The sequence below is a fragment of the Photobacterium sp. Alg240-V54 genome (assembly GCF_900537155.1).
Taxonomy (GTDB): domain Bacteria; phylum Pseudomonadota; class Gammaproteobacteria; order Enterobacterales; family Vibrionaceae; genus Photobacterium.
In genome coordinates this window covers 1-57671 of record NZ_UNRL01000008.1, presented here as the reverse complement: position 1 = coordinate 57671, position 57671 = coordinate 1, and the positions used below count along the sequence as shown (strand labels likewise).

Here is a 57671-nt window from a genome sequence, read left to right as displayed (position 1 = left end):
ATCTTTGTATCATTCACCTACGTTGCAGGACAAATGCGTGGCGTAGGCGTAGTGTTTGCTCGCTTTTTAGAAGTTGATATTAATATGGGCATTATTATCGGTATGGGAATTGTATTCTTTTATGCCGTATTAGGCGGTATGAAGGGCATCACTTACACTCAGGTAGCCCAATATTGCGTATTGATTTTTGCCTTTATGGTACCAGCTATTTTTACCTCCATCATGATGACAGGTTCACCGATTCCACAGCTGGGTTTTGGTTCAACCCTAAACGGCTCTGAAACTTACTTACTTGAAAAACTAGATGGACTCACCACAGAGCTCGGCTTTACGCCCTACACTGACGGCTCAAAAAGCATGATTGATGTGTTCTTTATTTGTGCCGCTTTAATGGTGGGAACCGCAGGGTTACCTCACGTTATTATTCGCTTTTTCACCGTACCAAAAGTAAAAGATGCCCGTATTTCTGCTGGGTGGGCATTACTTTTTATCGCCATTTTATACACTACCGCCCCCGCTGTTGCCGCCTTTGCGCGCATTAATTTAATCGATACCATTAATGGCCCCGATCTCAAGGGTGTCAGTGCTGAACAAGCACCAAGTTGGATCACTAATTGGCAGAAAACAGGCTTAGTTGCTTGGGAAGATAAAAACAACGATGGCAAAATGTTTTACTCTGGCGATGAGCGCAATGAAATGACCATCAACCGCGATATTATCGTGCTGGCTAGCCCTGAATTAGCCAAACTGCCCAATTGGGTTGTGGCATTACTTGCTGCAGGAGGATTAGCAGCGGCGCTATCAACGGCAGCAGGATTATTATTAGTTATCTCGACCTCGATCTCGCATGATTTATTGAAAAAAGGCTTTCGGCCGAACATGACTGAAAAACAAGAGCTACTGGCCGCGAGAGCTGGTGCCGCAGTTGCAATCATTGGCGCTGGATATCTTGGTATTAATCCTCCGGGGTTTGTAGCTGAAGTGGTCGCTTTTTCGTTTGGTTTAGCAGCAAGCTCATTTTTTCCTGCCATTATTTTAGGTATTTTCTATCGTGGTATGAATAAAGCAGGCGCAATATCGGGCATGATCGCAGGTATCACCTTTACCGCCAGCTATATTATTTACTTTAAATTTATTAACCCCGCGGCCAATATTAGTGACAACTGGCTATTTGGTATTAGCCCAGAAGGCATTGGTACGCTAGGCATGTGCTTAAATTTTGTGGTGTCATTAGTCGTCAATAAATTTACTGCCGCTGTTCCACAAGATGTACAAGATATGGTGGAGTCGATTCGCTACCCACAAGGGGCAGGAGAAGCACACCAGCATTAAACCAAATGGGCATAGTAACCACCAATGACGCTCAATCAGAGCGTCATATTTCCATTACTTTATTTTGGTTAAACAGTGATTTAATATTGCGCGCAATTTAAGTGGTTTAACCGGCTTTGCTAAAAAACTAAATCCATGTTGGCGCATCAGTAGCTGATGTTCAGTTAACCTATCAGCACTGATCACTACCCCTTTAAAATGCGCCCCTAATTGGCTTCGACACCACAATAAAATATCTAACCCCGTTTGTTGCTTAGCAAGATGATAGTCACTTAATATCGCATCTGGCTGCCAGCCATCCACCAATTGTTGTAGGGCTTGCGGTTTATTTTCAGCAATCCGTACTTCACAATGCCATTGCTCTAATAAAGTCGTCATTGCGACTAAAATATGCGCTTCATTATCAATACAAAGCACTTTTAATCCCGCTAATGAAACTCCACTCGTGTTTGATAATGGCGAGGTTTTTAACGCCAACATCGAAGGCGAACAACGTCCAACCGCTAATGAAAATACGGTGCCGTGTTGAGGCCATGATCGCAATCCTAACGGATGATCTAAAACCCGTGAGATCCCACGTGCAATTGCTAATCCTAAGCCTAATCCATGATCGGCTCCGGTTTGATCCATACGGGTAAATTCATCAAAAATATCCGCTTGTTTCTCAACGGGAATACCTGGCCCGTTATCCCAAACTTCGATTAACAGTCGATCCCCACGACGTCGTATCCCCAATAACACCCGCCCTTTGGGGTTATAGCGAAAAGCATTGGTTAAAAAGTTTTGTAATGCCCGCCGTAGTAACTTGCTATCTGAAAGGATCACCGCATCACTCATTACCACTTTAAAATCAATTTGCTGCTGCACAGCCAATACGCCAAATTCAGCCTGTAAAACGCTTAAAACATCACTTACTCGTAACGGCACGATATGTGCTGCCAACTTTCCAGCTTCTAAACGTGAGACATCAAGTAAGTCGCCAATAAGATCCTCGGCGGCACTTAATGCACTGGTTATATGGGACGCTAAACGCGCGCTTTGCTGGTCTTCACTGACTTCTACTAATGATGATGAGAATAACCTTGCTGCATTAAGCGGTTGCATTAAATCGTGGCTCACTGCCGCTAAAAATCGGCTTTTAGAACGCGCTTGTGATTCAGCTTGTTGCGTTGCGACGACCAATTGCTGATTAAGGTGCTCTAATTGTTGAGTCCGTTTTTTAACTCGTGCTTCTAGGTTTTCATTAGACTCTTTTAGAGCCGCTTCTGCTTGGCGAAAAACGGTAATATTACTAAAGCTCATCACAAACCCACCGCCAGGCATGGGGTTACCTTGAACCTCAATCACCTGACCATCAGCACGCACTCGTGATGAAGTATGAGGAGTTCTTTGCTGTAGATGTTGTATCCGTTTGGCCACATGCTGCTCAGGATCGCCCTCGCCGCACAATCCTTGCTGAGCGTTATAACGAATCACTTCAGCAATAGGGCGTCCAACTTGAATTAATCCTGCTGGAAAGGTAAATAATTCTAAATAACGTTGATTCCACGCCACCAGCCGCAATTGTTTATCAACCACTGCAATACCTTGGCTAATATGCTCAATTGCTCCTTGTAATAAACCGCGACTAAAATCAAACATCTCTGACGCTTCATCAACAATCGTCGCGACATCTTCTAATTGCATGTGTCGTCCTTGCAATGCAGAAGTGAGTACTAACCTTGCTGAAGAACTACCAAATACACCCGCCAATACGCGCTCAGTATGTAAAATCATCGCCGGAGATGCTTGCTGATGTGGTATTAACTGACATTGTTGCTGAATCGAAAACTGTAAAAAAGCCTGTCGCACTCGCTGCTGACCAACAAATTTTGCCGCTAACATTTCTAATTCAACGACCGTTACCCGGGTTTGGTATAACTGTTCATTTTCTGCTGTAACTAAAGGAATACCAACAAAAGTGGCAGCTTGCATGCGTTCGGTCAATGAAGAGCGGGTTGCGAGTGACACGCCGATATATAAGCTTAAGTTAACCAATAAACTTAATAACATCCCCCAGTCAGCGCGGTTTAATTGTTCTAAAAATGCATATTGTGGTGGGGTTAATATTTCAAAGATCACCTTGCTTATTACACTGCCAGTTAAAATATCAGCTTGGTTAAACATCACCAATAACCACACCGTGATGCCACCAAATAAGCCACAATAAACTCCTTTTTTATTACCACTGTGCCAATATAGCCCACCTAATAAAGCAGGAGAAAACTGCGCGATGGCAGCAAAAGATAACAGCCCAATCCCAGATAGCGATTCGACATTAGCGACAACAATATAAACCCCCCAAGCTGCGACCAACAACCCACCAATTAACACTCGCCGAATTGTCAGTAACAGCCCAGAGAAGGCATCAAAATGTCTATTAGCCACTTTTAAACGTCGCAGCAATAATGGCAATACCACATCGTTAGAAATCATACTGGCCAGTGCTACCGTTGACACAATAACCATTGCCATTGCTGCCGATGTGCCACCAATAAAAGCCAAGAGTGCTAATGGAGCAATACCTTGTTGTAATGGTAAATTAATCACATAACTTTCAGCAGGAAATCCCTCGAGCCATTGCTGTCCCGCAACAGCTAACGGCACCACAAGGCAGGCCATAAACAATAAATATAACGGAAATACCCATCGCGCTCGATGTAAGTCACTGGGGTGATTATTCTCAACCACAATTGTATGAAATTGACGTGGCAAACATAAAATAGCAGCCATTGTCAGGAGCAGGTGGATACTAAAGCTACCGCCATTGAACGGCTTAGATGCAAGTGCTTGCAAACCTGAAGCTGCCTGCTGTGGCTGTTCTTTTAGTAACATTAACGCAAAAAAACCGATCACTAAAAAAGCCACCAGCTTAACCACTGATTCAAAAGCAATCGCCATCATCATACCGCGGTGATGCTCGGTTGAATCAATATGACGCGTACCACAAAAGATCGTAAAAATGGCTAATCCACATGCTACCATCAAGGCAATATTGATCGAGCTAAGCCCAAACTGATGATGTAATTCAGGAGCAATATACTCCACCCCAATGGTTATTCCGCGAAGTTGCAATGCAATATAAGGCAGCACACCTACGACTGCGATTAAGGTGACACACACCGCCAATCCTGATGATTTACCATAACGAGCAGCAATAAAATCGGCGATTGAAGTAATGTGTTCACGTTTGGCAATCACGATTAATCGTGCCCATATTCGCCACCCAAAAGTAAACATAATTATCGGGGCTAAATAGATTGGTAAAAACGACCAAATATTAGCACTGGCCTGGCCGACAGTGCCGTAAAATGTCCACGAACTACAATAAACGGCAATTGATAAGCTATAAATCCATGATCTTTTTGACGCTAACCATTGTGGTTTTTTATCGCCATACCATGCAATCGCCACTAAAACTCCGATATAAACCACTAATGCAGTGATTACTAGCCAGCCCTGTGTCATCAACCATCCTTGTGATAAAGCCCTGTCTCACTGTAACGGAGTTATTCACTTTGGCTCAATCGATGCTGATCACAAATATCAGGGTAATGTTAATGTTATCGTTATTAATAGTGCTGTTATTGAGACAATAGCTCTACAGGCTTGCATCACGATAAAAAAAAGCGCCACCATCAATCGATGACTCGACAATAGAAGCGCTTTTCATGATTACGATTGTGGTTTATTTCAGCCTCAATTTACCTGTGGTGTTAATGACTGAGGTTGCTTATGTGGTGAGGGGAGTCGAATAAAGAAAACCGGGATTGCCATTGCAGCCATCACCCAAAATACATTTGCGCTCCAATCTCCGTAAATCCAACCACTAATAGAGGTCAAAATTGCCATCACCGCCCCTAATGGAATCGCATTATATAACGACTGCAATGCAACCATGTGGTTTGAAGGTGAACGCTCAATGTAACGAATAGCGGCTAAATGGGCTGCAGCAAAAGTCACACTGTGTAATGACTGTACCGCAAACATTGCCCACTGATCGGTAATTGTGGCAGTTAAGCCCCAGCGTACCAATACTCCAACGGCTGCAAATCGGAACATATTGTTAATCGACCAATTGGCAAATAAGCGCTTACTTATAAGGAACATCCCTACTTCTGCAGCAACACTGAAACTCCATAAATAACCAATCACTGATTCATCAAAGCCGATTTTTTGCCAATAAATCGAACTGAAACCATAATAAGCCGCATGACTGCCCTGCAACAACGCAGTAATCAACATCAATTTAACCACTGAGCTATCACGCAAAATATGCATTAACGCAGGACGGGTCTGTTGATGACTATTAACATCAATAGGCATAACAACAGGGTTACGTGCCGCCATTATTTGTGCAAAGCCTAAACCCGCTAGCGCAACCCATGGAATAATATCTGCCCCGTAACGCTGGGCACATAAACCCACCACGGTAGAACCTGCAATAAAAGCAATCGAACCCCATAAACGAGTGCGACCATAATCTAAGTGGCCTTCTTTGGCATAATGATTCGTTATCGCATCTGAAATCGGTACTATCGGCCCAGCAGATAGGTTAAATAACACTGTGACTGCGGCTAGAGCCCAAAGATTACCACCACAGACAATATAAATAATACATGCCACCAGCCCCAGTAAGGTAAAACCACGCAGTGCAGGAATGAGATGTTCAACTTTATGGATTCGAGGCGTGATCACCAAATTGGCAATACAACGCACTGCGAAACCTAACCCTAATAACAAGCCGATATCAGAGTCATCAACCCCTATATGTTTAAACCAAATCGCCCAAAAGGGTAAATACACCCCGTAAGAAAAGAAAAATCCCAATAGATATTGGGATGTCCAGCTATAAGGCTTACTTTTAAACATAATCGATCTCAAAAATGTGGTAGATGAAAAACTAAGCTATTATGCCGTAAATCAACCACCCGTTCGTAATGAATAGGTCATTTTTACTCGTAAAGAATCTACCTTTGCAATCTAATTGCGACCATTGTCACACTTCTTTTTAGAGAGTAAGTACGCGGTATAATTAAGACAGTGCACAAAACAAAATGTAACATTGATGCAACATTAACAATGCACCACTCTGCGCCTCAATCTCATCCTAAAGTCTAATTGTTGTCAGCCATATAATCGTTCACTTTAATGACTAATGCTGCCTAAGCCATTGTTTGTTAAATATTACAAACATCAGCCCTACAAAGGGAACAACTCAAGGAGAACAGGGATGAGTGAGGTTCATATTTATCCGGTCGATAGTACCATTGCCAGTAATGCCCATATTAATGATGACCAATATCGCGAAATGTACCAACAATCAACCATAAATCCTCAAGGTTTCTGGCGTCAACATGGGCAAATTCTTGATTGGATCACCCCTTATACCAAGGTTAAAAACACCTCATTTGATAGCGGACATGTCAGTATTAAGTGGTTTGAAGATGGTGAACTCAATGTCTCAGCAAATTGTATCGACCGCCACCTTGCGGATCGTGGCGATCAAGCGGCGATCATTTGGGAGGGAGATGATCCCACTGATGATGCAACCTTAACCTATAACGATCTTTATCAACAAGTGTGTCAATTTGCTAATGCACTTAAAAGCCAAGGAGTACGTAAAGGAGACGTGGTATGTCTTTACATGCCAATGGTCGCAGAAGCTGCAATAGCAATGCTGGCATGTACTCGCATCGGCGCGGTACATACAATTGTGTTTGGTGGCTTCTCCCCAGAAGCCCTTGCTGGACGAATTATTGATTCCAATGCAAAAGTCGTGATCACAGCAGATGAAGGGGTGCGTGGTGGCCGTGCTGTCCCTTTAAAGCAAAATGTTGATGATGCGTTAGCTAATCCACTGGTGACTAGTATTGAAAAAGTCGTGGTATTTCAGCGTACAGGTGGCAATGTTGAATGGCATAGTGAACGTGATGTGTGGTGGCATCAATTAACCGCAGTCGCTTCTAACCATTGTGCGCCAGAGCCAATGAATGCAGAAGATCCACTATTTATTCTCTACACCTCCGGCTCAACTGGTAAACCTAAAGGCGTATTACATACCACCGGCGGTTATCTAGTTTATGCCGCGATGACTTTTAAATATGTGTTTGATTATCAACCGGGTGATATCTATTGGTGTACTGCTGATGTCGGCTGGATCACAGGTCACAGCTATTTAGTCTACGGCCCATTAGCTAATGGCGCGACCACAGTACTCTTTGAAGGTGTGCCTAACTATCCATCAACCAGTCGCATGAGTGAAGTGGTCGATAAACATCAAGTTAATATCCTTTATACTGCGCCAACCGCTATTCGCGCCTTAATGGCTAAAGGCGAAGAAGCCATTGCTGGTACCAACCGTTCATCATTACGGATCATGGGCTCTGTTGGTGAACCAATTAACCCTGAAGCATGGCAATGGTACCACCGCACGATTGGTGATAGTCGCTGTCCAATTGTTGATACCTGGTGGCAAACAGAAACCGGCGGTATTTTAATTACGCCACTACCAGGTGCAACAGCACTTAAACCAGGTTCTGCAACGCGACCGTTTTTTGGTGTTCAACCAGCATTAGTTGATAATGTGGGTAATATTTTAGACGGTGCGACAGACGGTAACTTAGTCATGACAGATTCATGGCCTGGGCAAATGCGTACCCTTTGGGGCGATCACGAACGTTTTGAACAAACCTACTTCTCGACCTTTAAAGGCATGTACTTTACTGGTGACGGTGCACGTCGTGATGAAGATGGATACTACTGGATCACAGGTCGAGTCGATGACGTATTAAATATTTCAGGTCACCGTATGGGAACAGCCGAAATTGAATCGGCACTGGTGGCATTTGATAAAATAGCAGAAGCAGCAATTGTTGGTGTACCCCATGCGATTAAAGGCCAAGCGATTTATGCTTATATCACCCTAAATGATGGTGAGTACCCTAGCGCCGAGTTACATAAACAGGTCAAAGATTGGGTACGTAAAGAAATAGGGCCGATTGCCACCCCAGATTTTCTTCACTGGACGAATGCATTACCTAAAACCCGTTCAGGCAAAATTATGCGGCGTATTTTGCGTAAAATTGCCACCGGTGATACTGAATCTCTTGGTGATACTTCAACACTAGCCGATCCAAGTGTGGTTGAGAAACTGATTGCAGAAAAACAGCAATTACTTTAACTCTCACTCATAACTAAAAAATTCATTAACCGAACCTCAAAAGACCACTGTAGTGGTCTTTTTTTATCCAATTATTAATGATAATTTAGAACTAATTCAGCTTAGGATAAGCTACTTAACACTAAAATGTCGCGTTAACCTGTTTAATCTTGAACATATTTATTGAAATAACATTATTAAATACGCCTTTAAAACATCTTTTTTAAGCGCAATTATCACTGTTTAGTAATAACCGACAAAAAACTATATTTATTACTAAATTCTTGCACTTAGTTACGTTACATTGACGTAAGATGAACGTATTCACATCTACTAACATTCTTACAACAGCTTACAGCTGTTCGCACAAAATGTGGTGATTAGACCAGTATTTTGCTGCGATTTGCGTTGAATTCTCTATAATTGGTTCACAATTAATGTTTGGTAGTAAAAAAACGGACACATGGAAGTCAACTTGTAGATAACCACAAGTTGTGCGAGTTTACCCTCATAAACAAGTGATGAGACGTCAAGATGCCGACCGTTAAACGAATTTTACTAATTAATGGACCTAACCTAAATTTACTGGGTCTGCGTGAGCCTGATCATTATGGCCAGCAAACACTTACGCAACTGGTTCAAAAATTAACGACGACAGCCGTCGATTTAGGCGTGGTATTAGAACATATTCAATCAAATGCGGAGCATGAGTTAATTGATGCGATTCACCAAGCCCATGCTAAGGTGGATTTCATTATAATAAACCCTGCAGCCTTCACTCACACGAGTGTTGCTATTCGCGATGCCTTACTCGGTGTTGCCATTCCGTTTATTGAAGTACATTTATCTAACGTTCACGCACGTGAACCTTTTCGTCACCACTCTTACTTATCAGATAAAGCGGTAGGAGTGATTTGTGGTCTTGGCCCTGACGGTTATGAATTCGCCCTACAGGCAGCGGTTAATCGCCTGCATGCAGATAGCTAACTGAACAATATATAAAGAGAAAAATAATGGACATTCGTAAAATTAAGAAGCTAATTGAACTGGTAGAAGAGTCTGGTATTGCAGAGCTAGAAATTTCAGAAGGTGAAGAGTCAGTTCGAATCAGTCGTAATGTACCCGCAACAGCGATGCCACAACAATATGCTGCAGCTCCTATGGTTGCACCTGTTCAAGCAGCGGCACCTGTTGTAGCAACAGAAGCTACATCATTCCAAGCACCGGAAGCACCTGTTGTTGCAGCTGGTCATCAAGTTCTTTCACCAATGGTAGGTACTTTCTACCGTGCGCCAAGCCCTGAAGCAAAGAACTTTGCTGAAGTCGGTCAATCAGTCAACATTGGCGACACTCTATGTATCGTTGAAGCAATGAAGATGATGAACCAGATTCAAGCAGACAAAGCAGGTAAGATCGTAGCGATTCTTGCAGTTGATGGCGACGCAATTGAATTCGACCAACCGCTTGTAATCATCGAGTAATCGAGGCTCCTGGCTATGTTAGATAAATTAGTAATTGCGAACCGAGGTGAAATTGCACTTCGAATTCTTCGCGCATGTAAAGAATTAGGCATTAAAACGGTTGCTGTTCACTCAACAGCAGACCGCGATCTTAAACACGTATTATTGGCTGATGAATCAGTTTGTATTGGTCCCGCGCGCGGTATCGATAGCTACCTTAATATTCCTCGTATCATCAGTGCAGCAGAGATCACTGGCGCTGTAGCGATTCACCCTGGCTACGGTTTCCTATCTGAAAATGCTGACTTTGCTGAGCAAGTAGAGCGTTCAGGCTTTATTTTTGTAGGCCCTAAAGCTGAAACAATTCGTCTAATGGGCGATAAAGTTTCTGCAATCAGTGCGATGAAAAAAGCTGGTGTTCCTTGTGTTCCTGGCTCTGATGGCCCACTTGATGACGATGAAGCAAAAAATAAATCTTTTGCTAAGCGTATCGGTTACCCAGTTATCATTAAAGCCTCTGGTGGCGGCGGTGGTCGTGGTATGCGTGTTGTTCGCTCTGAAAAAGAGCTAACAGAAGCGATTGCGATGACTCGAGCAGAAGCTAAATCTTGCTTTGACAATGACATGGTTTACATGGAGAAATACCTTGAAAACCCACGTCACATCGAAGTACAAGTACTTGCTGATGGTCAAGGTGGTGCAATTCATTTAGGTGAGCGTGATTGTTCAATGCAACGTCGCCACCAAAAAGTAGTAGAAGAAGCGCCAGCACCTGGTATTACTGAAGAAATGCGTAAGTACATCGGTGAGCGTTGTACACGTGCATGTTTAGAAATTAATTACCGTGGTGCGGGTACGTTTGAATTCCTTTATGAAAACGGTGAATTCTACTTCATTGAAATGAACACCCGTATTCAGGTTGAGCACCCAGTAACAGAAATGGTTACTGGCGTTGATTTGATCAAAGAGCAATTACGTATTGCTGCAGGCCAACCATTATCATTTAGCCAAAAAGATATTCAAATTCGTGGCCACGCGGTTGAATGTCGTATTAATGCTGAAGATCCTGAGCGCTTCCTTCCGTGTCCAGGCACGATCACCCGTTTCCACTCACCAGGTGGTATGGGTATTCGCTGGGAATCGCATATCTACACAGGCTATACGGTACCGCCTTACTATGATTCAATGATTGGTAAGTTGATTGCTTACGGTGAAAACCGTGATGTTGCCATCTCACGTATGCGTAATGCCCTAAGTGAAATGATCATTGATGGTATTAAAACCAATATTCCGCTTCAGCAGCAAATTATGGCTGATGAAAACTTCCAAAAAGGTGGCGCTAACATTCACTACCTTGAAAAGAAGCTTGGTTTACAGTAATAGCGTTATCTAACGTTAAAAAGGCTGCCTGAAGGTGGCCTTTTTTATTGTTAGCGCCAACAGATCTTATCTGGGTACGAGACATGGCATAAACCCCTATCTTTTGCCACAATAGCGCTCTTTTTTAACCGCTATCAGTGATGTTCTCACGTTTCTGATAAGCCTCTGACCAATAACAACTGGAGAAACCGCATGAAAACGCTTTCTGCCCGCTACCGCCAAGCGCATAAAGAAGCGCGCTGGGCGATAGGACTCGCGTTAGCTTATTTTCTTTGGTGGTATGTTTCTGCCTATGGGTTTGCCCCCGCTATTAATGACCTCAGTATGCCAACCCTCTATTTTGGTTTCCCATTATGGTTTTTGCTGTCATGCATTATTGGCCCAATTGTTTTTACAATACTTTGCGCCCTTATGGTCAAATTTATTTACCACGATCTCCCTCTTGAAATAACAGACGATAAACCACATGAATAGCCAACTTATCATTCCTTTGGTGCTCTATTTAGCCGCCGTTTTTGGCGTCGCACTCTATACTCGCCGTTTTCAGGGTAAAGGTAATTTCTTAACTGAATACCTTGTCGGTGGTCGTAGTATGGGTGGCTTTGTGCTTGCCATGACCCTTGCTGCGACTTATGCCAGTGCCAGCACCTTTATTGGTGGTCCTGGTGCTGCTTATAAGATGGGATTGGGCTGGGTATTGCTCGCCATGATTCAACTGCCTGCAGCATGGCTAACATTAGGTGTGCTCGGCAAAAAGTTTGCGATTGAATCTCGGCGTCATAATGCATTAACCCTCAATGATATTTTATATGCTCGCTACCAACACAAAGGCGTGGTGATCTTTGCTTCTTTATCACTACTATTAGCCTTCTTTGGCACTATGGTGGTGCAATTTGTTGGCGGCGCACGGTTACTGCAAACCGTCACAGGTCTGTCTTATACTCATGGGCTGATGTTGTTTGCGATCACAGTCGGACTGTATACCACTATTGGTGGTTTTCGTGCCGTCGTGATGACCGATACCATTCAGGGGATCATGATGATCATCGGTACGATCGCTCTACTCGTTGGGATCGTACATACCGGCGGCAGTATTGGTGCACTGGTGACCAAACTGCATGATATTGATCCGGCTTTGGTTTCACCTTATGGCCCCAACCACTTTTTAAGCCAACCGTTTATGCTCAGCTTTTGGATTCTGGTCTGTTTTGGCGTCATTGGTTTACCCCATGCTGCGGTACGCTGTATGTCATATAAAGACAGCCGTTCATTGCATAAAGGCATGGTCATTAGCACCATAATGGTGGCGCTATTGATGTTCGGAATGCATTTAGCAGGTGCATTAGGCCGCGCTATCGTGCCTGATATCGCCAGCCCAGACCAAATCATGCCAACTTTGATGGTAACGGTATTACCACCAGCCATTGCCGGAATCTTCTTAGCCGGCCCAATGGCTGCCATCATGTCGACCATTGATTCCCAGTTAATTCAAGCATCTGCAACCTTACTCAAAGATTTATATATCAATTATATTAATCCTAAAATCGCTGAAGGTGATGCAGCTGAAACCAAGTTGCCTAAGCTATCACTATGGGTTACCGGTATTTTTTCAGCACTAGTGTTTGTTGCGGCAATGAACCCACCAAATATGATTATTTGGCTTAATTTATTAGCCTTTGGTAGCTTACAAGCAGTATTCCTATGGCCATTAGTATTAGGGTTATATTGGGAAAAAGCCTCAGCAACAGGCGCATTTGCTTCGATGATTGTTGGCCTAACCACCTATTTAGGATTGTCATTAGGTAAACCTGATATGGGCGGTATGCACGCGATAGTACCGACATTAGTCATTGGTTTAATTGCGTTTATTATTGGTAGTTATGTGCGCCCTAACCAGCCAAAAATCACTGCAGCTAACGAATAGTGAGTTGTTGATTTCACCAATACAACTAAGAGCGTGTCTAGCGATACGCTCTTTTTTTATCTATTGTTTAGCATCTGCTAATGGGGATTGGTGAAATTTCATGCTAAACTGCGCCCCCTATGTTCAAGTAGTCACAAAATAAGCGAATAAACCATGCCTTGGATTCAAATTAAACTGAACGCTACTGCAGAGAACGCAGAAGCAATTGGCGACATGCTAATGGAAGAGACTGGTGCTCTATCCGCCACTTTCCTTGACGCACAAGACACGCCAGTTTTCGAGCCTATGCCAGGTGAAACCCGTTTATGGGGTGATACTGACGTTATTGGTTTGTATGATGCTGAAGCCGACATGGATTTCGTGCTGAACATGCTTAAAAACAGCCCACTAATTGCTGATGATTTTGCTTATAAAATCGAGCAATTAGAAGATAAAGACTGGGAACGTGAGTGGATGGATAACTTCCACCCAATGCGTTTTGGTCGCCGTTTATGGATTTGCCCAAGCTGGCGTGAAGCACCAGAACCTGATGCCGTTAATGTATTGCTGGACCCAGGTTTGGCATTTGGTACTGGTACGCACCCAACCACATCACTGTGTCTTGAGTGGCTAGACGGTCAAGATCTTAACGGTAAAACAATTATCGATTTTGGATGTGGTTCAGGTATTTTAGCCATTGCTGCACTTAAATTAGGCGCAGCAAAAGTAATTGGTATTGATATCGATCCACAGGCTATTTTAGCATCTCGCGATAATGCTGAGCGCAATGGCGTTTCAGATAATCTCGAGCTATATCTACCCCAAGATCAACCACAAGGCATTCAAGCTGACGTAGTTGTTGCTAACATTTTAGCCGGTCCACTGCGTGAATTATCACCAGTGATTAAGAGTCTGGTAAAAAATGGTGGCGACTTAGCAATCTCTGGTGTACTTGAAAGCCAAGCAGAAGATGTTGCAACTTACTACAGCGATGAAATCACATTAGATCCAGTAATGGCACGCGAAGAGTGGTGTCGTATCTCGGGTCATAAAGCATAATATTTACGGTAATTGGTTGCTGCTGTTGATTATTTTTAATTAATTTAATAGGTCAATTGATTGAAAATCATGCTGTTTTGACAAACAAAATCATCATGCTCAATTATTGGCCTTTTCAGCGGCGTAAAAAATGCGTAAAATGCGCGCCCTTACTGGCACAGTCAGGTAGAGACATTTTGCATATCGGTCCATATCAACTTAAAAACCAACTGATAGTCGCGCCAATGGCGGGTGTGACCGATCGGCCATTTCGTGAATTATGCCTTCGCTACGGCGCAGGCATGGCTGTTAGCGAGATGATGTCGTCAAATCCAGATCTCTGGAAGACGTCTAAATCGCTCAATCGCATGGTTCACGAAGGTGAATCTGGGATTCGTTCGGTTCAGATAGCAGGTGCTGATCCAAAATTGATGGCCGAAGCGGCGCAATTCAGTGTTGAAAACGGTGCGCAAATCATCGATATCAACATGGGATGCCCAGCTAAGAAAGTAAATAAACGATTAGCCGGTTCTGCGCTATTGCAGTATCCCAATCTGATCGAAGAGATTCTTCGTACAGTAGTGGACGCAGTAGATGTGCCTGTTACGCTTAAAACCCGTACAGGCTGGGATCTGGACAACAGGAATTGTGTCAACATAGCCAAACTCGCCGAACAATGTGGCATACAGGCCCTCGCCCTTCATGGACGTACCAAGGCTTGCATGTACAAAGGTGAAGCGGAATATGACTACATTAGAGCGGTGAAACAAGCCATCTCAATCCCAGTTATCGCTAACGGTGATATCGATAGCCCGGAGAAAGCACGCTTTGTATTGGATTACACCGGTGCCGACGCTCTAATGATTGGCCGACCTGCACAAGGAAAGCCGTGGATTTTTAGAGAAATCCACCATTACTTAACAACCGGTGAACACCTCGCTGCACCGTCAATTGACGAAATCAGTGAAATTATGTTGGGACATGTTAAGGCACTTCACCAATTTTATGGTGATTACCTAGGATTACGCATTGCACGTAAACACGTGTCTTGGTATTTGAAAGAACATGCACCAGCTGGTGATTTCCGCCGGACCTTCAACGCACTCGAGGATGCTCAACAGCAAATCGATGCGCTGCAAGGCTACTTCGAAAACGTTGCATAAATACTAGAAGAGCTTACAGAATTATGTTCGAACAAAATCTGACTTCCGAAGCGTTAACAGTAACAACTGTAACTTCACAAGACCAAATCACACAGAAACCATTACGTGATTCAGTGAAGGCATCCCTTAAAAACTACCTTGCTCAATTAAATGGTCAGGAAGTCGACGATCTGTACGAGCTTGTGCTTGCAGAAGTTGAACAACCACTACTAGACACTATCATGCAGTACACTCGCGGTAACCAAACTCGCGCTGCAACCATGATGGGTATCAACCGTGGTACGCTACGTAAGAAACTAAAGAAATACGGCATGAACTAGACCATATTGGTTTAATGATTGTAAAAAAGCCCATTTCATCATCGCGATGAAATGGGCTTTTTTCTTTATTGCTAAATGATGATTTCAATCACCATCACAGTTCAATACTAAAGCATATGTTTACGGCTTGAAGTACATCAGAAAAATTAACGTTCTGATTTATTTAAAAACGTATACTTAAAATGTTTATGTATATGACCGCATTCGTTACAGATCTTTACTCGTTTAATCAATAAACGTTGGTAAAATTTTCGATGTATTCGTTCTATATCATAAGATTGACAGTTATCGCACTTAGGCATGTGGCAAGCTCTCTACTGAGTTAACAATGCACTAATCATACTCAAGTAACGATAACAACCATATAACAAGATACTAAAAAGGAATATTTGACACGCAATCTTAATAGATAGCATTAATTCCGCTATTTATTTACTTATTACTATCGATTAATTGATGCAATGCCGCTATCAATGCCGCAATACCAATCTCAACCTTACTGCGTGGACAGCCTACATTTAAACGCACATAGCCAGCGCCCTCAACACCATATGTGTCTCCACGCATGATGGCGACGCGATGATCATTAATCAATAATTGCTGTAATGCATCCATATCAATCTGCAGTGGATTTAAATCAATCCAAGCTAAATAGGTTCCTTGCGGCACTTGATAATTCAGCTCCGGAAAAGCCTGATTTAATTGCTTAGCCACATACTCCAAATTGCCATACAGATAATCCTTAAGACTCATCAGCCACGCTTCACCGTCATTATAAGCTGCAATATGACCGATTACGCCGAGAATAGAAGGTGATGACAGCCCATGAGCGGCTTTAAGTTGGGTTAAATACCCTTGTTGGGTACTTTGATTAGCAATCACTGCATACGCGCCTGTCAACGCGGGAATATTAAAAGATTTAGACGCAGAAGAAACTAAAGCCCACTGTTGATCAACGGCAACTTGTGACCATGGAATATAATCACTAAAGGCAATATCCATATGAATATCATCAGAAATCACCTTCACGCTATATTGGTGACAAATCTGCGCCATACGTGCTAATTCATCATGCGTCCATACCCGTCCAGTTGGGTTTTGAGGGCTGCATAATAACAACACCTTACATTCAGATCGCGCCGCTTGTGCCTCAAACTGTGGCCAATCAATCTCATAACTACCAGTTTTGGTTTTCAATAATGGACTGGTTAACAACTGGCGCTGATTAGCACTGAGCATATTGGCAAACGCATCATAAGCTGGTGTATGAACCAATACCCCATCACCTACTTCAGTCCATAACTGCACCAGCTGAGAAATGATATAAATCACAGACGGTCCGTAAACAATGCTATTAGGATCAATATTGCTGTGATAACGACGTAAGAACCAACCACTGATAGCATCTTTAAAATCTGCATGATTCCAACGGCTATAGCCAAACACCGGATGATCTAACCGTGTTGATAGTGCTTGTTGAATACAAGGAGCTACCGCAAAGTCCATATCTGAAATCGTAAACGGTAATAAATCATCACAGCCGAACCGATCTGCAACATAATCCCATTGAGTACAATAAGTACCATAACGGTTAACAGGCGTAGAAAAATCAAACATAACAACCTCGAAAACAACCTAGTCAAAACAATATAAACATCAAAAAAAAGCGGAGCCGTAAGCTCCGCCCATTTTATTATGCGCTAGCGGGTAGTAACCCTTGAATTTCGTTTTTCACCATATGAACTTGAGGCCCAATCACCACTTGCAGATTATGATCATCAAGTTTAACCACCCCTAAAGCACCATTGGCCTTTAACACCGCATCATTAACTAAACTCATATCATTAACTGACAAACGTAAACGGGTAATACAGTTATCAAGTGACACTAAATTATCCGCGCCACCTAATGCAGCTAAAATAATATCACCTTTATAACCCGTCGTTTTTTCACCTGTAACTGCAAATGCAAGTGCATCTTTAGTTTCAACCTCACGGCCAGGGGTTTTAAGATTAAAACGAGTGATTGCAAACCGGAACACGCTGTAATAAACCACAAACCAAATCGCAGCGACTAGTGGTACTAAATACCATTTTGTTGCCGTACCTTGCAGTACACCAAAAATTAAGAAGTCGATAATGTTGCCGTCAGTATTACCAATCGTCACGCCCAATAAACCCATAACCATAAAGCCAAGGCCGGTTAAAATGGCATGCACAACATATAGCGCTGGTGCAACAAACAAGAACAAGAACTCTAACGGCTCGGTAATGCCACCGATAATACAAGCGATTACACCTGATAATAATAACGCTTTCACTTTGCCACGATTTTCAACACGTGCACAATGGTACATCGCTAGCGCTGCGCCTGGTAAACCACCTAAGAACACTGGCATTTTACCTTGAGATAAAAAGGCAGTTGCAGAGCCAGAGAAGCCTTGAGATGTTGGGCAAGCCAACTCAGAATAGAAAATATTCAGTGCGCCACTGACTGTTTTTCCACACACTTCTAACGAACCACCAGCCTCAGTAAAACGCACCAAAGCAACTAAAACGTGATGTAAGCCAAACGGTAATAATAAGCGCTCGCCAGTACCAAATAAGAATGGACCAAACGGGCCAGCATGAGAAATCAAGTTACCAATTCCAGCAATACCCATCGCAAAATAAGGCCATACTAACGGTACGATCAAACCAACCACACCCAAAACTAAGGTTGAAATAATCGGTACAAAACGCGCCCCACCAAAGAAAGCTAACGCATCTGGCATCTTATAGGTATAAAAACGCGCATGCAGTTTAGCAACAATAATACCCACAATTACCGCGCCCAAAATACCCGTATCAATCGATTCGACCCCAAGGATTGACTTAACCCCATAAGCCTTCTCTTCGGTTGGGTTACCAATCACTCCAGCAACGGTTAAATAGAAATTGATCGAGAGGTTTAACGCAGAGTAACCAACAAAACCTGCAAACGCCGCCACCCCTTTTTCTTCACGTGCTAATCCTAATGGAATCGCAACAGCAAACATTATTGGTAGATAAATGAAGGCAACTAAACCAATTTTAGTCATCCACATAAACAGCAATTGCAAAAGGGTGTTATCTAAAAATGGCATGCTTTCTTTTACTGCGGCACTCGATAATGAACTACCGATCCCCAATAAAATACCTGAGAACGCCAACAATGCGACCGGCAGCATAAAGGTTTTTCCTAAACTTTGGAAAAATTCCCATAGGGTCGTCTTAGGTGCGGATTTTGGTGCAGATTTAGCCATAATGAGTCACTCACTAACGAGACATTCAACATCGATAATAAAGAGGTAAATCGTTTTAGCTCTTTATTGAAAAAAAACGTCGACAAAGATGAGCTCAAGACTTCTGCCAACGCTTTTGATAAATTACGCAGCAAATGATAAAACGTTTTACCTAACTTTATCGCTAGCAAGATCACGGAAATATAGTGTGCTAGCACCCATTTCCAAATTTGTGATGCTGTTAGAATAATTGCAATCAGCATAACGTTTTAAATGCAACTCAATGAATAGGATCCATCTTCTATGGCGAATAAGACACCCAAAATAAAAATAACTGATGTCGCAGCCTATGCTGATGTATCTGTCTCTACTGTCTCGTTAGTGCTCAGTAACAAAGGGCGTATATCCTCCGCAACCATTGATAAAGTAAACCAAGCTGTTACTGCGCTAGGTTATGTTCGTAATACTGCCGCGGCCAATTTACGCACTTCCCACTCCAACTTAATAGGCTTGATATTAACAGATATTACCGATCCCTTTTATACTGAAATTACCGCTGGTATCAGCGAACAGCTAGAACAACAAGGGTATTTATTATTTTTAGCGCAATCTAATCGCACCCCACACAAATTAATTCAATGTGTGCAATCAATGATTCAACAAGGTGTTGCTGGTATTGCCTTTAGTCCTGTAAGAGAAGCCACTGCAACAGTGATAGCAATGGCACAGCAAGCAGGGATACCTGCGGTTTGTTTAGCACGAGCGACGGTGAATAATGAGGTGGATTATATCGGTCCAGATAACCACCAAGCGGCGGTAGTGGCGAGTAAATATCTGATTGAACAAGGCCATCGCCACATTGCCTATGTCGGTGGCTCCGGTGAATCTTTAACTCGTGCAGAACGGCTTGGCGGCTTTGGTAGCACCCTAATGCAATACGGATTACCGTTTAAAAATGAATGGATAGTAGAAGGTGATAATAACCAAATCCATGCTGCTGCCACGGTACAACAACTGTTGACCCAACACCCAAAAATAACTGCGATTCTGTGCCACAACCCAACCATTGCACTTGGAGCGATATACGGTGTTAAGCGCAGCGGAAAAGGTGTGGGTAAAGATAATTATATTGATCAACAAGTGGCGATTATTAGCTTTGATGATATAGCCGAAGCCACATTGAGCCAACCGTCACTGACCGTTGTCAGCTCACCAATCAGAGAAATCGGCCAACAAGCAGGTCAACGGTTACTTGCACGCATGAAAAGCGATGATGGTGTAACTCAACGTTTGATACTTGCGCCACAGCTTATTTGTCGCGACTCAGCATAAACGCAACCCATAAAAAAAGCTTCGTTAATAACGAAGCTTTTTTTACAACCAAATCTGCTCGAAGTAACTTATAGGTAGTCACATAAGTAAGCTGTAGTCTTGGTCACTTTGACGTGGAATGCACTATCACCAGGGACTTCAAAGTCATCACCTGCACCATAGGTTTCCCAATCAACATGACCCGGTAATTTCACGGTAAGTTCGCCTTTCACTACCGTCATACGCTCAGGGGCAGCCGTCGAAAAAGTATATTCACCCGCAACCATTACACCAACACTGGCATGATCGCCTGCAGATTCAAAGCCAACTGATTTTACTTGGCCATCAAAATATTCATTCACTTTTAACATTGAATTTCCTTATCGCTAAACGGGTAAAGCAAATTTTCGAAGCCCTGAAACTATCACAAATTTAAATGAACCCCTAACGAAAAATACTCGTCAACAATATGACGAACTAACCTGATTTTGACTTGGTTCAGCACTAAAAAACGCTACACTAGCAATCATTATTATTTGTGGAGCCATTTACATTGAAAAAAATCACTATCGCCGCCATGGTTTTTAGCATCGTTGCCGTTGTTGGATGTTCAACTCAAAACAAACAAGACATGAAACAAGGTTTAACTGAAGTTGGTCATGCAACACGTGACGCAACCAAAGCAACCGGTCATTTCTTTCGTGATACCACTAAAGATGTGATTGAAAATGTAAAACAAGCCACCAGTGATTAATGATCACAATGGCATTGTCCTGAACTACACGGCTCTGGTGTTACTGCTGGGTTAGCCATATCATCACTGTCATTTAATGCCCCCAAAATCGAGCAATGGCTAGCATCATCATTACGATGACCACAACAGGCGTCATTGATCTTTTTTAATGCATCTCGAATCCGTTGTAGTTCAGCGATTTTACTATCAACTTCATTTAATTTAGCTTGAGTGATTGCTTTTACTTCAGCGCAACTGTGCTGACTGGCTTCAAGTCGAATATCAAGCAATTCACAAATTTCACCTAAACTTAACCCTATCGCTTTTGCACGTAAGATAAATTTAACCCGAGATAAATTACCTTCGCTATAGAGCCGATAACCACTGTCACTGCGACCTGCAGGTTCAATCAAACCATTCTTTTCATAAAAACGTAATGTATCACTACTGACATTACATAATTTTGCTAACTGCCCAATTAAATACATTTTTACGTCCTTTCACTTGCTCGATATATCAGTGATCACCATCAAATAGCAAACGTTTGCGCAATGTAGATATTCATGTAGAATAGGCACCAGATTGATATATATCGTTCACTAATTCTTAGCTTTGCTCGATTTTAGCCGAGGATATTTCCCAACGCCAATCTAATCCAACTGAGATTGGCGTTGGAAAATATCCTATTCACTGTGTATTAGAGAGATGGTAGCAATGGAAAACGTTCGTCCTATTCGCCGCGCGCTGCTAAGCGTATCAGACAAAACAGGTATTGTTGAATTCGCTCACGCCCTTGCCAATCGCGGCGTAGAAATTTTATCTACAGGTGGTACCGCGCGTTTACTTGCAGAGCAGAACATTCAAGTCACTGAAGTTTCCGACTACACCGGTTTTCCTGAAATGATGGATGGCCGCGTAAAAACCCTTCATCCTAAAGTACATGGTGGTGTTTTAGGCCGCCGCGGCATCGATGATGCAGTGATGGCACAACACGGTATTAACCCTATTGATATGGTTGTAGTTAACCTCTACCCATTCGCTGCAACCGTTGCTAATCCAAACTGTAGCTTAGAAGACGCAGTCGAAAATATTGATATCGGCGGACCGACTATGGTGCGCTCAGCGGCTAAAAACCACAAAGACGTAACGATTGTGGTCAATGCTGACGATTATGATCGCGTCCTGACTGAAATGAGTGCTAATGATGGCTCATTAACCCATGCAACGCGTTTTGATCTTGCTATTTCGGCTTTTGAACATACTGCGGCTTACGACGGTATGATTGCTAACTACTTCGGTACGATGGTGCCTTCTTACGGCGACAATAAAGAAGGTGATCAAGAGTCAAAATTCCCACGAACTTTCAATCAACAGTTCGAGAAAAAGCAAGACATGCGCTACGGTGAAAACAGTCACCAAGCTGCAGCATTCTATGTTGAAGCCAACCCACAAGAAGCGTCTGTGGCAACCGCGACTCAGCTGCAAGGCAAAGCACTGTCTTATAACAACATCGCAGATACCGATGCTGCACTTGAATGCGTCAAAGAGTTCGACCTTCCTGCTTGTGTCATTGTAAAGCATGCTAATCCATGTGGTGTTGCACTGGGTGATAATCTGCTTGAAGCTTACGATCGCGCTTATAAAACCGATCCTACTTCAGCCTTTGGCGGCATTATTGCTTTTAACCGTGAACTTGATGCGGCAACCGCACAAGCTATCGTTGATCGTCAATTTGTTGAGGTGATCATTGCGCCTAAAGTCTCACCGCAAGCAACAGCCATTATCGCAGCCAAGAAAAACTTACGCCTGCTTGAATGTGGCCAATGGTCAACTAAAACCACAGGTTTTGATGTTAAGCGTGTTAATGGTGGGTTATTGGTTCAAGATCGTGACCAAGGCATGGTATCGGTTGATGATCTGACTGTGGTATCAAAGCGCCAACCAACAGCTGACGAATTACGTGATGCGCTATTTTGTTGGAAAGTGGCGAAATACGTCAAATCGAACGCGATTGTTTACGCTAAAGGCAATATGACTATCGGGGTCGGTGCAGGTCAAATGAGCCGAGTTTATTCTGCCAAAATTGCCGGCATTAAAGCCGCTGACGAAAACCTAGAAGTGGCTGGTAGCGTTATGGCCTCTGACGCGTTCTTCCCATTCCGTGATGGTATTGATGCTGCAGCAGAAGCGGGCATTACCTGTGTTATTCAACCGGGTGGCTCAATGCGTGACGATGAAGTGATTGCGGCGGCTGATGAGCACGGCATGGCGATGGTATTTACCGGTATGCGTCATTTCCGCCACTAAGTTGTTATTACTTTAGTGACCAAGCAATGTCGATTTAGTCTCTGCTCTTTAGTGTAAAGAGTAGAGATTTTTAAGTATTTAGCGAAAAGCAATAAGGATTAACAATGAAAGTACTGATCATTGGTAACGGTGGCCGTGAACACGCATTAGGTTGGAAAGCGGCACAAAACCCACAAGTTGAGACGGTTTTCATCGCGCCAGGTAATGCAGGCACTGCACTTGAACCAAAATTAGAAAATGTCGATATCAGTGTTGAAGATATTGCCTCTTTAGTCACGTTTGCACAGAACAATCATATTGAACTGACCATTGTTGGCCCTGAAGTCCCATTAGTGATTGGCGTTGTAGATGCGTTTCGTGCTGCTGGATTAGCCATTTTTGGTCCAACTCAAGCCGCAGCTCAGCTTGAAGGCTCTAAAGCTTTTACCAAAGATTTTTTAGCGCGCCACAATATTCCAACTGCTGAATACCAAAATTTTACTGAAATCGAACCTGCTCTTGCTTACTTAAAGCAGAAAGGCGCACCGATTGTAGTCAAAGCCGATGGTTTAGCGGCAGGTAAAGGCGTGATTGTTGCGATGACAGCACAAGAAGCCGAAGATGCAGTGCGCGACATGCTTGCTGGCAATGCCTTTGGTGAAGCGGGTCATCGTGTTGTTATCGAAGAATTTTTAGACGGTGAAGAAGCCAGTTTCATCGTGATGGTTGATGGTAAAAATGTCTTACCAATGGCCACCAGCCAAGATCATAAACGTGTTGGTAATGGCGATACCGGTCTCAATACTGGCGGTATGGGTGCATATTCACCTGCGCCAGTCGTCACCCAAGACATTCATGATCGCGTAATGGAAGAAGTGATCTACCCAACCATTGAAGGCATGGCAGCAGAAGGCGCACCGTATACCGGATTCCTCTATGCAGGCTTAATGGTAATGGCTGACGGCACCCCAAAAGTGATTGAATATAACTGCCGTTTTGGTGATCCAGAAACTCAACCGATCATGCTGCGGATGCAATCTGATTTAGTGGAACTATGTTTAGCAGCGATTGATGAGAAACTCGATAGTGTCGAATCTAAGTGGGATCCACGGGCTGCTATAGGTATTGTACTCGCGGCTGGCGGCTATCCTGGTGACTATCACAAAGGTGATATTATCAGTGACTTATCTCAGCCAGAGTCTGCGGGAGAAAAAATATTCCATGCAGGAACTACCCATAATGCTCACGGTGATGTTGTGACAAATGGTGGTCGAGTATTATGTGCAACCGCAATGGGCGATTCAGTCCTTGAAGCACAACAACACGCTTATGCGTTAGCCAAGCAAATTTCGTGGAATGGTATGTTCCACCGTGATGACATTGGTTACCGCGCCATTGCTCGCGAACAACAGTAATCATACCGCTCCCTCATAACCTAAAAAACGCGCTTAATCGGCGCGTTTTTTTGATCTACTGCTAACAACAATTACTGCTTTAATAAATTAGGTGCCACCAAACATTGTAACTGTGGTCGCTGCAATAAAATATCATCAACCATTAATTGCCCTTGCTGCAACTGTCCACTTACCGCCATATATCCTTGGCCCGATAATTTTTCAGCGCTTGATTGAGCAATAACGTCAACTGGTTGTTGTTGCTGGCAAGGAATAAACTGCTGTTGTTGCCAGTGCCCTTGCACCCATGAATGCCGATGTTGACTTAGTTGCTCAACTTTAGCCGCTAACCTTAGTACTTGACGATGTAGTTTTGCTATTGCGGCATTGGTTAATGGCACAATGGTTTGCCCTTGCTGATAACGCTGAAACACTGCTAAACCATCACTATCAAACCGTAATTGCAATGAAAATGGAGTAACAGAGCCATCAACACGCTGTTGGCCTTGCTGATAGAGCTCAAACAGCTTTCCTGAGCGCCAACGATAGCTAGCCTGATATTGCCCTTGGTTAGAGGTAAATACACGCTCATTGAGCGTTATAGGTTGATTAGGACGGAAGGTATACCAATAAAAATGAGGACCATCAGTTGCAGCTTGGGCAACTGTGACAGTTTTAGGCGTAATTACTGCATTTTCAGCTATGTCGCTTGCTGCACAGCCTGTAAGTAAAAATGCAACCACCAGAGAAAGCGTTATACGTACCATAAAAAAGCGCCAGATGCAGTGGAGCATTCTGGCGTTATTTTAAATTACTTTAATGCGTCTTTAAGTGCTTTGCCAGATACGAACGCAGGAACGTTAGCAGCGGCAATTTGAATTTCCGCACCCGTTTGTGGGTTACGGCCAGTGCGAGCTGCACGATGATTCACTTTAAATGTACCAAAGCCAATTAGTTGAACCTGGTCACCATCTTTAAGCGCATCAGTAACGCCTTCAAGAGTAGCTTCCAATGCTAATTTTGCTTGTGCTTTAGACAAATCTGCTTTTTCTGCGATCAGGTCAATCAGTTGGGTCTTGTTCATTCGGTTTCCCTTCTAAGGTTTTGGGCTTAATACCGCCCAACTCTAATTCAAAAGAAGCCTGTGTGGCAAAGGTTTGTCAGCTTTTATCTGTCTAAATGGAGACTCTTTAACCATAAACTGAGCTAAAGTTCACAAAATGTTACTAATAACATTCAAAAAAGAGTTGTTTTTATTTCCACTCGCCCCGATTAATATAGCCGAAATTCGCTGATTAATTGACAGGTTGATATGGTACTGCTTACGATTTACATCTCTGTAGCTATAGGGGTGTCGTTTATTTGTTCCGTTTTAGAAGCGGTTTTATTGAGTATTTCGCCGGGATATATCGGCACTTTACGTCAACAAAACCACCCAGCAGCAGCTAAACTTGCCGCACTCAAAGATAATATAGATCGCCCCTTAGCCTCGATTCTAACCCTAAATACCGTCGCTCATACCGTCGGTGCAGCAACAGCAGGTGCGCAAGCGACAGTGGTCTTTGGTAGTGAGTGGCTGGGTGTTTTCTCTGGCGCATTAACCGTCGGTATTTTATTACTGTCAGAAATCATACCCAAAACAATTGGTGCGACTTACTGGCGTCAATTAGCGCCAACGAGTGCAATATTATTGCGCTGGATGGTCGTGTTATTAATGCCATTAGTGTGGATCTCAGAACAGATCACGCGTCGTTTAGCCCATGGCCACGTCCAACCTAAACTACGCGATGAATTATCAGCAATGGCAATGTTAGCTCACGAGTCTGGTGAATTAGGTGCGGGTGAGTCTAAAATTCTGACTAACCTACTGCAATTTAAAGATGTGAGCGTAACTAAAATCATGACGCCACGACCGGTGTTATTCCGCGTCAATGCACAGCAAACCATCAACGAATTTTTAGCAAAATACAAAAGTAGTCCATTTTCACGCCCATTAGTGTTCAGCGAGCAAAGCGATAATATTGTTGGCTTTGTACACCGCTTAGAACTGTTTGCAGAAAGCCAAGCAGGCAAAGGTGGTCAGGAACTCGGCACGCTCATGCGCCCACTGCCGGTGATCATGAACAACGTAAGCGTACCCAAAGCATTTGAACGTTTAATGCAAGAACGTTCACAGCTTATTCTGATTGTTGATGAATACGGTACAGTACAAGGCTTAGTAACACTGGAAGATATTTTTGAAAGCTTAGTTGGCGAAGAAATTGTCGATGAAGCAGATAAAAATACTGACATGCAGCAACTGGCTTATCAGCGTTGGGATAAGTGGAAGAAAAAGCATAAGATGATTGAAAATAATGATGATGATATTTAATTAGCGTCATGATAACTGCTTTATACTAAGTAGAATCTAAACAAGGGACCTCTCGGTCCCTTTTTTATTGGCATTATTTAACTAGCTGCGATGGAGTGACTCACTGTTATCAACACAATAACGTCCACCCATGATACGACTGACGATCAAGCCAACCACCAATACCGCTACCGTTGGTAAAATCCAACCTGCGTAGTAATGATATAACGGTAAATTTGCTGTTAATGCATTATCAACCGTTGCTGGCATTGCGCCTAAAATATGTGCGGCATCAATACAACCAAATACAGCTGCAGTTGCAACAACAGCCAATACTGCAACTTGAGATAATTGGTGGCGTAGTGGTGCGATCATTAACAGCGCAATTGCAATCGGATGCAACGCTACCACGACAGGTAAAGTTACTTCTAATAACTGCGCCAACCCAACATTCGCAATCAAGCCAGATAACACCATGATCACCCACACACTTTTAGGGTAAGTTATTTTACTAAAGCTACGGCTATAAAACTCACTACCGGCGGTCGTAACCCCAATCGCGGTAGTCAAACATGCTAACACTAACACCGAACCTAAAATAATGGTTCCAAAGGCACCAAAATGAGCATTGGTAAACGCAGTAAGAATTTCACCACCATTAGCAAAGCTTGAACCTAAATTGGCACTGGTTACTCCAATATATGCCAATGATAAATATACTAACGCCATCGCTGTGGCATACATTAGAGCCGCAATAAATGTATATTTGGCAATCGCTTTCGAGCATTTAACCCCCATGCCCTCAATCGCTCTGAAAATCACCCACCCAAAGCCAATCGAGCCTAATGCATCCATGGTCATGTAGCCCTGAGTCATGCCTTCAGCCATTGCACCTGTCGCATAAGGTCCTGAGGCAACTTCAACCTGACCAGATGGATATAACAATGCCACCACAGCCATAATGGTTAAAATAGTTAATAACACTGGCGTTAACCATTTTCCAAGCGTATCAACTAACTTACCTGGATATAATGAGAACAAAATAGCCGCTAAACAGAACAGCGCCGAGAATGGGATCAAACCACTATCACCGATAAACGGTGCCAAACTAAATTGGTAAGCAACGGTAATAGTACGTGGAATGATAAAGGCAGGACCAATAACAATAAACAACATCACCCAAAAGCCTGTCGCCAATGGTTTAGGTAATGCCGCAGTTAAATTATCAGAACCTCGCACCCAAGCGACAATCACTAATGCTATTGCAGGTAGACCAACGCCAGTTAATAAGAAACCCGCCATACCACTGAGAAAATTCTCTCCAGCTTGATAACCTAAATAGGGAGGGAAAATTAAATTGCCAGCACCTAAGTACATGGCGAATGTCATGAAGCCTAAGGCGGCGATATTGCGTGCACTTAACATAGTATTCCTTGGTCGTTACTTGAAGCTTGGAGAAAGCGAGGTGGGAAAAGTGATGATATCTATCCTGCCAGCTTGCTCACAAGCTGACAGAAAAATGGGTATGGCCTGTCAGCCCTGAATAAGATTCAGAGAGAGCAAGAGCTTTGAAGTAGCAATCAATGTTGTGCTATCAGCAACCATTGGTGGAATGCGGCAAGATACAATAGTGTTTACGATACAATATTTCATATTTGCCCCCTTCAAACCAACAGACCACGAATGGCGTAGCTTAGGTGCTACGCAGTGGTTATGTTATAAACGCTGAAGGGATACAATTACAAGAGCCAAAATAAAATAAGTCGAATGGCGTAAACTTAACTCATCAACCAGTCATATTCACTGCTTTTAAACTTAAAAATCAGAATAAAAAACCACCACCAATAAAACAAATTATTAACAAAAAACACTTGTCGTCTAATTATTTCCGCACTAATGTCATTTATTCATTACAGTTCAAACGACAATATGGCAACATTTTTATAAACAATAGCAAAAAAAAAGAAGCCAAAAGGCTTCTTCTTAATGTTATCGCTAGCGATTAATTACAATGCGATACCAATATTACTGATTGGCTCATCACGTAACTCAGCACGTAAATCTTTGATTAAATCAATATCACGACTTTCTGCTTCTTTGAGCGCACGGAAAATTTCCCACTGAGTATCCCACTCAGCGCATACTGCTTCATTTTGCTTTTGATTGTCGTTAGTAATTTCAATCCCTGTTTGAGCCGATTCTAAATCAGCCACAGTTTCAGCAGATAATGCACTTAACTTAACCACAGTTTCCATCATTAAGTCACGATCCAACATCGCGTGTAGAAGATCAGCCAATGCAACACACGCATCAATCGCAGGACGTACTGCATATAGATCGTAATCATTTTCACTTGGGACCATATCTTCTAACTTTTCAAGCTGGCTTTCAAAGTTAATCTTGGCATTTTTAACCGTGAGGATCTCCCATACACTGTCTAAGATCACTCGGTAACGCTGGCCATCAGTGAACTGTGTTTCAGCACAGAAGAAGGCATAGTTCGGATACATACGCTCACACAACGACACCATAAAGGTAAGATGTTGCCAAGGTTCTAATTTTTCTAAACGTAACTGGATTGGATTCTTAAGCATGGGATAATCTACGGTAGTGATTTAGATTGAAGTTTACTTGATAAACGAAGGCTACAAAAGGAAAAGCATGATCAAAATTAAGATCGTCTCTCGCCAACAGCAGCGTTATGTGCAATTACTGACTGCCGCTAAACTACCACAGTTAGTTATTACCGAAGACCCCAACCAAGCAACAGTACTGCTGGCAGATCCGCCGTTGATCGCCACCAGCTTAAATGATTACCCACATCTGCAGTGGCTACAATCCACTTATGCAGGCATTGACACGTTGATCAAGCCACATCTAAGGCAAGATTATCAACTGACGAATATTCGCGGGATCTTTGGGCCACTGATCGCTGAATATGTTATTGGCCACATCCTTAACTACCAACGCCATTTTTGTCGCTATGCTTTACAGCAACAACAGCAGCAATGGCACCCAATCAGTTATCAATCAATGGCGACCAAAACCATGGTCATTGTTGGTACAGGTACCATCGGCCAACATCTTGCTAAAGTTGCAGCAGCATTTGGTTGCCGTATCATTGGCGTTAATCGCAGTGGTATTAGTGCCAGTACTGATTTTAATCATACTTATGCTATCAGCGATCTCGATTGCGCGCTGACTCAAGCCGACTATGTGGTTTCTATTTTACCTGCAACCTCACAAACCGATGATGTTTTTGATCGACACCACCTAAAGCACTGCAAAAACGCGCTTTTTTTCAATGTCGGTCGTGGCAATAGTGTCAATGAAGCTGATTTAATACATGCGCTTGAGCAACATTACCTACAACATGCATTTTTAGACGTCTTCAAGCACGAGCCATTGGCAACAGATCATCCATTTTGGGATCATCCACAGATCACTATTACCCCCCATATCGCAGCAGAAAGCTTCCCTGAACAAGTATTTACTATATTTAAAACTAACTACTTACGTTTTCAACAACAGCAAAAACTTGAATATCTCATTGATTTAAAAAGAGGTTATTAATACATTAGACCACTAACCATTAATGCCGTCACAAAATTACATCCCGATAACAACAACGATCCTAGCAAGATCCTACTCGCCTCGTGTGTGTTTTTACCGTCCATTAAATAATGACAAAAAAAACCACACCAAAATGGTGTGGTTTTTATTAACCTTGAGTTTGAAATATACTGTTTAAAGTCTATTTCTAAAACAATGGTTATTTATGGTATGGCTTTGAAAGCTCATGCACAGCATCAACAAAAACACCGGCATTCTCAGGCGGTACATCAAGGTGAATACCATGGCCTAAGTTAAATACATGCCCAGTACCGCCATCGCCAAAGCCTTCTAAAATAGAAGCAACTTCTTGACGGATACGTTCAGGCTGAGCATATAACACTGATGGATCCATATTACCTTGTAGCGCCACCTTATCACCGATACGGCGTTTTGCTTCCGCAATATCAATCGTCCAATCAAGGCCAACAGCATCACAGCCTGTCGCTGCAATTTGCTCTAACCACATGCCGCCATTTTTAGTAAATAACGTCACAGGTACGCGACGACCATCATTCTCGCGAATTAAGCCATCAACAATCTTATGCATGTAACGCAATGAGAACTCATTGTAGTCACGTGGAGTTAATACACCACCCCATGTATCAAATACCATTACAGCCTGCGCACCCGCTTTGATCTGTGCGTTTAAGTACTCTATTACGCTATCAGCTAGCTTATCGAGCAATAGGTGCAGTGTTTGTGGTTCGGCATACATCATCTTTTTGATTTTAGTGAAAGCCTTAGAGCTACCACCTTCAACCATATATGTCGCCAAAGTCCATGGGCTACCAGAGAAACCGATTAATGGTACTTCACCTTGTAGATCGTGACGAATTTGGCGTACCGCATTCATTACATATTGCAGCTCACCTTCAGGATCGGGAATACCAATACGCTCCACGTCTGCTTTACAGGTAATCGGATGACTAAATTTAGGTCCTTCGCCCGCTTCAAAATACAAGCCAAGACCCATTGCATCAGGAATAGTTAAAATATCAGAAAATAAAATGGCAGCATCAAGCGGGAACCGCTTAAGCGGTTGAAGTGTGACTTCACTGGCTAATTCAGCATTTTTACATAGCGACATGAAGTCACCAGCAACACCACGTGTCGCACGATACTCAGGTAGGTAACGGCCAGCCTGACGCATCATCCATACAGGTGTGCAATCTACAGGCTGCTTTAGTAGCGCACGTAGATAGCGGTCATTCTTTAATTCGCTCATTTGAGACTCCATGGGTAAATTCTGCATTTATTGTATCATTCATTACTCAGAACAAAACAGAGCATATCTTATTCTATCAATAGGCAATAACGATACGATAACGCGTTAAATGTGATTGTTATTAATTACAAGCTAGTACTAGCAATTGACAGCGTATGGTCTATTAACCGTCGCGCTATCGTCCCTCGTGGTGCGACGTCAGGGAGTTGCTCTGCTGTTGCCCACATTGCATCGGTTAATTCTTCATAATCGGGTTTGATATCGCCACTCGCATAATCAGCAGTAAAACCAAGCATCAAATTAGATGGAAATGCCCATGGCTGACTATCAAAATAACGAATATTTTTTACTGTAATACCGGTTTCTTCTAACACTTCGCGCGCGACGCATTGTTCTGCAGTTTCACCCGGTTCAATAAACCCTGCAATCACAGTATACATACCGGTTTTATGACGTGGATGTTGTGCGAGCAACAATTGGTTATTTTTACGTACTGCGACAATGACACACGGTGATACTCGTGGGTAATGAATACTATGACAACCAGCACAGTGCATCGCCAATACTTTGGTATCTAATCGCATCGAATCACCACAATGGCAACAAAAGCGCTGACTTTGGAGCATATAATTTAATTGAATCGCTCTACCTGCTAATGCAAATAACCGACTATCACAGCCAAGTAGCTCTCTTAAATTAAAAAAATCACTATCATTAAAACCACTTTCTTCAACTAACCAATATACAGCTATCGAATTAAAATCACCGATAAAACGCTTACTTGCAGTGCTACAAATAAGCTCTTCAGATGAACACAACGGCAAACTGCCGTTTTGTAACAATAGCTTGCCATCTCTAATCACACACCAATAAGCCATATTCTCATTTTTTAACATTTTTATTACTTTCATCCTTGCAGCGGCGTAAATTTACTGGCAATCTAATCTTGAACGGAATATTTATCCGAAACCATATCTCTTATATCAAGAGCCGGATCGCACAAGCATCCAGTTAAGATGCTGATATATCATGAGGATGTGCTCATGCTTAGTAAATTTGAACAAGTTAAAAAAGAATGGGGCGGCCATAACGATGTTATTGATCAATGGCTAATGATGCGCCAACAACTGCTGATCGATTATTGTAAATTAATCGGTATCACTCCCAATGATGATAATCGTCATCTACCTACCGCGTCCAAACTGTGTTTATTTAGTGAAGATCTCGTTGATTATATTTCAGCGGGTCACTTTAAGATTTACGATAACGTAATGGCGCGCTGGCATCAAACAGGCTTTTCACCCACTGAAGAAATGTCTGCCCTCTATGCGAAAATCACCCTAACAACTGAACCATTATTAAACTTCAATGATCGCTATGGCGCCATCAATGATAATGACCCATTAGATACTCTTGATGATGATTTATCGCAGATTGGTGAACAGATGGAATCACGCTTTGCGTTAGAAGATAAGTTGATTGAATTAATCAGTGATAGTCTTGCTTGTCCGCCTGGTGCTTAACCACCAGCATCAATAGCAACTCACTTATTATTGTGGCAGTACAGTGCTGCCACCTATTTTAGTGCATCTCTCGCACCTCGCACCTCGCACCTCGCACCTCGCACCTCGCACCTCGCACCTCGCACCTCGCACCTCGCACCTCGCACCTCAAGATTATTCTCAGATCCCAAATAGCAGCCAATAAAAAAGGCACCCCGAAGGATGCCTTTTAGAATCAGTCACGCCAAGAATTAATTCTCGTCGTTAAGACCTGCATTCAATAGTGCCGCTAAGTCTTGAGAGGCTTGCTCTGCATCAACTTGTGGTGCTACTGGCTCCAGTTCAACATTACGTTGATTCTGGCGACGTTGGTGGTAAGAGAAACCAGTACCCGCTGGGATCAAACGACCCACGATTACGTTCTCTTTCAGACCACGAAGCTCATCACGCTTACCAGAAACAGCTGCTTCTGTTAGTACGCGCGTTGTTTCCTGGAACGACGCGGCTGAGATGAATGACTCAGTCGCAAGCGATGCTTTAGTGATACCTAGTAAGTCACGTGAGAAACTTACTGGTGTCTTACCTTCAGCTTCAAGCTGACGGTTAGCAATCGTTACGCGAGAGAATTCAACTTGCTCGCCTTCTAGGAAGTCAGAGTCACCAGCTGCAGTGATAGTTACCTTACGTAGCATTTGACGAATGATAGTCTCAATGTGCTTATCATTAATCTTAACGCCTTGTAGACGGTAAACTTCCTGAACTTCGTTAACAATGTATTCTGCAACTGCGTGTACACCACGTAGACGTAGAATATCGTGCGGAGTTTCAGGACCATCAGCAATTACGTCACCCTTCTCAACTTTTTCACCTTCGAAAACGTTAAGTTGGCGATGCTTCAGGATCATCTCTTCGTACGGTTGACCATCAGTTGGTGTGATGATCAAGCGACGCTTACCTTTAGTTTCTTTACCAAATGACACTGCACCGGTAATTTCTGCCAAGATAGCTGGTTCTTTAGGCTTACGTGCTTCAAACAAGTCAGCAACGCGTGGTAGACCACCCGTGATATCCTTGTTACCGCCAGATTTTTGCGGAATACGTGATAACGTATCACCGATGCCAACCATAGCGCCATCGTCAAGCTGAACAATCGCCTTACCAGGTAGGAAGTATTGAGCTGGCATATCAGTACCAGGGATCATTACATCGTTACCATCTGCATCAACAAGTTTGATAGCTGGACGCATATCTTTACCTGCTGCTGGACGTGCTGCTGGATCAGTTACTTCGCTTGAAGATAGACCAGTTAGATCATCTGTTTGGCGAGAAACTGTTACGCCATCAATCATGTCAACGAACTGGATACGACCAGCCACTTCAGTGATGATTGGCATGGTGTGAGCTTCCCAGTTTGCTACTGTTTCACCAGCAACAACCTCGGCGCCATCACCTTTAGTTAGCAACGTACCGTAAGACAGTTTGTAGTTCTCTTTCGTACGACCAAGCTTATCAATGATGCTTAGCTCAGATGCACGAGAAGTAATTACAAGCTTACCTGCATTGTTAGTTACGAACTTCGCATTGTGCAGTTTCATAGAACCGGTAGTTTTCACTACGATCTTATTATCTGCAGCTGCTGCTGATGCCGCACCACCGATGTGGAACGTACGCATTGTTAGCTGTGTACCAGGTTCACCGATAGACTGCGCTGCAACAACACCTACTGCTTCACCTGAGTTGATCAGGTGACCACGAGCAAGGTCACGACCGTAACAGAACTTACAACAACCGAAGTCATTCTCACACGTTACAACAGAACGTACTTTAACTTGGTCAACAGAGTTCGCTTCTAGGATCTCACACCACTTCTCATCAAGAAGTGTATTACGTGGTGCTAGAACTTCTTCTGTGCCAGGAATAAAGACATCTTCAGCAACAACACGACCAAGAACACGATCGCCTAGTTGTTCCTTAACATCACCACCCTCGATAAGAGGCATCATGGTGATACCAGCGTGAGTACCACAGTCATCTGCTGTGATTACCACGTCTTGGGCAACGTCTACTAGACGACGCGTTAGGTAACCTGAGTTCGCTGTCTTAAGTGCGGTATCCGCAAGACCCTTACGAGCACCGTGCGTAGAAATAAAGTACTGGAGTACGTTTAGACCTTCACGGAAGTTCGCAGTGATCGGCGTTTCGATGATTGAGCCATCCGGCTTAGCCATCAGACCACGCATACCCGCCAACTGACGAATCTGTGCAGCAGAACCACGCGCACCAGAGTCGGCCATCATGTATACACTGTTGAACGATTTCTGTTGTTCTTCAACGCCGTCACGGTTAATCACGGTATCGAAAGACAAGTTATCCATCATCGCTTTAGCAACTTGTTCGTTGGCTGTAGCCCAGATATCGATAACTTTGTTGTAACGTTCACCAGCAGTCACAAGACCTGACTGGAACTGTTCTTGAATTTCAGCAACTTCTGCTTCAGCTTCAGCGATCTTAGTGTACTTAGCCGCAGGTACAACCATATCGTCGATACCAACAGATACACCAGAAAGTGCCGCGTAAGCAAAACCTGTGTACATAATTTGGTCAGCAAAGATAACAGTATCTTTCATGCCCAACTTACGGTAACAAGTGTTAAGAAGCTTAGAAATTTGCTTCTTACCAAGTGCTTCAGTGTTTACAAGGCTGTATGGCAGACCTTTAGGAACGATAGGCCATAGCATTGCACGACCAACAGTAGTATCAACAAGTTGAGTATTCTCAACAAAGTTACCCTGCTCATCTTTCACAAATTCTGTAATACGTACTTTAACGCGAGCGTGAAGCTCTGCACTCTTAGTACGGTATGCTTTCTCAGCTTCTGCTGGTCCAGCAAGGTACATTCCTTCACCCTTCGCGTTGATTTTCTCACGCGTCATGTAGTAAAGACCCAATACAACGTCCTGAGAAGGTACGATGATCGGATCACCAGATGCTGGTGAAAGGATGTTGTTGGTAGACATCATTAGAGCACGTGCTTCAAGCTGTGCTTCAAGAGTCAATGGCAAGTGAACCGCCATCTGGTCACCATCGAAGTCGGCGTTGTATGCCGCACAAACTAGTGGGTGAAGCTGAATCGCTTTACCTTCGATTAGTGTTGGTTCAAACGCCTGAATACCTAAACGGTGCAATGTTGGTGCACGGTTAAGCATTACTGGGTGCTCACGAATTACTTCGTCTAGGATATCCCAAACGATCGCTTCTTCGCGCTCAACCATCTTCTTAGCAGCTTTGATAGTAGTCGCAAGACCACGTGTCTCTAGCTTGCCATAGATGAATGGCTTAAATAGCTCTAGTGCCATCTTCTTAGGAAGACCACACTGGTGCAAACGTAGGTATGGACCTACTGTGATAACAGAACGACCTGAGTAGTCTACACGCTTACCAAGCAAGTTCTGACGGAAACGACCCTGCTTACCTTTGATCATGTCAGCCAAAGATTTCAGAGGACGCTTGTTAGAGCCTGTGATAGCGCGGCCACGACGACCGTTATCTAGCAATGCATCAACAGATTCCTGCAGCATACGCTTTTCGTTACGTACGATGATATCAGGAGCAGCCAGGTCTAAAAGACGCTTTAGACGGTTGTTACGGTTGATTACACGACGGTAAAGATCGTTCAGATCTGACGTCGCGAAACGGCCGCCGTCTAGTGGTACCAACGGACGTAGATCCGGCGGTAATACTGGCAATACAGACAGGATCATCCACTCAGGGTTGTTTCCAGACTGTAGGAAAGCTTCAACTAGCTTAAGACGCTTCGTTAGCTTCTTACGCTTAGTTTCAGAGTTAGTTTCTTCTAACTCTTCACGCATATTTTCGATTTCAGCATTTAGGTCCATGTTGCCTAAAAGTGCTTTAACCGCTTCTGCGCCCATCTTAGCGTCGAACTCGTCGCCCCACTCTTCAAGTGCATCCAAGTACTGCTCTTCAGAAAGCAGCTGGCTACGCTCAAGGTTGGTCATACCAGGTTCGATAACTACGTATGATTCAAAGTAAAGTACACGTTCGATATCACGTAGAGGCATGTCCATTAACAGACCAATACGAGATGGTAGTGACTTTAAGAACCAGATGTGGGCAACAGGTGAAGCAAGCTCAATGTGACCCATACGCTCACGGCGTACTTTAGTCTGAGTAACTTCAACACCACATTTTTCACAGATCACACCACGGTGCTTCAGGCGCTTGTACTTGCCACAAAGACACTCGTAGTCTTTTACCGGGCCAAAGATACGTGCACAGAAAAGACCGTCACGCTCAGGCTTGAAGGTACGATAGTTGATTGTTTCTGGCTTTTTAACTTCACCAAAAGACCATGAACGAATCATGTCAGGTGAAGCTAGACCGATTTTGATAGCATCAAATTCTTCGGTCTTATGTTGTGCTTTCAGAAACTTAAGTAAGTCTTTCACATTCGGCTCCTGTGAGGAGTTGACCCATAAAGGCGCCAGTCTACTGGCGCCTTCATATTTATACCGGAGTAACTAATAAGTATAGGTGACTAACCTAATCTTATTCGTCTTCCAGCTCGATGTTGATACCCAACGAGCGGATTTCTTTCAACAATACGTTGAATGATTCCGGCATACCAGGTTCCATACGATGATCACCGTCTACGATGTTCTTATACATCTTAGTACGGCCGTTAACGTCATCTGACTTAACGGTTAGCATTTCTTGAAGGGTGTATGCTGCGCCATATGCTTCAAGCGCCCACACTTCCATCTCACCGAAACGCTGACCACCGAACTGAGCTTTACCACCCAGCGGCTGCTGAGTAACTAGGCTGTAAGAACCGGTAGAACGGGCGTGCATCTTGTCATCAACCAAGTGGTTCAGTTTAAGCATGTACATGTAACCTACAGTTACAGGACGCTCAAATGCATCACCAGTACGGCCATCAAACAACTTCAGCTGGCCAGACGATGGTAGATCACCAAGTTGTAGCAACTCTTTGATAGATGATTCTGGACAACCATCAAATACAGGCGTTGCAATTGGTAGACCTTTACGAAGGTTTTGTACAAGTGTACGTACTTCGTCGTCTGATAGTTCAGCAATGTCAACTTTCTGGCGAGTATCACCAAGATTGTAAACACGTTGTAGGAAGTTACGGAACTTATGTAACTCCTGCTGTTCTTTCAGCATATCGTTAAGTTTGTCACCGATACCTTTCGCCGCAAGACCTAAGTGAGTCTCAAGGATCTGACCGATGTTCATACGTGACGGTACACCCAATGGGTTTAGTACGATATCAACCGTTTGACCTTTTTCATCGTATGGCATGTCTTCAACAGGGTTGATCTTAGAGATTACACCCTTGTTACCGTGACGACCTGCCATCTTATCACCAGGTTGGATACGACGACGAACAGCTAGGTATACTTTAACAATCTTAAGTACGCCAGGCGCTAAGTCATCACCCTGAGTGATTTTACGACGCTTAGTTTCAAACTTCTTATCGAACTCAGCTTTCAGTTCATCATACTGTTCTGCAAGCTGTTCCAATTGGTTCTGTAAAGATTCGTCGTCAAGCGTTTGTGCAAACAACGTATCGCGGTTCATTGTAGAGATTTTCTCTTCGCCGTAACCTGCAGATAGTAGAAGCGTACGTACACGAGCAAGAAGACCACCCTCAAGGATCTGGAATTCTTCTGTGATGTCTTTCTTCGCTTCTTTCAGCTGCATCTCTTCAATTTCAAGAGCACGCTTGTCTTTCTCAACGCCGTCGCGAGTAAATACTTGTACGTCAATGATCGTACCAGTAACACTACCAGGAACACGTAGAGATGAATCTTTAACGTCAGAAGCTTTTTCACCAAAGATAGCTCGTAGAAGCTTCTCTTCAGGTGTTAGTTGTGTTTCACCCTTAGGTGTCACTTTACCAACTAGGATGTCGCCACCCTTCACTTCTGCACCGATGTAAACGATACCTGATTCGTCCAACTTAGAAAGCGCTGCTTCACCCACGTTAGGGATATCGGCAGTGATTTCTTCAGAACCCAGCTTCGTATCACGCGCCACACAAGAAAGCTCTTGAATGTGGATAGTTGTGAAACGATCTTCCTGAACTACACGCTCAGAAACTAAGATGGAGTCTTCGAAGTTGTAACCGTTCCAAGGCATGAACGCGATACGCATGTTTTGACCAAGCGCTAGCTCACCAAGGTCTGTTGAAGGACCATCAGCAAGAACATCACCACGTGCTACTGGCTCGCCAGGTAGTACGGTAGGACGCTGGTTAATACATGTGTTCTGGTTAGAACGGGTGTACTTAGTTAGGTTGTAGATATCGATACCTGCTTCACCAGGGATCAATTCGTCTTCGTTAACTTTGATAACGATACGAGAAGCATCTACAGACTGAACTTGGCCGCCACGTTTAGCAACAGCAGTTACACCTGAGTCAACACCGATCTGACGCTCAATACCAGTACCTACTAACGGCTTATCAGCACGAATAGTTGGAACTGCCTGACGTTGCATGTTCGCACCCATAAGGGCACGGTTAGCATCATCGTGTTCTAGGAACGGGATTAGGGATGCAGCCACAGATACAACCTGGTTGGTTGCAACGTCCATGTATTGAACATGGTCACGTGGGTGCAGACCTGAATCGCCTTTCTGACGAGCAGTGATCAATTCGTCAGCAAAAGAACCATCTTCGTTAAGCGCGGCGTTTGCCTGTGCAATAACGTATAGACCTTCTTCAATTGCTGATAGGTATTCGATGTGATCCGAAACTTTTCCGTCTACAACTTTACGGTAAGGTGTTTCCAAGAAACCGTAAGGGTTACAACGCGCAAATACAGATAGCGAGTTGATTAGACCGATGTTTGGACCTTCAGGAGTTTCGATAGGACATAGACGACCGTAGTGAGTCGCGTGTACGTCTCGAACCTCAAAGCCAGCACGTTCACGAGTCAGACCACCTGGACCAAGCGCCGAGATACGACGTTTGTGAGTAACTTCTGACAACGGGTTGTTCTGGTCCATAAACTGTGACAATTGAGAAGAGCCAAAGAACTCTTTCACTGCCGCAGAAATAGGCTTCGCGTTAATTAAGTCTTGAGGCATGATTGCATCAAGATCGCCTAAACTTAGACGCTCTTTAACAGCACGCTCAACACGAACTAGACCTACACGGAATTGGTTTTCAGCCATTTCGCCCACAGAGCGAATACGACGGTTACCAAGGTGGTCGATATCATCAACTTCACCTTTACCGTTACGGATATCGATCAACTTCTTCATCACTTCAATGATGTCTTCGTTGCTCAGGATACCAGGACCAGTTATTTCTTCACGAAGAAGAGAACTGTTGAACTTCATACGACCAACAGCAGAAAGATCGTAACGATCTTCTGAGAAGAACAAGCTTTCAAATAATTGATCAGCTGCTTCGCGTGTTGGTGGCTCGCCAGGGCGCATCATACGGTAGATTTCTACCAATGCACTTAGACGGTCTGTACTGTTATCAACACGTAGTGTTTCTGACATGTACGGGCCGTGATCTAAATCGTTCGTAAATAGAACTTCAATAGACTTATGACCAGCCTGAGATAGAAGAGCTAATGCTTCCAAGCTTAATTCTTGGTTAGCCGTAACAATCAGTTCGCCAGTTTCTTCGTTGATGTAATCACGAGATGCGATCTTGCCAACGATATATTCAACAGGTACTTCGATGCTATCAATGCCATCTTTCGCCAATTGACGAATATGACGAGCAGTGATACGACGACCTTGCTCTACGTAAACTGTGCCGTTCGCTTCGATATCAAAGCTTGCAGTTTCGCCACGTAGACGATCAGGTACCAACTCCATAACTAGAGATTTGCCGCGTACTTCGAAATTAATCTTATCGAAGAACATGTCAAGAATCTGTTCAGTTGTGTAGTTAAGTGCGCGAAGGATAATAGACGCAGGTAGTTTACGACGACGGTCGATACGTACGAAAACATTATCCTTAGGATCGAACTCGAAATCCAACCATGAACCACGGTAAGGAATAACACGAGCGTTATATAACACTTTACCTGAGGAGTGGGTTTTACCCTTATCGCTGTCAAAGAATACACCAGGACTACGGTGCAGCTGAGATACGATAACCCTCTCGGTACCGTTAATAACGAATGTACCGTTATCTGTCATGAGCGGAATTTCGCCCATGTAAACTTCTTGTTCTTTAATGTCTTTTACGGTGCCAGCCGGCGCGTCACGATCATACATGACCAGACGTAGCTTCACGCGTAGTGGAGCAGAATAAGTTACGCCACGAATTTGACATTCTTTGACATCGAAGACCGGCTCACCGAGACGATAGCTAACGTATTGCAGCTCGGAATTGCCATTATAGCTCTGGATTGGAAAAACAGAGCGAAAGGCAGCTTCTAGACCGTAATGCCCTTCAGGATCCTGCTCGATAAATTTTTGGAAAGAATCAAGCTGGATCGATAGCAAGTATGGTGCATCCAACACTTGTGGACGCTTACCAAAATCCTTACGGATACGCTTTTTCTCGGTATAAGAGTAAACCATAGGTTCCTCAGATCGCTGATAAGTGATCCAAACTACCCCATATCACATGCGGGGGTAGTGACTAATCGTTGTTTTTTGTAGTAGGAATATTCCAATGAAACTGGAATATTTTTCACGCAGACAGTGGATACAAAACAAGGTAAAAATACCACCGGTCTATAGCGCAAAAAGGCCGGTGGCATTTTTGCCACCAGCCAATAGCCATAAATGGCTATGAAATCAAATAATTATTATTTAACTTCAACAGAAGCACCAGCTTCTTCTAATTGAGCTTTAAGAGCTTCAGCTTCAGCTTTATCTACGCCTTCTTTAACAGCAGCAGGTGCGCCGTCAACTACAGCTTTAGCTTCTTTAAGGCCAAGACCAGTTGCGCCACGTACAGCTTTGATAACTTGTACTTTGTTAGCGCCAGCAGCTGTTAGGATTACGTCAAATTCAGTTTGCTCTTCAGCTGCGTCTGCAGCTGCGCCGCCTGCAACTACTGCAGCAGCAGCAGTAACACCGAATTTCTCTTCCATAGCTTCGATAAGCTCAACAACTTGCATTACAGACATTTCTGCAACTGCGTCTAGGATTTGCTCGTTAGTGATAGACATAACAATTCTCTTTTAAAGTCAACAATAAGTTTAAATAGTAATCAGATAAAGTGCGGCAATTAAGCAGCAGCTTCTTCTTTCTGATCACGTACAGCCGCGATAGTACGTACAAGTTTACCAGCAGACGCTTCTTTCATGCACATCATTAGGCGTGCGATAGCTTCGTCGTAAGTTGGTAGAGTTGCTAGTACATCAGCGTTGGCAATAGTGCCTTCGAATGCAGCAGCTTTGATCTCGAAGCTTTTATTCTCTTTAGCGAAGTCTTTGAAAAGACGCGCTGCAGCACCTGGGTGCTCATTAGAGAAGCCGATTAGTGAAGGACCAACGAAAACGTCTTGTAGACATTCGAAATCAGTACCTTCAACTGCACGACGTGCTAATGTGTTACGAACAACTCGTAGGTAAACGCCAGCTTCACGAGCTTGTTTACGTAGAGTTGTCATTGCACACACACTAACACCGCGAGAGTCAGCAACAACTGCAGACAGGGCACCATTGGCAGCTTCGTTGACTTCAGCAACAATTGCTTTTTTGTCTTGAAGATTTAATGCCATTGGATTTGCTCCTGGATAATTTCTGGGTCACCCCAGCATTTACACCACTCACTGCCGGTTGACAGGAGAGTTTTACGGCGCAGATCCAAAAAAGACTTACATCAATCATGTTCTGGCACCGTCTACGTAGGTAAATTAAGTTCCGAAAAACACCTACGGTCTTTGACGGAGGTTAATTGAAAACAACTAACCTCAGCCACGAATTCGGAAGCGACAAATTATACACTAACTTATCGCTTCTGCAAATTAGTTTACGCTACGTTAGCTTTCAGAGAGTTCTGATCTAACGCTACACCTGCACCCATAGTGGTAGAGATGCTTACTTTCTTAATGAAAGTACCTTTCGCTGAAGACGGCTTAGCACGCTTCAGTGCAACTAGAAGAGCTTCTAAGTTCTCTTGTAGTTGAGCGGCATCAAAGTTCACCTTACCGATAGTAGTGTGAATGATACCATTTTTGTCGTTACGGTAACGAACCTGACCAGCTTTAGCATTTTTAACTGCTTCAGCAACGTTAGGAGTTACAGTACCAACTTTAGGGTTTGGCATAAGACCACGTGGACCAAGAATGGTACCAAGTTGACCTACAACGCGCATTGCATCAGGAGATGCGATAACAACGTCAAAGTTCATTTCGCCTTTCTTAACAAGAGCAGCTAGATCTTCCATACCTACAAGCTCAGCGCCAGCTTCTTTAGCAGCTTCAGCGTTTGCGCCTTGTGTAAATACAGCAACACGGATGTCACGGCCAGTACCGTTAGGTAGTACAGTTGCACCACGAACGTTTTGGTCAGATTTACGTGCATCAATACCAAGATTAACAGCAACGTCAACACTTTCTACGAATTTAGCAGTCGCTAATTCTTTTAGAAGTGCAACGGCTTCGTTAATTTCGTACTCACGAGTAGAGTCAACTTTGTCACGGATAACGCGCATGCGCTTAGTCAGTTTAGCCATTATCTTAACCCTCTACCACTAGGCCCATTGAACGAGCAGTACCAGCAATTGAACGCTTCATAGCTTCAATGTCAGCACCAGTCATGTCTGCAGCTTTAGTCTCAGCGATCTCTTGGATCTGAGCTTCAGTTACAGTACCCACTTTGTCAGTGTTCGGACGGCCAGAACCAGACTTAAGACCAGCAGCTTTAAGCAGAAGAACTGCAGCAGGTGGTGTCTTAGTGATGAACGTGAAAGAACGGTCACTGTAAACAGTGATAACAACTGGAGTCGGAAGACCTTTCTCGATTGAGTCAGTCTTAGCGTTAAACGCCTTACAGAATTCCATGATGTTTACACCATGTTGACCAAGAGCTGGACCAACTGGTGGACTTGGATTCGCTGCACCAGCTGCAACTTGCAGCTTGATGTAAGCTTCTACTTTTTTAGCCATTGCTATATACCTAATTTTGGGTTCAAACGTCTATTTTAAAACAAATAGACTCCCCGTCTAACGAAAGGGCGCGAAATTATAGCCTAATTCCACACCCCTGACAATACGAGTTGAACAGAATTTGATCAGTTCTTTTCGATTTGACCGAACTCAAGTTCTACTGGTGTTGCACGACCGAAGATTGATACAGAAACCTTCACACGGCTCTTATCATAATCTACAGATTCAATCGTACCATTAAAGTCAGCAAACGGACCATCAGTCACGCGTACCACTTCACCAGGTTCAAATACAGTTTTATGTACAGGAGACTCACTAGCTTGTTGTAGACGGTTTAGGATCGCATCAGCTTCTTTATCAGAAATCGGTGCTGGACGATCAGACGTACCGCCAATGAACCCCATTACACGAGGAATGCTACGTACAAGGTGCCATGTTTCATCGTTCATCACCATTTGTACAAGCACATAGCCAGGGAAGAACTTACGCTCACTCTTACGGCGTTGACCAGCACGCATTTCTACCACTTCTTCCGTCGGTACTAAAACCTCGTCAAAGTGCTCTTCCATACCATGAATTTTGATATGTTCACGTAGTGATTGCGCTACACGGCCTTCAAAACCTGAAAAAGCCTGTACTACATACCAACGTTTTTTTGGAGCTTCGCTCATGAATTCTTACCTCACGCGCCAGTAACTAGGCGCACTAAACGGACCATAATGCCATCAATACCCCAAAGGGCTAATGCCATCACGACAGTGACTGCTAGAACGATAAAGGTTGTCTGCGTAGCTTCCTGACGAGTAGGCCACACTACTTTGCGGACTTCCATGCGCGATTCACGTGCAAACGTAACCACGGATTTACCTTTTGCTGTTAATGCCGCAAAAATACCAGCAACAACCACAAGGGCTACTACGGCAGAAGAGCGCAGAACAACAGAAACATCACTGTATAGGTAATTACCAACCACAGCAGCAGCTAGCAAAGCAAAAACCACGACCCATTTCAGGCCATCCATTTTGCTTTCGCTTTCTTGGTTTTCGGCATTCGCTTTCATACAACCAACCTGTAACTAGTGTTAATCATCTAGACGAAAATAACCCCGCTTGAGCGAGGTCTAGGATGAAGGAAAGGCCTAAACCTTTAATAACATTGATAAAAACTTCATCTTTACGAAATTTCACTTCTACACTTTGAACAAAAAACATTCAATTTAAAGTTAAAGTGTAGAAAAAGGGCATCAAATGATGCCCTTTTTAGTGCTCTATCGTCAAATTTAATTCAACGATGTTAGCGTAACTTATGCAACGATAGTTGCAACAACACCAGCACCAACTGTACGGCCACCTTCACGGATAGCAAAACGTAGACCTTCGTCCATCGCGATAGGTGCGATTAGAGTAACAGTCATAGAGATGTTATCACCAGGCATTACCATTTCAACGCCTTCTGGTAGCTCGATAGTACCAGTTACGTCAGTTGTACGGAAGTAGAACTGTGGACGGTAACCTTTGAAGAAAGGAGTGTGACGACCACCTTCATCTTTAGAAAGAACATAGATTTCTGAAGTGAAAGTTGTGTGTGGAGTGATTGAACCTGGCTTAGCAAGTACTTGACCACGTTGAACGTCATCACGCTTAGTACCACGTAGAAGAACACCAACGTTCTCACCAGCACGRCCTTCGTCAAGAAGCTTACGGAACATCTCAACACCAGTACAAGTAGTTGTAATAGTGTCTACGATACCGATGATAGCAACTTCGTCACCTACACGTACGATACCTTGCTCAATACGACCAGTTACAACAGTACCACGGCCTTGGATTGAGAATACATCTTCGATTGGAAGGATGAATGGTAGATCGATAGCACGCTCTGGCTCTGGAATGTAAGTATCTAGAGCTTCAGCTAGTTCAACAATCTTAGCTTCCCACTCAGCTTCGCCGTTTAGCGCGCCTAGTGCAGAACCCATGATTACTGGGCAATCATCACCTGGGAAATCGTACTCAGAAAGAAGTTCACGAACTTCCATCTCTACTAGCTCAAGTAGTTCTTCATCATCAACCATGTCACACTTGTTCATGAATACGATGATGTAAGGAATACCAACCTGGCGACCAAGTAGGATGTGCTCACGTGTTTGTGGCATAGGACCRTCAGTTGCAGCAACAACTAGGATACCRCCATCCATTTGAGCAGCACCAGTGATCATGTTTTTAACATAATCGGCGTGTCCAGGACAGTCTACGTGTGCGTAGTGACGAGTAGGAGTATCGTACTCAACGTGAGAAGTTGAGATTGTGATACCACGCTCGCGCTCTTCTGGAGCGTTATCGATAGATGCGAAGTCTTTAGCAACACCACCGTACACTTTTGCAAGTGTAGTACAGATAGCAGCAGTTAGAGTTGTTTTACCGTGGTCAACGTGACCGATAGTACCAACGTTAACGTGCGGTTTATTACGTTCGAATTTTTCTTTAGACATGGATAGTCCCTCTGGGCACGGTATTTAGTGGCACTTCGACCACACAACCAAACATGGGTTTGTTGAGTATATAACAAATTGATAAATATTGACTGAAGAGTGGTGCTAATAGGCAGATTCGAACTGCCGGCCTCACCCTTACCAAGGGTGCGCTCTACCAACTGAGCTATATCAGCACACAAGAAGTGTGGAGCGGGCAGCGGGAATCGAACCCGCGTCATCAGCTTGGAAGGCTGAGGTAATAGCCATTATACGATGCCCGCAAAAACTTTTTTACTCGTAGCGCTATTTAACTATTTGAATAATGGTGGTGGGAGAAGGATTCGAACCTTCGAAGGCAGTGCCGGCAGATTTACAATCTGCTCCCTTTGGCCACTCGGGAATCCCACCGAAATTCTTGAAACTGGTGCCGACTACCGGAGTCGAACTGGTGACCTACTGATTACAAGTCAGTTGCTCTACCTACTGAGCTAAGTCGGCTTAATTGATGCGCATTCTAGATAATGATGATTTTTGATGCAATAGCTTAGCGCCATTTTTTTATGCTTTTTTCATCAATTGTCGTAAATTTATCCATTATCGACATTTCGCATACAAAGCAAGCCCTTCAAGTACCAATTCTGAACGGTGGTTATAATTTTTAATATCGTCCAGCGGAAGATGCCTCACTCCCCCACCACACAACACGACAACCGGTTCAATTGGTAATTTTTGACGCGCTTCTTTAAGGCCATATTCAATTAAACCTATCAATGCTGCTCGACAACCATTTTTTAATCCATCCGCAGTATTGTCAGCTAACTGGAGGTTATTACAATGCTCATGATCAGAAAACACCTTGGTGGTATTTTCTAACACCACTTTCATCATTAGTTGATAGCCCGGTGCAATCCAGCCACCAAGGTGCTTTCCATCTCCGCCTAGTACATCAAATGTTAATGCCGTACCAATATCAACCACCACCGTTGGGCGCTTAAATTGTTGATGAATAGCGACTAACGTTAACCAACGATCAACCCCTAGATATTGATACTCGTTATAGCCATTTTTAACCCCAAAATCCTTACGCATGGTTTTCACATGTAATACAGGTATATTTGACACCTGTGCAATACGCTGGATGGTATTATCGACCTCAACAGGACCAACACTGGCAAAAACAATCCGTTTGATTTTTTGTTCTAAAATAGGATCAAGCACTAACTCAAGTTTCTTACTTGGATATTTGCCAATTAACTCTACCTGACCATTTACGGATAATAGGGCAACCTTAACGTAAGTATTCCCCGCTTCAATTAATAATTGCATTAGCAACCTCTAAGGCTGATTTCACCACCAACATAAGCAGTAATACCATTGTCCGTTTCAAGTAATAACGCGCCTTGCTCATTAATACCACGAGCAATGCCTTCAACAACACGCTCACCAATAAGCAATTTCACAGGGCGGTTTAAAAAGTTATCAATTTTATTCCAACGCTCAACAAAACCACAAAGACCAACCGCTTCATATTCAGTTAACGTTTGATGGATACGCTCAATTAATGTTGCCGCTAACACGTTACGCGATGGTAACGGCGAACAAGCAGCACTTAAATTAGTCCATGCTTGATCTATCATATTGGTCGCCACCGTTGGCATCGCAATATTAAGTCCCATTCCGATCACTAAATGCGCAGCATCACCAGCCTTTCCCGTCATTTCAACTAAAATACCAGCCAATTTTTGATCATGACAATATAGATCATTGGGCCATTTGACACGAATATCAGGCGCACCAAATTGCTGTAAGGTTTCAGCGATCGCAACGCCTACCACCAAACTTAATCCCATCGCAGCTGCAACACCGGCCTCTAAGCGCCAATAAGTAGATAGATAAAGATTACTACCAAAAGGTGATTGCCACTGTCGACCTCGGCGGCCACGACCCGCTTGTTGATATTCTGCTAAACAAACTGCCCCACTCGGTAATTGGCCGACTTGATCAAGCAAATATTGATTTGTCGAATCAATCACCGGAATCAACTCTAGCTGAGGACAACTAACTAATTCAGTAATGCGTTGACTATCAAGCAATTCAATCGGCGCAGCTAAGCAATAACCTTTCCCTTGGACACTATATAAATCAAGTCCCCACTGCTGAATGATTTTAATTTGCTTAGCAATACCAGCGCGTGACATTCCTAATGTAGCCCCCAATTGTTCACCTGAATGAAATTGACCATCCGCTAATAAACCAATCAAGGCTAAACGGGTTGAATGCTCTTTCATGATGCTAAAATCTCGCTCAAATGGGTTTCAGCACTCGCCGCCATAAATCGAACTTCATGTTCCAGAGCAACACCAAATTTCTCTACAACCCGATCAACGACATATTGTGCTAAATTAACCACATCCTGTGCCGTTGCCGTACCGATATTGGTTAATACTAATGCTTGCTGTGGGTGCACTTTCGCCCCACCAATTTGATACCCTTTAAGACCACACTGATCGATCAACCAACCAGCAGCTAATTTCACCTGCAGATCGTCAACACCATAGCTAGGCATAGCAGGATAGTCAACAAGTAGCTTATCTCGTAATGTTTTGGATATAATAGGATTTTTAAAAAAACTACCTGCATTACCAATTTCTGTTGGATCTGGTAGCTTGGCTTTACGGACAGCACAAACAGTATCAAACACTTGTTGAATCGTCACCGCTGTCACATCGAATTGATTTAAAGGCGCATAAGCAATTTGAGGCTGCCATTGTTTTGGTAAGCACAAACCAACGGCAACAATAATATGACCATCTTTTAATTGATGCTTAAAAATTGAGTCTCGATAGCCAAACTCACAAGCACTAGCCTCATAACGTCGAACATCATTAGTGTTCACGTCTAGAACATCAACATATTGGCATACATCTTTGAGTTCAATGCCGTAAGCACCAATATTTTGAATAGGTGAAGAACCAACACAACCAGGAATAAGGGCTAAATTTTCTAAACCACCAATATTGTGTTTTACACACCAACTCACGAGTTGATGCCAATCCTCACCGCCGCCGACGTGCAGACAATAACAGTTATCGGTTTCTGTTAATGTAATACCTTTAATTCTATTGAGAATAATCACGCCTTGATAATCTTCACAAAAAAGTAAATTACTTCCTTGCCCTACAACCAACTTAGGCATGTTATTAAATTTGGCATCGCGCCAAATATTAATAAAGTCATCAATAGTTTCAGCTTCTACAATCTGCGTGGCTACAGCATCAATACCAAAGGTATGATAAGGCGCTAACCCATGATCAGGTAAAACTTTCATGTTAATTTAAGACCGTATCTTTATACTAATGGGGTTATTTTACCCGAATCAATCTCACAACGCAGTGTTTTCCCATGAACCCAATTCGTTATCAGCAGTTAAATCCAATTCGATTACCTATCATTAATAAACTCTATAAAGATTTTTATCCGGCAGGCAAAGCAAAACGTGATGAGATCCTATGGGTAGGTGAATCACAACAAGGTGTTATCTGTTGCGTTCGGTTTAAGTCTATCGGCGAGTTGCAACTATTAACAGGCATGTTAGTTAAACCTGAATACAGACATCAGAAAATAGCAACTCAATTACTTCAACACGCCATACCACAAATACAACAAAAGCCGTGTTATTGCTTTGCATTTAAAGAACTTGAAGCGCTTTACCAGCGTGCTGGATTTATCACTCTGCAACCGCAGCAATTACCGCATGATTTACTACAACGATTTGAACGTTATTGCCATAGCGGAAAAAAGCTAATACCGATGCACTATAACGCTTAGAGATTGTTATAAATTCGTGAGGTGATCATATATCTAGCAATGAGATAGGTTGACTTAGCGCTTTTTCTGATATAATTCGTTCCTTAACTCAAATTTATCTTCTTATAGATCGTGTAAACGAGGCGATAATGGATTCAGCTATTGCTAATAGGCAGTATATAGATCAACTGCCGTGTATTGCGCACAAGCCCGAAAATTTAGAGACTCTTTTTGACGCGAGCTCTTTCAGAAAGCGCTTATACCAAGAAATTGATTCAGCACAGCAGCGCATTTATATCGTTGCTCTTTATCTACAAGATGATGAGGCTGGTCGCGGCATATTAACGGCGCTATACGAAGCAAAGCAACGTAATCCAGCATTAGACATAAAAGTCTTTGTAGATTGGCATCGTGCTCAACGCGGCCTTATTGGCGCAAGTCAATCAGATGGTAATGCTGCCTTATACCGTGAATATGCAGAAAAATACCAGTTCCCAATCGAAGTATTAGGTGTTCCGGTACGTAACCGTGAAGTCTTTGGTGTTTTACACTTAAAAGGCTTCGTCATAGATAACACTGTTATCTATAGCGGTGCGAGCCTTAATGATGTCTACTTAGCCCAACATGACCGTTATCGTTATGATCGTTACCATGTTATCAAGAACAGCAAGCTTGCTGACAGCATGGCGACATTTATTACCGAAACGTTAGTCGAAAGTGATGCTGTTAATTGTTTAAATCAAGCACAGCGTCCCGATACCAAATCGTTAAAAAGTGCCATTAAAGATCTTCGCGCTGAGTTACAACAGGCAAGCTATCACTATACTGCAGAATCTATTGCAACCGATGAAGTTGGACTAACACCACTAATCGGCTTGGGTAAACGTCGTAACCAACTTAACCAAGAAATTTGTGCGTTGATTGCAAGTTCACAACATGAATTAACCATATGTACGCCCTATTTCAACTTTCCACGTGGTGTTAGTAAAGAAGTCATTAAAGCATTAAAGCGTGGTGTTAAAATTACAATTGTTGTCGGTGATAAAACTGCGAATGATTTTTATATTCCGCCATCAGAGCCTTTTAAAACAATTGCCGGCTTACCTTATCTATATGAAGTAAATCTACGTAATTTTGCAAAAAATAACGAGGCAGCAATTGCTAGTCGTCAATTAGCAATTCATCTGTGGAAACACGACAATAATAGCTTTCACCTCAAAGGTATTTGGGTTGATAATCAATATATGTTGATTACGGGTAATAATTTAAACCCTCGCGCATGGAAACTTGATTTAGAGAATGCCATTCTAATTCACGACAAAAATCAACTCCTAGCACAGCAAACTCAACAAGAAATTGATTGTATCCTTACCCATACCACTTTAATTGGTAGCTATAAACAAATCGAAAAAATTGATAGCTACCCACCTCAAGTAAAGAAATTAATTAAGCGAATCCGTCGCGTTAAAGCAGACCACATCCTTAATCAGATTTTATAGTGCCTATTGACTGCGCAGCAATGTGTTATTGTTGCTGCGCTATCTATTTAAACGCCACCTCTAATCGACAACAGGCCCTCCATCACCTGTTTATCGTAAATCCCACACAAATTACCTATACTTAATAAAGATTGATTTTATTGACATTAAGCGAACAGAAATTACCATTCCAACATCAGTGCGTCCTCGGCGTGACAGACCGCGTAGTGGACGTCCTGCATTTCTCACTCCTAAACAACATAAGCAGCTATCCAATTATATTAAACTTAAAGCTCAAGACTCTTAGGGTGGGCGATTAATAGGCGCGGATATTCACACTTATATTCTCAAAGAATTTGATAAAAACTACCATCCAAATTCTATCTATTATCTACTTAAGCGCACGGGCTTTCGTGGATAACCTCACGGTCAAAACATCCAAAACAATCACAACAGACCCAGGATAATTTTAAAAAAATTTAAAATTGAAACGATCCTAAGATCCCTCGACATATAAGGCTCAATAAGGTCGATGTATGGTTTAAAGATAAAGCAAGGTTTGGACAACAAAATACCACTACCCGTCTTTGGGCTAAGCGAGGAACTCGACCAAGAGCGATAAAACAACAGCAGTTTGAATATGTTTATCTCTTTGGCTCTGTGTGTCCAACAAGAGGAATTGGTGAGGCGTTAGTGGTACCTTGGGTAAATAAAGAAATAATGACTGAGCACCTTGCTCAAATATCACGAATCACCGAAAAAGGTCGTCATGCTCTTGTGGTAATGGATGGTGCCGGTTGGCACACTGACGATATTGCCAATCCGTTTAATAATCTCAGCATCATCAAGCTTCCACCCTATTCCCCTGAACTTAACCCAATTGAACAAGTTTGGAGTTGGTTACGACAACACTATCTCGCTAATCAAAATTTTACTGATTATAACGACATTGTCGATAAGGTCTGTCTTGCATGGAATCGATTGAATGAATCGGCTTCACGCATTACAAAAATGTGTTCAAGGGATTGGATCAATCTGACCAGTTAATTTCCCAGATTGGTATTATATCGCCTCGTGGGTTCATGGGGCGGATACACCACACTATCGTTACCATTTTCTACAGACGAAAAAAAACCTGAATCGTTAGATTCAGGTTTCTTTTTAAAAATGGCGGAGTGGACGGGACTCGAACCCGCGACCCCCGGCGTGACAGGCCGGTATTCTAACCAACTGAACTACCACTCCGCAGTGTCTATTCAGCATAAATGCAACTTGTTGTCTCTACCTTTTTATCAAAAAGATAAAAACGAAATTAAAGCCTGGCGATGTCCTACTCTCACATGGGGAGACCCCACACTACCATCGGCGCTATTACGTTTCACTACTGAGTTCGGCAAGGGATCAGGTGGGTCCATAACGCTATGGTCGCCAAGCAAATTCTGTTTTATTTATTACCTTATGGTAATAAATAGCAATCTGGGAAAATCTAACTAGTTTGTTCTCAACACGTCATTCAAGTGTTTGTAGAGTCCGTCTCTTCTCTTTTGAGAAGAAAAACCCCTTGGGTGTTGTATGGTTAAGCCTCACGGGCAATTAGTATCAGTTAGCTCAATGCCTCRCAGCACTTACACACCTGACCTATCAACGTTGTAGTCTTCAACAACCCTTTAGAGACCTTAAAGGTCTAGGGATGACTCATCTTGAGGCTCGCTTCCCGCTTAGATGCTTTCAGCGGTTATCGATTCCGAACTTAGCTACCGGGCAATGCATCTGGCGATACAACCCGAACACCAGCGGTTCGTCCACTCCGGTCCTCTCGTACTAGGAGCAGCCCCTCTCAATCATCCAACGCCCACGGCAGATAGGGACCGAACTGTCTCACGACGTTCTAAACCCAGCTCGCGTACCACTTTAAATGGCGAACAGCCATACCCTTGGGACCGACTTCAGCCCCAGGATGTGATGAGCCGACATCGAGGTGCCAAACACCGCCGTCGATATGAACTCTTGGGCGGTATCAGCCTGTTATCCCCGGAGTACCTTTTATCCGTTGAGCGATGGCCCTTCCATTCAGAACCACCGGATCACTATGACCTGCTTTCGCACCTGCTCGAATTGTCATTCTCGCAGTCAAGCGGGCTTATGCCATTGCACTAACCTCACGATGTCCGACCGTGATTAGCCCACCTTCGTGCTCCTCCGTTACTCTTTGGGAGGAGACCGCCCCAGTCAAACTACCCACCAGGCACTGTCCGTAACCCCGATAAGGGGTCGACGTTAGAACATCAAGCATACAAGGGTGGTATTTCAAGATTGACTCCACAACCACTGGCGCGGTTGCTTCAACGTCTCCCACCTATCCTACACATGTAGGGTCAATGTTCAGTGCCAAGCTATAGTAAAGGTTCACGGGGTCTTTCCGTCTAGCCGCGGGTACACAGCATCTTCACTGCGATTTCAATTTCACTGAGTCTCGGGTGGAGACAGCGTGGCCATCATTACGCCATTCGTGCAGGTCGGAACTTACCCGACAAGGAATTTCGCTACCTTAGGACCGTTATAGTTACGGCCGCCGTTTACCGGGGCTTCGATCAAGAGCTTCGACCGAAGTCTAACCCCATCAATTAACCTTCCGGCACCGGGCAGGCGTCACACCGTATACGTCATCTTTCGATTTTGCACAGTGCTGTGTTTTTAATAAACAGTTGCAGCCACCTGGTATCTGCGACTCCCGGCAGCTTAGAGAGCAAGTCTCATCACCGCTAGGAGCGTACCTTCTCCCGAAGTTACGGTACCATTTTGCCTAGTTCCTTCACCCGAGTTCTCTCAAGCGCCTTGGTATTCTCTACCTGATCACCTGTGTCGGTTTGGGGTACGATTTCTTATAATCTGAAGCTTAGAAGCTTTTCCCGGAAGCATGGCATCAATGACTTCACTACCGTAGTAGCTCGACATCGTATCTCAGCCTTAAGATGGTCCGGATTTGCCTAAACCATCAGCCTACATACTTGGACCTGGACAACCGTCGCCAGGCTCACCTAGCCTTCTCCGTCCCTCCATCGCAATTATAAGAAGTACGGGAATATTAACCCGTTTCCCATCGACTACGCCTTTCGGCCTCGCCTTAGGGGTCGACTTACCCTGCCCCGATTAACGTTGGACAGGAACCCTTGATCTTCCGGCGAGGGAGTTTTTCACTCCCTTTATCGTTACTCATGTCAGCATTCGCACTTCTGATACCTCCAGCAAGCTTTACAACTCACCTTCAACGGCTTACAGAACGCTCCCCTACCCAATATGACAAGTCATATTGCCGCAGCTTCGGTGTATAGCTTAGCCCCGTTAAATCTTCCGCGCAGGCCGACTCGACCAGTGAGCTATTACGCTTTCTTTAAATGATGGCTGCTTCTAAGCCAACATCCTGGCTGTCTGAGCCTTCCCACATCGTTTCCCACTTAGCTATAACTTTGGGACCTTAGCTGGCGGTCTGGGTTGTTTCCCTCTTCACGACGGACGTTAGCACCCGCCGTGTGTCTCCCGGATATTACTTACTGGTATTCGGAGTTTGCAAAGGGTTGGTAAGTCGGGATGACCCCCTAGCCTTAACAGTGCTCTACCCCCAGTAGTATTCGTCCGAGGCGCTACCTAAATAGCTTTCGGGGAGAACCAGCTATCTCCGAGTTTGATTGGCCTTTCACCCCTAGCCACAAGTCATCCGCTAATTTTTCAACATTAGTCGGTTCGGTCCTCCAGTAAGTGTTACCTCACCTTCAACCTGCCCATGGCTAGATCACTCGGTTTCGGGTCTAATCCTAGCAACTATGACGCCCAGTTAAGACTCGGTTTCCCTACGGCTCCCCTAAACGGTTAACCTTGCTACTAAAATTAAGTCGCTGACCCATTATACAAAAGGTACGCAGTCACCCAACAAGTGGGCTCCTACTGCTTGTACGTACACGGTTTCAGGTTCTATTTCACTCCCCTCACAGGGGTTCTTTTCGCCTTTCCCTCACGGTACTGGTTCACTATCGGTCAGTCAGGAGTATTTAGCCTTGGAGGATGGTCCCCCCATGTTCAAACAGGATATCACGTGTCCCGTCCTACTCGATTTCACTAATAAAGCGTTGTTGGTTACGGGGCTATCACCCTGTATCGCGGTACTTTCCAGAACCTTCACCTAACGCTGAACTAACTTAAGGGCTAATCCGGTTTCGCTCGCCGCTACTACCGGAATCTCGGTTGATTTCTCTTCCTCGGGGTACTTAGATGTTTCAGTTCCCCCGGTTCGCTTCATTAACCTATGTATTCAGTTAATGATACTAGCTTATGCTAGTGGGTTTCCCCATTCGGAAATCCCAGACTCAAGTGGCTTTTACTGCCTAATCTGGGCTTATCGCAAGTTAATACGTCCTTCATCGCCTCTGACTGCCAAGGCATCCACCGTGTACGCTTAGTCACTTAACCATACAACCCCAAGAGGTCTTGTATGTTCAACTAACCAAGGTTTGTGTTTAATAATCCGATCAAKAAAATATTAAACATTGGTTTTTCGCCGGACTCGATACAAGACACTTGAATGTGTGTTGTTTTGAGAACTCGTTTTTATTCGAAAATAAAAACATTTTTTAAAATCAATCTTTCGATTGAATTTACTAGTCAGCTTTCCAGATTGTTAAAGAGCATAACGCAAAAAAGCGTTAATCAATGCGTGAGCATTAATTAGCACTTTCGTACTTTTCTTTTAACTAATTTACCAAGCAATCTGTGTGGACACTGCATAAAACAGCATAAGTYTTTAGGTAAGGAGGTGATCCAGCCCCAGGTTCCCCTAGGGCTACCTTGTTACGACTTCACCCCAGTCATGAACCACACCGTGGTAAACGCCCTCCCGAAGGTTAAGCTATCTACTTCTGGTGCAGCCCACTCCCATGGTGTGACGGGCGGTGTGTACAAGGCCCGGGAACGTATTCACCGTGACATTCTGATTCACGATTACTAGCGATTCCGACTTCATGGAGTCGAGTTGCAGACTCCAATCCGGACTACGACGTACTTTGTGGGATTCGCTTACTATCGCTAGTTTGCAGCCCTCTGTATACGCCATTGTAGCACGTGTGTAGCCCTACTCGTAAGGGCCATGATGACTTGACGTCGTCCCCACCTTCCTCCGGTTTATCACCGGCAGTCTCCCTGGAGTTCCCACCATTATGTGCTGGCAAACAAGGATAAGGGTTGCGCTCGTTGCGGGACTTAACCCAACATTTCACAACACGAGCTGACGACAGCCATGCAGCACCTGTCTCAGAG

Annotated in this window: 45 protein-coding genes, 5 tRNA genes and 3 rRNA genes (1 of these 53 running past the window's edge); 21 read left to right on the top strand and 32 right to left on the bottom strand. The window is 43.6% G+C overall.

Annotated features, from left to right (window positions below; translation table 11 throughout):
• Positions 1-1332, top strand: the 3' portion of a protein-coding gene (locus G6R09_RS16240) for a sodium:solute symporter family protein (protein ID WP_065167920.1). Its footprint begins 372 nt before the window's first position; only the last 1332 of its 1704 coding nucleotides appear in the window; the start codon falls outside the window, past its left edge; it ends in the stop codon at positions 1330-1332.
• A 54-nt stretch (positions 1333-1386) separates the two neighbouring features.
• Here the strand turns inward: G6R09_RS16240 and G6R09_RS16235 are convergent, their stop codons facing one another.
• The gene (locus tag G6R09_RS16235) at positions 1387-4839 is read right to left on the bottom strand and encodes a PAS domain-containing hybrid sensor histidine kinase/response regulator (protein ID WP_163923550.1); all 3453 of its coding nucleotides are present in this window, start codon (positions 4837-4839) and stop codon (positions 1387-1389) included.
• A gap of 231 nt (positions 4840-5070) precedes the next feature.
• Positions 5071-6243, bottom strand: a complete 1173-nt coding sequence (locus G6R09_RS16230) for a 3-phenylpropionate MFS transporter (protein WP_163923547.1) — start codon at positions 6241-6243, stop codon at positions 5071-5073.
• Between the two features lie 361 nt (positions 6244-6604).
• On the opposite strand from G6R09_RS16230, the gene acs reads away from it, so the two are divergent.
• From acs to fis, 9 genes are all read left to right on the top strand, one after another.
• Positions 6605-8554 (top strand): acetate--CoA ligase, encoded by a 1950-nt coding sequence (gene acs, locus G6R09_RS16225; RefSeq protein ID WP_065167923.1) that lies wholly within the window; start codon positions 6605-6607, stop codon positions 8552-8554.
• 513 nt (positions 8555-9067) lie between these two features.
• Positions 9068-9520 (top strand): type II 3-dehydroquinate dehydratase, encoded by a 453-nt coding sequence (gene aroQ / locus G6R09_RS16220; protein WP_065167924.1) that lies wholly within the window; start codon positions 9068-9070, stop codon positions 9518-9520.
• A gap of 26 nt (positions 9521-9546) precedes the next feature.
• Positions 9547-10014, top strand: coding sequence for an acetyl-CoA carboxylase biotin carboxyl carrier protein (gene accB, locus G6R09_RS16215; RefSeq protein ID WP_065167925.1), 468 nt, complete (start codon positions 9547-9549; stop codon positions 10012-10014).
• A 15-nt stretch (positions 10015-10029) separates the two neighbouring features.
• Positions 10030-11373, top strand: coding sequence for an acetyl-CoA carboxylase biotin carboxylase subunit (accC, locus tag G6R09_RS16210; RefSeq protein ID WP_060998658.1), 1344 nt, complete (start codon positions 10030-10032; stop codon positions 11371-11373).
• Positions 11374-11565: 192 nt separating this feature from the next.
• Positions 11566-11847: a YhdT family protein gene (locus G6R09_RS16205; RefSeq protein ID WP_036788894.1), complete on the top strand. Its 282-nt coding sequence runs from the start codon at positions 11566-11568 to the stop codon at positions 11845-11847.
• Positions 11840-13297: a sodium/pantothenate symporter gene (panF, locus tag G6R09_RS16200; RefSeq protein ID WP_065167926.1), complete on the top strand. Its 1458-nt coding sequence runs from the start codon at positions 11840-11842 to the stop codon at positions 13295-13297. Before G6R09_RS16205 ends, panF begins: the two co-directional genes overlap by 8 nt.
• 153 nt (positions 13298-13450) lie before the next feature.
• Entirely contained in the window at positions 13451-14335 is an 885-nt protein-coding gene (gene prmA, locus G6R09_RS16195) for a 50S ribosomal protein L11 methyltransferase (protein ID WP_065167927.1), read from the top strand.
• 176 nt (positions 14336-14511) lie between these two features.
• Complete coding sequence (gene dusB, locus G6R09_RS16190) at positions 14512-15477, top strand: tRNA dihydrouridine synthase DusB (RefSeq protein ID WP_060998727.1); 966 nt, start codon at positions 14512-14514, stop codon at positions 15475-15477.
• A gap of 23 nt (positions 15478-15500) precedes the next feature.
• Positions 15501-15797, top strand: coding sequence for a DNA-binding transcriptional regulator Fis (gene fis, locus G6R09_RS16185; RefSeq protein WP_005372656.1), 297 nt, complete (start codon positions 15501-15503; stop codon positions 15795-15797).
• Positions 15798-16229: 432 nt separating this feature from the next.
• Here the strand turns inward: fis and G6R09_RS16180 are convergent, their stop codons facing one another.
• Complete coding sequence (locus G6R09_RS16180) at positions 16230-17414, bottom strand: MalY/PatB family protein (protein ID WP_163923544.1); 1185 nt, start codon at positions 17412-17414, stop codon at positions 16230-16232.
• Between the two features lie 76 nt (positions 17415-17490).
• A complete protein-coding gene (gene malX / locus G6R09_RS16175) occupies positions 17491-19080 on the bottom strand; it encodes a maltose/glucose-specific PTS transporter subunit IIBC (protein WP_065167929.1) in 1590 nt (529 codons plus the stop codon).
• A 282-nt stretch (positions 19081-19362) separates the two neighbouring features.
• Between malX and malI the strand changes: the two genes are divergently transcribed.
• Positions 19363-20391, top strand: a complete 1029-nt coding sequence (gene malI, locus G6R09_RS16170; RefSeq protein ID WP_163923541.1) for a Mal regulon transcriptional regulator MalI — start codon at positions 19363-19365, stop codon at positions 20389-20391.
• 68 nt (positions 20392-20459) lie between these two features.
• Here the strand turns inward: malI and G6R09_RS16165 are convergent, their stop codons facing one another.
• Positions 20460-20741 carry a pyrimidine/purine nucleoside phosphorylase gene (locus G6R09_RS16165; RefSeq protein WP_036788928.1) on the bottom strand — a complete coding sequence of 94 codons (282 nt, stop codon included), beginning with the start codon at positions 20739-20741 and terminating at the stop codon, positions 20460-20462.
• A 182-nt stretch (positions 20742-20923) separates the two neighbouring features.
• Between G6R09_RS16165 and G6R09_RS16160 the strand changes: the two genes are divergently transcribed.
• Entirely contained in the window at positions 20924-21124 is a 201-nt protein-coding gene (locus G6R09_RS16160; protein ID WP_065167931.1) for a hypothetical protein, read from the top strand.
• Here the strand turns inward: G6R09_RS16160 and zntR are convergent.
• A complete protein-coding gene (gene zntR / locus G6R09_RS16155) occupies positions 21121-21591 on the bottom strand; it encodes a Zn(2+)-responsive transcriptional regulator (protein ID WP_065167932.1) in 471 nt (156 codons plus the stop codon). The two genes, G6R09_RS16160 and zntR, sit on opposite strands and share 4 nt — an antisense overlap.
• A gap of 226 nt (positions 21592-21817) precedes the next feature.
• On the opposite strand from zntR, the gene purH reads away from it, so the two are divergent.
• The gene (gene purH, locus G6R09_RS16150; protein ID WP_163923538.1) at positions 21818-23410 is read left to right on the top strand and encodes a bifunctional phosphoribosylaminoimidazolecarboxamide formyltransferase/IMP cyclohydrolase; all 1593 of its coding nucleotides are present in this window, start codon (positions 21818-21820) and stop codon (positions 23408-23410) included.
• A gap of 104 nt (positions 23411-23514) precedes the next feature.
• The gene (purD, locus tag G6R09_RS16145; protein WP_163923535.1) at positions 23515-24804 is read left to right on the top strand and encodes a phosphoribosylamine--glycine ligase; all 1290 of its coding nucleotides are present in this window, start codon (positions 23515-23517) and stop codon (positions 24802-24804) included.
• Positions 24805-24875: 71 nt separating this feature from the next.
• On the opposite strand, the gene G6R09_RS16140 is transcribed toward purD, so the two are convergent.
• Entirely contained in the window at positions 24876-25550 is a 675-nt protein-coding gene (locus G6R09_RS16140; RefSeq protein ID WP_163923532.1) for a DUF1481 domain-containing protein, read from the bottom strand.
• Positions 25551-25594: 44 nt separating this feature from the next.
• The gene (gene hupA, locus G6R09_RS16135; RefSeq protein ID WP_045032623.1) at positions 25595-25867 is read right to left on the bottom strand and encodes a nucleoid-associated protein HU-alpha; all 273 of its coding nucleotides are present in this window, start codon (positions 25865-25867) and stop codon (positions 25595-25597) included.
• Positions 25868-26095: 228 nt separating this feature from the next.
• Here hupA and G6R09_RS16130 point away from each other — a divergent pair, with 228 nt between their 5' ends.
• Positions 26096-27154, top strand: a complete 1059-nt coding sequence (locus tag G6R09_RS16130) for a CNNM domain-containing protein (RefSeq protein ID WP_087821891.1) — start codon at positions 26096-26098, stop codon at positions 27152-27154.
• Between the two features lie 81 nt (positions 27155-27235).
• Here the strand turns inward: G6R09_RS16130 and brnQ are convergent, their stop codons facing one another.
• Both brnQ and G6R09_RS16120 read right to left on the bottom strand, forming a co-directional pair.
• Complete coding sequence (gene brnQ / locus G6R09_RS16125; RefSeq protein WP_163923529.1) at positions 27236-28558, bottom strand: branched-chain amino acid transport system II carrier protein; 1323 nt, start codon at positions 28556-28558, stop codon at positions 27236-27238.
• Positions 28559-29139: 581 nt separating this feature from the next.
• Positions 29140-29727 carry a YjaG family protein gene (locus G6R09_RS16120; RefSeq protein ID WP_061000585.1) on the bottom strand — a complete coding sequence of 196 codons (588 nt, stop codon included), beginning with the start codon at positions 29725-29727 and terminating at the stop codon, positions 29140-29142.
• 67 nt (positions 29728-29794) lie between these two features.
• Here G6R09_RS16120 and G6R09_RS16115 point away from each other — a divergent pair, with 67 nt between their 5' ends.
• Positions 29795-30706 (top strand): D-2-hydroxyacid dehydrogenase, encoded by a 912-nt coding sequence (locus G6R09_RS16115; protein WP_163923526.1) that lies wholly within the window; start codon positions 29795-29797, stop codon positions 30704-30706.
• Between the two features lie 199 nt (positions 30707-30905).
• On the opposite strand, the gene hemE is transcribed toward G6R09_RS16115, so the two are convergent.
• A complete protein-coding gene (gene hemE, locus G6R09_RS16110) occupies positions 30906-31973 on the bottom strand; it encodes a uroporphyrinogen decarboxylase (RefSeq protein ID WP_065167940.1) in 1068 nt (355 codons plus the stop codon).
• 125 nt (positions 31974-32098) lie between these two features.
• On the bottom strand, positions 32099-32869 hold the full coding sequence (gene nudC, locus G6R09_RS16105) for an NAD(+) diphosphatase (RefSeq protein WP_163923523.1): 771 nt from the start codon (positions 32867-32869) through the stop codon (positions 32099-32101).
• Positions 32870-33016: 147 nt separating this feature from the next.
• On the opposite strand from nudC, the gene G6R09_RS16100 reads away from it, so the two are divergent.
• Positions 33017-33496 carry an Rsd/AlgQ family anti-sigma factor gene (locus G6R09_RS16100; protein ID WP_061000593.1) on the top strand — a complete coding sequence of 160 codons (480 nt, stop codon included), beginning with the start codon at positions 33017-33019 and terminating at the stop codon, positions 33494-33496.
• A gap of 230 nt (positions 33497-33726) precedes the next feature.
• On the opposite strand, the gene rpoC is transcribed toward G6R09_RS16100, so the two are convergent.
• From rpoC to murB, 16 genes are all read right to left on the bottom strand, one after another.
• Positions 33727-37944, bottom strand: coding sequence for a DNA-directed RNA polymerase subunit beta' (rpoC, locus tag G6R09_RS16095; RefSeq protein WP_065168452.1), 4218 nt, complete (start codon positions 37942-37944; stop codon positions 33727-33729).
• A 100-nt stretch (positions 37945-38044) separates the two neighbouring features.
• Positions 38045-42070 (bottom strand): DNA-directed RNA polymerase subunit beta, encoded by a 4026-nt coding sequence (rpoB, locus tag G6R09_RS16090; protein ID WP_061000597.1) that lies wholly within the window; start codon positions 42068-42070, stop codon positions 38045-38047.
• Positions 42071-42300: 230 nt separating this feature from the next.
• The gene (gene rplL, locus G6R09_RS16085) at positions 42301-42666 is read right to left on the bottom strand and encodes a 50S ribosomal protein L7/L12 (RefSeq protein WP_065168453.1); all 366 of its coding nucleotides are present in this window, start codon (positions 42664-42666) and stop codon (positions 42301-42303) included.
• A 59-nt stretch (positions 42667-42725) separates the two neighbouring features.
• Positions 42726-43220, bottom strand: a complete 495-nt coding sequence (gene rplJ / locus G6R09_RS16080) for a 50S ribosomal protein L10 (RefSeq protein WP_061000599.1) — start codon at positions 43218-43220, stop codon at positions 42726-42728.
• Between the two features lie 251 nt (positions 43221-43471).
• Positions 43472-44176 (bottom strand): 50S ribosomal protein L1, encoded by a 705-nt coding sequence (gene rplA / locus G6R09_RS16075; protein ID WP_061000601.1) that lies wholly within the window; start codon positions 44174-44176, stop codon positions 43472-43474.
• 4 nt (positions 44177-44180) lie between these two features.
• Positions 44181-44609: a 50S ribosomal protein L11 gene (gene rplK, locus G6R09_RS16070; protein WP_065168454.1), complete on the bottom strand. Its 429-nt coding sequence runs from the start codon at positions 44607-44609 to the stop codon at positions 44181-44183.
• Between the two features lie 125 nt (positions 44610-44734).
• Positions 44735-45280 carry a transcription termination/antitermination protein NusG gene (gene nusG / locus G6R09_RS16065; RefSeq protein WP_036788965.1) on the bottom strand — a complete coding sequence of 182 codons (546 nt, stop codon included), beginning with the start codon at positions 45278-45280 and terminating at the stop codon, positions 44735-44737.
• 11 nt (positions 45281-45291) lie between these two features.
• Positions 45292-45669 carry a preprotein translocase subunit SecE gene (gene secE, locus G6R09_RS16060; RefSeq protein WP_045032395.1) on the bottom strand — a complete coding sequence of 126 codons (378 nt, stop codon included), beginning with the start codon at positions 45667-45669 and terminating at the stop codon, positions 45292-45294.
• A 243-nt stretch (positions 45670-45912) separates the two neighbouring features.
• On the bottom strand, positions 45913-47097 hold the full coding sequence (tuf, locus tag G6R09_RS16055) for an elongation factor Tu (protein ID WP_163923518.1): 1185 nt from the start codon (positions 47095-47097) through the stop codon (positions 45913-45915).
• A gap of 100 nt (positions 47098-47197) precedes the next feature.
• A tRNA-Thr gene (locus G6R09_RS16050) sits at positions 47198-47273 on the bottom strand.
• A 12-nt stretch (positions 47274-47285) separates the two neighbouring features.
• Positions 47286-47360: transfer RNA gene (locus tag G6R09_RS16045), tRNA-Gly, on the bottom strand.
• Positions 47361-47402: 42 nt separating this feature from the next.
• Positions 47403-47487, bottom strand: a tRNA-Tyr gene (locus tag G6R09_RS16040).
• 14 nt (positions 47488-47501) lie between these two features.
• Positions 47502-47577: transfer RNA gene (locus G6R09_RS16035), tRNA-Thr, on the bottom strand.
• Between the two features lie 96 nt (positions 47578-47673).
• On the bottom strand, positions 47674-48405 hold the full coding sequence (locus tag G6R09_RS16030; RefSeq protein WP_065168666.1) for a type III pantothenate kinase: 732 nt from the start codon (positions 48403-48405) through the stop codon (positions 47674-47676).
• Positions 48405-49367, bottom strand: coding sequence for a bifunctional biotin--[acetyl-CoA-carboxylase] ligase/biotin operon repressor BirA (gene birA, locus G6R09_RS16025; protein ID WP_163923515.1), 963 nt, complete (start codon positions 49365-49367; stop codon positions 48405-48407). The genes G6R09_RS16030 and birA overlap by 1 nt, the downstream gene beginning before the upstream one ends.
• Positions 49364-50407, bottom strand: a complete 1044-nt coding sequence (gene murB, locus G6R09_RS16020; RefSeq protein WP_163923512.1) for a UDP-N-acetylmuramate dehydrogenase — start codon at positions 50405-50407, stop codon at positions 49364-49366. Before murB ends, birA begins: the two co-directional genes overlap by 4 nt.
• A 74-nt stretch (positions 50408-50481) precedes the next feature.
• Here murB and G6R09_RS16015 point away from each other — a divergent pair, with 74 nt between their 5' ends.
• The 4 genes from G6R09_RS16015 (at position 50482) to G6R09_RS16000 (ending at position 53411) form a co-directional block, all read left to right on the top strand.
• On the top strand, positions 50482-50907 hold the full coding sequence (locus G6R09_RS16015; RefSeq protein WP_065168663.1) for a GNAT family N-acetyltransferase: 426 nt from the start codon (positions 50482-50484) through the stop codon (positions 50905-50907).
• A gap of 128 nt (positions 50908-51035) precedes the next feature.
• Complete coding sequence (gene pssA, locus G6R09_RS16010; RefSeq protein WP_065168662.1) at positions 51036-52385, top strand: CDP-diacylglycerol--serine O-phosphatidyltransferase; 1350 nt, start codon at positions 51036-51038, stop codon at positions 52383-52385.
• A gap of 298 nt (positions 52386-52683) precedes the next feature.
• Positions 52684-52785, top strand: a complete 102-nt coding sequence (locus tag G6R09_RS19990) for a winged helix-turn-helix domain-containing protein (protein ID WP_306440120.1) — start codon at positions 52684-52686, stop codon at positions 52783-52785.
• 80 nt (positions 52786-52865) lie between these two features.
• A complete protein-coding gene (locus G6R09_RS16000; protein ID WP_163923609.1) occupies positions 52866-53411 on the top strand; it encodes an IS630 family transposase in 546 nt (181 codons plus the stop codon).
• A gap of 121 nt (positions 53412-53532) precedes the next feature.
• Here G6R09_RS16000 and G6R09_RS15995 read toward each other — a convergent pair.
• From G6R09_RS15995 to G6R09_RS15980, 4 genes are all read right to left on the bottom strand, one after another.
• Positions 53533-53609: transfer RNA gene (locus tag G6R09_RS15995), tRNA-Asp, on the bottom strand.
• Between the two features lie 72 nt (positions 53610-53681).
• Positions 53682-53797: ribosomal RNA gene (gene rrf / locus G6R09_RS15990) — 5S ribosomal RNA — on the bottom strand.
• A gap of 139 nt (positions 53798-53936) precedes the next feature.
• Positions 53937-56828: ribosomal RNA gene (locus G6R09_RS15985) — 23S ribosomal RNA — on the bottom strand.
• A 336-nt stretch (positions 56829-57164) separates the two neighbouring features.
• A 16S ribosomal RNA gene (locus G6R09_RS15980) occupies positions 57165-57671 on the bottom strand; the annotation flags it as partial.

Bases quoted from the DNA above. Each gene is read 5' to 3' on its own strand.
- G6R09_RS16130 (WP_087821891.1), top strand. From the start codon at position 26,096: ATGGTACTGCTTACGATTTACATCTCTGTAGCTATAGGGGTGTCGTTT.
- G6R09_RS16235 (WP_163923550.1), bottom strand. From the start codon at position 4,839: ATGACACAGGGCTGGCTAGTAATCACTGCATTAGTGGTTTATATCGGA.
- rpoB (WP_061000597.1), bottom strand. From the start codon at position 42,070: ATGGTTTACTCTTATACCGAGAAAAAGCGTATCCGTAAGGATTTTGGT.
- G6R09_RS16230 (WP_163923547.1), bottom strand. From the start codon at position 6,243: ATGTTTAAAAGTAAGCCTTATAGCTGGACATCCCAATATCTATTGGGA.
- accB (WP_065167925.1), top strand. From the start codon at position 9,547: ATGGACATTCGTAAAATTAAGAAGCTAATTGAACTGGTAGAAGAGTCT.
- G6R09_RS16100 (WP_061000593.1), top strand. From the start codon at position 33,017: ATGCTTAGTAAATTTGAACAAGTTAAAAAAGAATGGGGCGGCCATAAC.
- aroQ (WP_065167924.1), top strand. From the start codon at position 9,068: ATGCCGACCGTTAAACGAATTTTACTAATTAATGGACCTAACCTAAAT.
- pssA (WP_065168662.1), top strand. From the start codon at position 51,036: ATGGATTCAGCTATTGCTAATAGGCAGTATATAGATCAACTGCCGTGT.
- purH (WP_163923538.1), top strand. From the start codon at position 21,818: ATGGAAAACGTTCGTCCTATTCGCCGCGCGCTGCTAAGCGTATCAGAC.
- zntR (WP_065167932.1), bottom strand. From the start codon at position 21,591: ATGTATTTAATTGGGCAGTTAGCAAAATTATGTAATGTCAGTAGTGAT.
- birA (WP_163923515.1), bottom strand. From the start codon at position 49,367: ATGAAAGAGCATTCAACCCGTTTAGCCTTGATTGGTTTATTAGCGGAT.
- prmA (WP_065167927.1), top strand. From the start codon at position 13,451: ATGCCTTGGATTCAAATTAAACTGAACGCTACTGCAGAGAACGCAGAA.
- rplA (WP_061000601.1), bottom strand. From the start codon at position 44,176: ATGGCTAAACTGACTAAGCGCATGCGCGTTATCCGTGACAAAGTTGAC.
- G6R09_RS16140 (WP_163923532.1), bottom strand. From the start codon at position 25,550: ATGGTACGTATAACGCTTTCTCTGGTGGTTGCATTTTTACTTACAGGC.
- hupA (WP_045032623.1), bottom strand. From the start codon at position 25,867: ATGAACAAGACCCAACTGATTGACCTGATCGCAGAAAAAGCAGATTTG.
- malX (WP_065167929.1), bottom strand. From the start codon at position 19,080: ATGGCTAAATCTGCACCAAAATCCGCACCTAAGACGACCCTATGGGAA.
- acs (WP_065167923.1), top strand. From the start codon at position 6,605: ATGAGTGAGGTTCATATTTATCCGGTCGATAGTACCATTGCCAGTAAT.
- brnQ (WP_163923529.1), bottom strand. From the start codon at position 28,558: ATGTTAAGTGCACGCAATATCGCCGCCTTAGGCTTCATGACATTCGCC.
- nudC (WP_163923523.1), bottom strand. From the start codon at position 32,869: ATGTTAAAAAATGAGAATATGGCTTATTGGTGTGTGATTAGAGATGGC.
- G6R09_RS16115 (WP_163923526.1), top strand. From the start codon at position 29,795: ATGATCAAAATTAAGATCGTCTCTCGCCAACAGCAGCGTTATGTGCAA.
- nusG (WP_036788965.1), bottom strand. From the start codon at position 45,280: ATGAGCGAAGCTCCAAAAAAACGTTGGTATGTAGTACAGGCTTTTTCA.
- panF (WP_065167926.1), top strand. From the start codon at position 11,840: ATGAATAGCCAACTTATCATTCCTTTGGTGCTCTATTTAGCCGCCGTT.
- accC (WP_060998658.1), top strand. From the start codon at position 10,030: ATGTTAGATAAATTAGTAATTGCGAACCGAGGTGAAATTGCACTTCGA.
- fis (WP_005372656.1), top strand. From the start codon at position 15,501: ATGTTCGAACAAAATCTGACTTCCGAAGCGTTAACAGTAACAACTGTA.
- G6R09_RS16165 (WP_036788928.1), bottom strand. From the start codon at position 20,741: ATGTTAAAAGTGAATGAATATTTTGATGGCCAAGTAAAATCAGTTGGC.
- murB (WP_163923512.1), bottom strand. From the start codon at position 50,407: ATGAAAGTTTTACCTGATCATGGGTTAGCGCCTTATCATACCTTTGGT.
- hemE (WP_065167940.1), bottom strand. From the start codon at position 31,973: ATGAGCGAATTAAAGAATGACCGCTATCTACGTGCGCTACTAAAGCAG.
- G6R09_RS16015 (WP_065168663.1), top strand. From the start codon at position 50,482: ATGAACCCAATTCGTTATCAGCAGTTAAATCCAATTCGATTACCTATC.
- rplJ (WP_061000599.1), bottom strand. From the start codon at position 43,220: ATGGCATTAAATCTTCAAGACAAAAAAGCAATTGTTGCTGAAGTCAAC.
- malI (WP_163923541.1), top strand. From the start codon at position 19,363: ATGGCGAATAAGACACCCAAAATAAAAATAACTGATGTCGCAGCCTAT.
- secE (WP_045032395.1), bottom strand. From the start codon at position 45,669: ATGAAAGCGAATGCCGAAAACCAAGAAAGCGAAAGCAAAATGGATGGC.
- G6R09_RS16205 (WP_036788894.1), top strand. From the start codon at position 11,566: ATGAAAACGCTTTCTGCCCGCTACCGCCAAGCGCATAAAGAAGCGCGC.
- G6R09_RS16030 (WP_065168666.1), bottom strand. From the start codon at position 48,405: ATGCAATTATTAATTGAAGCGGGGAATACTTACGTTAAGGTTGCCCTA.
- rplL (WP_065168453.1), bottom strand. From the start codon at position 42,666: ATGTCTATCACTAACGAGCAAATCCTAGACGCAGTTGCAGAAATGTCT.
- G6R09_RS16120 (WP_061000585.1), bottom strand. From the start codon at position 29,727: ATGCTTAAGAATCCAATCCAGTTACGTTTAGAAAAATTAGAACCTTGG.
- rplK (WP_065168454.1), bottom strand. From the start codon at position 44,609: ATGGCTAAAAAAGTAGAAGCTTACATCAAGCTGCAAGTTGCAGCTGGT.
- G6R09_RS16180 (WP_163923544.1), bottom strand. From the start codon at position 17,414: ATGTTTGATTTTTCTACGCCTGTTAACCGTTATGGTACTTATTGTACT.
- purD (WP_163923535.1), top strand. From the start codon at position 23,515: ATGAAAGTACTGATCATTGGTAACGGTGGCCGTGAACACGCATTAGGT.